We start from the raw sequence: 52,108 nt of genomic DNA, 5'->3' as shown, positions 1-52,108 counted from the left end.
TGCGGGAATAGCTCAGTTGGTAGAGCACGACCTTGCCAAGGTCGGGGTCGCGAGTTCGAGTCTCGTTTCCCGCTCCAAATTCTCGAAGGTGCCGTTGCATGTCGGCACTTTTGGAAGCTGAAAGGCTGGCGTCAAGGCCCTAAACGGGTTACATGCGGGAATAGCTCAGTTGGTAGAGCACGACCTTGCCAAGGTCGGGGTCGCGAGTTCGAGTCTCGTTTCCCGCTCCAAATTTACGAAGAAGCGACCGAAAGGTCGCTTTTTTCGTTTCTGCTAAAAAATGGCCGCTCCGGCGCGCCCTAGCAGTCGGTTCTTTGAGCTCCGCACGGATATCCACACCAGGCTGTTCAAGGCATAGCCGGGCGCCGGACTGCTCGGCCGTTAGGCTGTCTGGGCCTCAGGGGTACGGGTGTCGATTACTTTCAGCATTTGCTGGCCGGGTTGTTGCTGTTCTGGGGTCGCCAGCTTGGCGTTGGGACATTGCGTCAGCATGTAATTAACATCCAAGTTGAGCTTGTCGACCAAGAAATCGATGAATGCGCGCACTTTCGGCGAGACCAGACGGCCGCCAGCGAATACTGCGTTGAACTCATATTCCGGCCCGGTCCAGCCGGCCAGAACACGCTGCAGAGCTCCTGATTCGACGAAGGGCTTGGCCATCACATCGCTGCTGAGCATTAGCGCTTCTCCTGCCACCATTACCGGATGGAGTGGACAGGTATCGTTGGACACCATCTGTGGATTGATAGTGAAGTCTTGCAGTGGGCCACCTTCGGGCCCTAGTTGCCACGCAAAACGGTTGTTTTGTCCCAGTCGGTGCTTGCTCATTGCCAACGTGCGGTGGAACTGCAATTCATCCGGGTGCTGTGGTTCGCCGTAGCGTTTGATGTATTCGGGGCTGGCGAATACCTGGGTGCGAAGCGTGCCCAGCTTGCGGGCAACCAGATTCGAATCAGGCAATGGTCCCAGGCGCAATGCCATATCGAACTCGCCTGAGATGAGATCCATTTTTTCATTGCTCAAGTGCATGTCCACTCGTATCTCGGGGTACTGGCTCTGGAATTGGCTCAGCAAAGGCGAAATCCACGCGGTGCCTACGACGTAGGGGGCGGTGAACCGCAGCCAGCCGCGAGGCCCAGACTGCAATTGGCTTACGGCGCTTTCCGCCTGTTCCAGATTGACGGCGATGCGCTTGCAATGCTCGTAGTACACCGTACCCGCTTCGGTCAGGCCCAGGCTCCGCGTTGTACGGTGCAGAAGGCGCGCACCGAGCCGGCTTTCCAATTCCTGAACCTTGCGGCTCACAGTGGTTTTCGGCTGGCCCAGCAGACGGGCGGCGGCAGTGAAACTGCCTTGCTCGACCACTTTCACGAAGATCAGGGTGTCGTTGAGATCAGAATTCATGGAGGTGCTCCCGCCTGATGGGATTGTTTCGGTGGCGGGACGATTATTCCCTTTAATCCAGACTAATCAAGTCGGGTATTGCCACGTACCTTTGCGTCCAGAGCCTGAACGACGGAGTGATGTGATCAACGGCGGTTTTCCACTCAAGGCGAATAACGCATGGGACTGATGCCAAGTCCTTGAGTTTACGGGCGTTTCAGGGGCTTTGAAGGAAAGGGCGCGCTACGGTTGTAGTTGCTCAGGGTGGCCAATCTACCGAGCCGTTGTCCCACCCATGGAAAAATGATTCTTATGAGCGGGACAGTATTGGCCACGTCCCGATCAAGAGCTGATCACGTCACCCACACGGCGTCGCGAGGGCGAAGCCGGCATGCGTTTCAGGGTTTCAGACCATACGACATCTGGACGACGGATATGAAAGGTAACCCCATCTACAACCCGGGTCGGCATTTGGCCGTCATCGCGTTCTCTGTATTGCTGCTGGCGGGACTGGCCGGCTGCGAAGGCGGCCATGCGCAGGAGGCAGGCATGCCCCCTGCGCCCCAAGTCAGTGCAGCCCCTGTGTTGGTCAAGACGGTCAGTCACTGGGACGCGTTCAATGGCCGCATCGAGGCAGTGGAGCGGGTGGAGCTGCGCCCGCGGGTGTCGGGCTACATCGAGCAGGTCAACTACGTGGAAGGTCAGGAAGTGCGCAAGGGTGATGTGCTGTTCACCATCGATGCGCGCAGCTACCAGGCCGAGTTGGACCGGGCCAAGGCCGAGCTGGCTCGCGCCCGCAGCCAGGCTGAGCTGGCCCGCAACGATGCAGCGCGCGCGCGGCGGCTGGCGGCCAAGCAGGCCATTGCCACGGAGATCGTCGAGCAGCGTCGCGCCGCCGCCGAACAGGCCCAAGCGCAGGTGCAGGCCGCCCAGGCGGCACTGGACGGCGCGCAATTGAACCTGGAATTCACCCAGGTACGGGCGCCTATCGACGGGCGTGCCGGTCGCGCTCTGGTCACCGCCGGCAACCTGGTCACCGCGGGAGATGCGGCCAGCGTACTGACCACGCTGATTTCCCTCGACACCATGCATGTGTACTTCGAGGCCGACGAAGCCACCTTCCTGCGTTACGGGCAGATGGCACGCACCGGCGAACGGCCCAGCGCGCGGGAGCAGCGTTTGCCGGTGCGGATAGGGCTGAGCGGCGAGGAGGGCTACCCCCATGAGGGCTGGGTGGACTTCCAGGAGAGTCAGGTCTCGCGCAGCACCGGCACCATTGCCATGCGCGCGGTGCTGGACAACCGCGACCGCCGCTTCACGCCGGGGCTGTTCGCCCGGGTGAGCCTGCTTGGCAGCGGCCGCTACGAGGCGATGCTGATCGATGACCGCGCCGTACTGACGGATCAGGACCGCAAGTACGTCTATGTGGTGGCCGGAGACGGCACCGCCCAGCGGCGCGATGTCAGCCTGGGCCGTAGCGCCGAGGGCCTGCGGGTGGTCGAGGGAGGCCTCGCGCCGGGCGACCGAGTCATCGTCAACGGCGTGCAGAAGGTGTTCATGCCGGGCATGCCTGTGGAGGTCACCGGCGTGACCATGCAATCGCTGTCCACCGCCAGCCGCTAGGGCTGGCCGTCTTTCACGCCTGATGCCGGTGTGCACCGGCCCTGTTGTCATTGCCCATGTGGGCGAGGGCGGGGTGGTTGCATGCCGACGTAGGCCATCCAAGGGACACGCCCATGGACTTTTCCCGTTTCTTTATCGATAGGCCGATTTTCGCCGCGGTGCTGTCGATCATGATTTTCGCCGCCGGCCTGGTCACGCTGCCGTTCCTGCCCATCAGTGAGTACCCAGAGGTGGTGCCCCCTTCGGTCATGGTGCGTACCGTGTATCCGGGCGCCAACCCCAAGGTGATCGCCGAAACCGTGGCTACGCCGCTGGAGGAAGCCATCAACGGCGTCGAAGGCATGATGTACCTCAAGTCGGTGGCCGGCTCCGATGGCGTGCTGCAGATGACGATCACCTTCCGCCCGGGTACCGACCCGGACGACGCCGCCGTGAAGGTGCAGAACCGCGTCGCCCAGGCACTGGCGCGCCTGCCGGAAGACGTGCGTCGGCAGGGGGTAACCTCCGCCAAGCAGTCGCCCACCTTCCTGATGGTGGTGCACCTGACCTCGCCTAACGGCACCTACGACACCCTGTACTTGCGCAACTACGCGCGCCTGCACATCAAGGATGCGCTGGGGCGCATTCCCGGCGTGGGCGAGGCGCAGATCTTCGGCGGCGGCGATTACGCCATGCGCGCCTGGTTGGACCCGGACCGCCTCGCCTCGCGTGGGCTGACCGCCGGCGACGTGGTGCGCGCCATGCGCGAGCAGAGCGTGCAGGTGTCGGCCGGGCAGCTGGGTGCCGAGCCCATGCCGGACAGCCGCTTCCTTACCCTGATCAACGCCCAGGGCCGCCTGAACACCCCGGAGCAGTTCGGCGAGATCGTCCTCAAGACCGGTGCCGATGGCGAACGGGTGCGCCTGGTGGATGTGGCGCGCATCGAACTCGGCGCCGGCGACTACACCCTGCGCTCCCAGCTCAATGGCAAGAATGCCGTGGGCATCGGCATTTTCCAGGCGCCCGGCGCCAACGCGCTGGAAATCCGCGATGCGGTGATCGCCAGCCTGGAGGAAGCCAAGCAGCGTTTTCCGGCCGACGTGACCTACGAATCGGTCTACGACACCACCCTGTTCGTGCGCGATTCAATCAAGGCCGTGGTCATGACACTGCTCGAAGCGACCGTGCTAGTGGTGCTGGTGGTAATCCTGTTCCTGCAGACCTGGCGCGCGTCGATCATTCCGCTGATCGCTGTGCCGGTTTCGGTGGTCGGCACCTTTGCCGCGCTGTACCTGCTGGGCTTCTCCATCAACACCCTGAGCCTGTTCGGCCTGGTACTGGCCATCGGCATCGTGGTGGATGATGCCATCGTGGTGGTGGAGAATGTCGAGCGCAACATCGAGGAGGGGCTTTCGCCCACGGCTGCAGCGCACCAGGCCATGAAGGAAGTCTCCGGCCCTATCGTCGCCATCGCCCTGGTGCTGTGCGCGGTGTTCGTGCCTATGGCGTTCCTGTCCGGGGTTACCGGCCAGTTCTATAAGCAGTTCGCGGTGACCATCGCCATTTCCACTGTGATTTCGGCGATCAACTCGCTGACCCTGTCGCCGGCGCTGGCCGCTCGCCTGCTCAAGGCCCATGGCGCGCCCAGGGACACCGCGACTCGGCTGATCGACCGTCTGTTCGGCTGGCTGTTCCGGCGCTTCAACCGCTTCTTCAAGACCCGTTCCGACCGCTACGAGCGCCACGTGTCGCGCCTGCTCGGCCGTCGCGGTGCGGTATTTGCCGTCTACGCGCTGCTACTGCTGGGCACCGGTGTGATGTTCCAGGCTGTGCCGCCGGGGTTTATTCCGACCCAGGACAAGCTCTACCTGATCGCCGGCGTGAAGCTGCCGGAGGGCTCGTCGCTGGACCGTACCGATGCCCTGCTGGCCGAAGTGGTGCGGCTCGCCCAGGAAACCGAGGGCGTGGCCGACGCCATCTCATTCCCCGGCCTGAACGCCCTGCAGTTCACCAACACGCCCAACACCGGCGTGTCCTTCATCGCGCTCAAGCCGTTCAGCGAGCGGGGCGGGCGCACGGCCGCGCAAATCAATGCCGAGGTCAACCAGAAGATCGCCGGGCTGCAGGAAGGCTTTGCCTTTTCGCTGATGCCGCCGCCAATCCTCGGCCTGGGTAACGGCAACGGTTACCAGCTGTTCATCGAGGACCGGGCCAACCTCGGCTACGGCGCGCTGCAGGAAGCCGTGCAGGCCATGCAGGGCGCGGTAGCGCAAACGCCGGGCATGGCCTTCCCAATCACCAGCTACCAGGTCAACGTGCCGCAGCTGGACGCGGAAGTTGACCGGGTCAAGGCCAAGGCGCAGGGCGTGCAGATGACCGAGCTGTTCGACACCCTGCAGACCTACCTGGGCTCCACCTACGTGAACGACTTCAACCAGTTCGGTCGTACCTGGCAGGTGATCGTCCAGGCCGATGCGCCGTTTCGCGCCAATGCGGAAGACATCGGCAAGCTGCACACCCGCAATGACCGGGGCGAGATGGTGCCGGTGGGTTCCATGGTCACCCTCAAGCCGTCCTATGGGCCTGACCCGGTGCTGCGTTTCAACGGCTATCCGGCCGCTGACCTCGCCGGCGAAGCCGACTCCCGGGTGCTGTCCTCGGCGCAGGCCATGGCGGCGCTGACCGAGATCGCCGGGCGGGTGCTGCCGACGGGCATGACCATCGAATGGACCGACCTGAGCTATCAGCAAGCGACCCAGGGCAAGGCGGCCCTGCTGGTGTTCCCGGTGGCGATCCTGCTGGTGTTCCTGGTGCTGGCCGCGCTGTACGAAAGCTGGACGCTGCCGCTGGCGGTGATCCTGATCGTGCCGATGACGCTGTTGTCGGCCCTGTTCGGTGTCTGGCTGAGCGGCGGCGACAACAACGTCTTCGTGCAGGTGGGGCTGGTGGTGCTCATGGGGCTGGCCTGTAAGAACGCCATTCTGATCGTGGAGTTCGCTCGTGAACTGGAACTGGCGGGCAAGGGCATTGTGGAGGCCGCCCGGGAAGCCTGCCGCCTGCGTCTGCGCCCGATCGTGATGACCTCGATTGCCTTTATCGCCGGCACGGTGCCGCTGGTGTTGTCCTCGGGCGCCGGGGCAGAAGTGCGTTCAGTCACCGGCATTACGGTGTTCGCCGGCATGCTCGGGGTGACCCTGTTCGGGCTGTTCCTCACCCCGGTGTTCTACGTGGCCTTGCGCATGCTGGTCAGCCGCAACGGCCGTGATCCCCAGGCATCTGCCGCTTCTCCTTACAACGAGGCCTCTTATGAGCAGTAATCAGAACCTGAAGCAGGGCGTCGGCTTTCCCCTCTCCGGGCATTTTCTCCGGCCCGGCATGGGAGCCATGGCCCTCTCACTGCTGGTGGGCTGCATGACCGTGGGGCCGGATTATCAGCCGCCGGCACCCGAACCGGTGACACTGCAGGCAGCAGCCGATCCCGCATTCAGCAGCGCCTCGCCAGTGATTGACTGGTGGTCTGCATTCGACGATCCGACCCTGGAGCAACTGGTAGAGCGGGCGCTGGCGGACAACCTGGATCTGTACATCGCCATGACCCGGGTACGCATGGCGCGGGCACTGTTCACCGAGCAGCGCCTGGACCAGTTTCCCCACGTGGCCGCAATCGGCAGCTACGACCGGCGCCGGCAGCCCGAGGTGTTGGCCGACGGGCAGCGGGTGACCACCGAAAGCGCATTACTCGGGCTGGATGCCGCCTGGGAGCTGGACCTGTTCGGCCGGCAACGCCGCGCCACCGAGGCCGCCCGTGCCGCCCTGGATGCCGAATGGGAAAACCATGCGGATGCCCAGGTGATCGTCGCCGCGGAAGTGGCGGGCACCTATTTCCAGCTGCGGGGCACCCAGAAACGCATCGCGCTGGCGCGTGAGACGCTGGAGAACCTGCAGCAGACCCAGCGCCTGACGGAGGAGCGCTGGGTACTGGGCGCCGGCAGCGAGCTGGATGTGCAGAGCAGCCGTGCGCGGATGAAGGCGATCGAGGCTGATATCCCGTTGCTGGAAGCCAGCGAAGTGCAGACCAAGCACCGCCTGGCGGTGCTGCTGGGGCAGCGGCCTGGCGCGCTGGAAGCGCTGTTGCAACCCCGGGACGTCCCGCCCTACATCCGGGCGCTGCCGCTGGGCGACCCCAGCAACCTGCTGCGCATGCGACCGGACGTGCGCGCTGCCGAACGCCGGCTGGCTGTGGCAACGGCCAACGTGGGCGTGGCCACTGCCGACCTGTTTCCGCGCATCAGCCTCAATGGCTTCATCGGCTTCCTGTCGCTGGACGGAACGGGGCTGCTCGGCGGCGGCAACAAGGCCTGGTCGTTGACGCCGACCATGAGCTGGGCGGCGTTCGATCTGGGCAGTGTCCGGGCGCGGCTGCGTGCCACCGAGGCGGAGGCGGATGGCGTGGCGGCCGAATACGAAAAGACCGTGTTGCTGGCGCTGGAAGAAACCGAGAACGCCATGGTCCGCTATGCCCGGCAACAGCAGCGTTTGCTGTTGATAGCTGAGCAGGCGATGGCCGCGCGGCGGGCCGAAATCCTGGCTCAGGCGCGTTATCAGGATGGTGCGGAGGATTTCCTGGCGCTGCTGGATGCCCAGCGCAACCTGCTGGCCGCCGACGATGCACTGGCGGTGGCCGAAGCGGCGACCAACATCGGTGTGGTGGGGGTCTACAAGGCGCTAGGCGGCTGGGGGCAGCCTATGGCGGTGACCGGTGCGCAGGCGCCTGAGCGCGCATTGGCCGAAGCCGATAGGAAAAGGGGCATCCAATAAAACACCGTCGGCGGGGTGTTTGCGTGGCTACGCGGTCGGCATGGAGGCCGCGAAGACTGCACTAGAAAGCGGTTTTTCCATTACCGGAGTTCGGCTGCCTGCAGTACGGAACTCAGTGCTTCGAACTGTCGCCTGGTAGTGCCAGCAACTGTTTTTCCTGATTCCAGTCGAAAGGCAAACCTTGCGCTTCGGCGGCGTAGCGGCGCTCGTCGAGTTCCTGAAACAGGGCAATTTCCTCTTCGGGCATGAAGTGCAGGCAGTCGCCACCGAAGAACCACAACAGGTCGCGAGGGACCAAGTGGCTGATCTGCGGGTAGCGATGGAAAACCTGGGAGATCAGGTCCTGGCCGAGGTAAAGCGGGGCGGAGGCATCTTGCAGGCCGCTGATCAGCTCATCGAAGCGCTCGAGAAACAGCGCATGGCTTTCATCGGGGATCTGCTCGGCTTCGCCAAGAGCGACCAGAATGCTGCGCAGATGAGCAAGCAGTTGGAGATGATGGTCGAGATGTGGGCTGGCCATGGGATACCTGAAAGTCAAAAAGGGCGCGCGATTATAGTCGCTGGGGCGCTGGCTGGGTAACGCCGTCAGCGCACCTTGCCAGGTGCCGGCTGCAATTCCTCCTGACTGAAGTCATCTACATCGATCACTCGGCGCCGGGCGGTCTCGGCCATGCGTAGCCCCTCGAGCTCTTCTGTATTGAGGATGCCGGCGGCCTGTGCGGCATCCAACATGTCTTCGCCAGCAGCGGGGCGCAGGCGGTTTTCCTTAAGTGCGCGTTGCGCTTTCTTTGCGCTGGAGTCGCTGGCCGCCAGCAGTTGGAAAGCATGCTCCAAGGCGCCAACGGGGTCTTCAGGGTCTTGCGGTCGATAGCAGCCGTCGAGCAGGCGGGCGAGGGCGGGGTCGTCTAGCGGCCTACCGAGCACGGAAGCGACGTCGGCATCCAGAGCATCCCGGGGGCCGAAATGGCGACGGCCAAGGGGGAAGGCCAGCAGTCGGAGCAGCCAGGCCACTGGGCGATTAGGAAAGTTGCCCAACAAGGCTTCCAGCGCGGCTTCGGCTTTTTCCAGGCACTCCTCCAGCGACCAGCGCAGCAGTATTTCCTGCTCTGCAGGATGCCCCAAGTCGTGGTAGCGCTTGAGCGCCGCTGAGCCGAGATACAAGTAGCTGAGCACGTCGCCCAAGCGTGCACTGAGACGTTCGCGGCGCTTGAGCTCACCACCGAGCAAGAGCATCGAGACGTCGGCGACCAGGGCGAACGCCGCAGACAGCCGATTCAGCTTGCGGAAATAATGACGACTGATGCCGTGCCCCGGTGCCTGGCTCAACAGGCCCCCGGTCACGCCGAGCAGCAGGCTGCTGGCGGCGTTGCTGACAGCGAAACCGACATGTTGCAGCAACAGCGGATCGAACTGATCCAGTGCGGCATCCGGATCGTCCGCATCGGCCAGTTGCATCTCCTGGAGCACGTAGGGATGGCAGCGGATCGCCCCCTGCCCGAAGACCATCAGGTTGCGCGTAAGGATATTGGCGCCTTCCACGGTGATGAATATCGGAGTGCCTTGCCAAGCGCGGGCCAAGTAGTTGTTGGGGCCCATGATGATGCCCTTGCCGCCATGAATATCCATGGCATGGGCAATGCATTCGCGCCCGCGCTCAGTGAGGTGATATTTGAGAATGGCGGAGAGCACCGAGGGCTTTTCGCCGAGGTCCACCGCGTGGGCGGTGAGTATTCGCGCGGCGTCCATCAGCCAGGCATTGCCGGCGATGCGTGCCAGGGGCGCCTGAATACCCTCGAAGGCGGCCAGTGGCACGTTGAATTGTTCGCGAATGTGCGCGTAACGACCGCTGACGTACGCGCAGGACTTGGCCGCGCTGGTGCCCACTCCGGGGAGGGAAATCGAGCGGCCCACGGACAGGCAGTTCATCAGCATCATCCAGCCTTTGCCGAGCATGGCCTGACCGCCAATGATGGCGTCCAGCGGCATGAACACATTCGTGCCCGAATTGGGGCCGTTCATGAATGCTGCGCCCAGCGGCAAGTGGCGCCGGCCAATGGTCACGCCAGGGGTATCTGTGGGAATCAGCGCGAGGGTGATACCCAGCTCGCCCTCGTCTCCTAATAAATGATCCGGGTCGTAGGCCTTGAAGGCTACGCCGAGGAGGGTGGCTACCGGGCCGAGGGTGATATAGCGCTTCTCCCAGTTCAGGCGCAGGCCCAGCACTTCCTCGCCTTGCCAGGTACCTCTGCAGATGATGCCGCTGTCGGGCATGGCGCCGGCGTCGGAACCGGCCAGGGGTCCGGTCAGGGCGAAGCAGGGGACTTCGTCGCCAGTCGCCAGCCGGGGCAGGTAACGGTTGCGTTGTTCCTCGGTGCCGTAGCGCACCAGCAGCTCGGCGGGGCCCAGGGAGTTGGGCACCATCACGGTAGACGCCAGGTCGGCGCTGCGGGTGGCCAGTTTCATCACGATCTGGGAGTGGGCATAGGCGGAGAAGCCTTTGCCGCCGTATTCACGGGGAATGATCAGAGCGAAGAATCCTTCCTGCTTGATAAAAGCCCAGGCGGCTTCAGGCAGGTCCATACGCTGGCCGATGTCCCAATCGCTGACCATCGAACACAGCGTTTCGGTGGGCCCATCAAGGAACGCCTGTTCCTCGGCGCTCAGTTGGGCCTTGGGGTAGGTCAGTAATTGATTCCAGTTCGGGCGGCCACTGAACAGTTCGCCATCCCACCAGACGGTTCCGGCTTCGATGGCTTCGCGTTCGGTCTGCGACAAAGGGGGCAAGGTCTTGCGAAACCACGCAAAGACAGGGCCGGTGATGTGGCGCCGCCGAAAATCAGGCATCAGCAGCGGCACGGCCACCGTCAGCCAGAGCAGTGCAAGCACCAGCATCAACGGGCCGGGGGCGACTTCGGTGAGGGCCATGGCAATGAGGTACACCGCAACGATTGCCAGGCTGGTCAGTACCGGTATACGCAGATGGGCAAGGGTGAGAATGCCCACAACTAGAACGATCAGCCAGATAGCAAGCATGGGTTTCCTCCCTGAAGAGCGCGAATGAGGTGACGGTTGCTCGGGCGTTTGCCGGCGTAGGGTTCTCCCAAGGGACCCGTGTCGATCAGCGTAGTTCGTCTGCCGCTGCTCCAGGGTTCTGTCCCACTTCGTTGTGGTTCGCAGCGAAACGGGAACGGGTCCCAAGGTTGCAATTGGCTGCTCTAGCCCTTATCTAGCTGGTTCCCTTTCTGTTTGCGTGCATTCAACATGAGTTCCGCCCTGTCCATCCGGCAGCTGACCAAGATTTACGATAATGGCTTCCAGGCGCTGCATGGCATCGATCTGGATGTCGCCGAAGGTGACTTCTTCGCCTTGCTCGGCCCCAACGGCGCCGGCAAGTCGACCACCATTGGCATTCTTTCCACTCTGGTAACCAAGTCTGGCGGCACGGTGAATGTGTTCGGCCATGACCTGGACGCCGATCCCTCCGGGCTCAAGCGCTGCCTGGGGGTGGTGCCCCAGGAGTTCAACTTCAACCAGTTTGAAAAGGCCTTCGATATCCTCACCACTCAGGCCGGTTACTACGGCATTCCGCTGCGGGTAGCCAAGGAGCGTGCCGAGCGCTACCTCAAGCAACTCGGCCTGTGGGACAAGCGTGACGTGCCGTCGCGCATGCTCTCCGGTGGGATGAAGCGGCGCCTGATGATCGCCCGTGCGCTGATGCACGATCCGCGTCTGCTGATTCTCGATGAGCCGACCGCCGGGGTGGACATCGAGTTGCGCCGTTCGATGTGGACCTTCCTCACCGAGCTTAATCGCCAAGGTGTGACGATCATCCTCACCACTCACTACCTGGAAGAAGCCGAGCAGCTGTGTCGCAACATCGCGATCATCGATCACGGACGCATCGTGGAGAACACCAGCATGCGCGCCTTGTTGCAGAAGCTGCACGTGGAAACCTTTTTGCTGGATCTGAAAGAATCCCAGCTGCTGCCGCCGGAGCTTGATGGCTACCCGGCAAGCCTGGTGGACGGCCGCACCCTGGAAGTGCAGGTGGACAAGACCCAGGGCATCACCGGGCTGTTCCTGCAGTTGAAGGAGCAGGGCATCGAAGTGCTCAGCCTGCGCAACAAGAGTAATCGCCTGGAAGAACTGTTTGTCTCCCTGGTGGAACAGAGCCTGGCCAAGGTGGCGAAATGAGTGAGTTGCGTCCTAATCTGATTGCCCTGCAAACCATTGTCTATCGCGAAGTGCGGCGCTTCCTGCGCATCTGGCCGCAAACCCTGCTGCCGCCGGCAATCACCATGGTTCTGTACTTCGTGATCTTCGGCAACCTGATCGGCCAGCGCATCGGTGAGATGGACGGCTTCGCCTACATGGACTACATCGTGCCGGGCTTGATCATGATGTCGGTGATCACCAACGCGTACAGCAACGTGGTGTCGAGCTTCTTCGGCAGCAAGTTCCAGCGCAACATCGAGGAGCTGATGGTCGCGCCGATGTCGCCCCACGTGATTCTCATCGGCTATATCGCCGGCGGTGTGCTGCGCGGCCTGGGCGTGGCCTTCATCGTCACCTTGTTGTCACTATTCTTCACCGATCTGCAGGTGCATAACCTGGGCATCACCATGCTGGTGATCCTGCTGGCGGCGACCATCTTCGCGTTTGGTGGATTCATCAACGCCGTGTATGCGCGCAGTTTCGACGATATTTCCATCGTTCCCACCTTCGTGCTGACGCCGCTGACGTACCTGGGCGGGGTCTTCTACTCCATCCACCTGTTGTCGCCGTTCTGGCAGACGGTGTCGCTGGCCAATCCGATCCTGCACATGGTCAATGCCTTCCGCTACGGCATTCTTGGCGTGTCCGACATCCATATCGGCACCGCCATTGGCTTCATGCTGGTGGCCGCTGCGCTGCTATACCTGTTCTGTGTCCATCTGCTGATCAGTGGGCGCGGAATGCGCCAGTAATCGGCTGGCTCCTGAGGGGGACAGCCGGGCGTTGCCTGGCTTGTCCTCTCTACTTCAGGAGTGATGAATCATGTTGCTGCGATTCCTGCTTTCCATCTCGATATTGCTTGGCAGTCCGGTAGCGCTTGCCGAAGGTTTTGTCTTCGGCAAGCCGGCCAACCCCGAGTCCGCAACCCGTACCGTTGAAATCGAGATGGGCGAGATGTACTTCAAGCCGGCCTTTGTGCAGATCAAGGCAGGCGAAACCGTGCGTTTCGTGCTCAAGAATGTGGGCAATTTTCCTCACGAGTTCAGCCTCGGCTACACCGCGATGCATCGGGAGCATCGCGAAGCAATGCTGCGCATGCAGGCTGAAGAAACCTTGCGCGATCATGGGCATGGCGCCCACGCCCATCTGGCCCATGCCGGGCCCAATACCCTGGTGGTCGAGCCGGGGCAGGTGGGTGAACTGACCTGGACCTTCTACCAGCCGGACTGGCTGCAATTCGCCTGCAACATCCACGGGCATTATCAGGCGGGTATGATCGGGCAAATGGAAATCATGCCCTGAAAAGCCGTAGCGGCCTGGGGCAGCAAGGTCGTCAGGTGGTGGCGCAGTGGCTGCGAGCCTTACCTTATACTGTCCGTCGTTTTTCTTTTGACAGGTTTCTGCCATGCATCCCGCCGAACACTCGCCCTTGGGCAAGTCCAGCGACTACGTAGATCAGTACAGCCCACAGTTGCTGTTTCCCATTCCGCGCGCAGCGAAGTGGAGCGAGTTGGGCCTGACAGCCAGCACTTTGCCGTTTCAGGGCGTCGACCTGTGGACCTGCTACGAGCTGTCCTGGTTGACGCTGCGCGGCAAGCCGGTGGTGGCGATTGGCGAGTTCTCGATTCCATCGAATTCGCCAAACATCATCGAATCCAAATCCTTCAAGCTGTACCTCAACTCGTTGAATCAAACCCAGTTTGTTAACGCCGAAGCGGTACAGCAAACGCTTGAAAAAGACTTGTCTGCCATAGCGGGCGCGCCGGTAACGGTGCGCGTGCGTCGCCTGGATGAGGTCACAGCTGAGGGCTGCGCCAGCCTGCCGGGCGTGTGCATCGATGAGTTGGATATTGCCGTCAGCGACTATGCGCTGCCTCGCCCTGAGCTACTGCGCTGTGAAAGGGCGGGAGTAGTGGAGGAGACCCTGCACAGCCATCTGCTCAAATCCAACTGTCCTGTAACTGGCCAGCCGGACTGGGGCAGCGTGGTGGTGGACTATCGCGGCCCGGCGCTGGATCACGCCAGCTTCCTCGCCTACCTGGTCAGCTTCCGCCAGCATCAGGATTTTCATGAGCATTGCGTGGAGCGCATTTATATGGACTTGCAGCGTCTGCTGCAGCCGCAGCGTCTGACGGTCTATGCGCGCTATGTGCGTCGCGGCGGACTGGATATCAATCCCTACCGCAGCAGCATGACAATCCAGCCGGAGAATCGACGCTTGGCTCGCCAGTAAGCGCAGCGCGCCGTCTTCCACACGCTGGTGCGATGCGACGTCGATTTCTACCCGCAGCCGTTCAGATCCCCATGCTTACCAGGCTCTGCATGATGTTGCGTAGCGTGCCGGCCAGGGTTGGGTGGCTGACCTCAAAGCGCTCCACGGCCAGGTTGACGCCATCGACCAGGGTTTCGCCAGAGGCGGGAGGGGTTTGGTTGACGAGCTGGGCTTCGATCTGGGCAATGACGGTCAGTATCGACGTGCGTTCTTCGTCGCTGAGCGGCGGTTGCTGCTCCAGTTGATTGCGCAGTTCTTCCAGTTGCAGCCGTAGGTCTTGTGCAGGCATGAAGATACTCCCGGTCCAATAGCAAAGGCTCAGCCCGTGACGGCCTTGCCGTCACGTTGCCTGTAAAGATAAGGCAGGATGCCGGGGTTTGCTCGATACGGTGCCGGAAACGTTGCATTCAGGCCGAGGGATTCATCAAGGCACGCAGCCGCTCAGGCAGAGGAACTGCGCGGTTTTCGGCATGGTCGATCCAGACCAGCTTGCAAAAGCCTTCTCCATACACGGCGCTCGGATCTTCTAGGGTCGTCAGTCGATGCTCGAGAACGGCACTGCTGCGGCCCAGTTGGCCCGCATAGAGTTCGATCACCACGGTGGCCGGATGAACCACCGGCTTCAAGTATGTGTGCTGAACTTGCAACACGACCGGACCTTGGCTGCCTCGGTCGATGTCGAGGCCTATCTGGGCGAACCAGGCGATGCGCGCCTCTTCCAGATACTGGATGTAGCAGGTGTTGTTGACGTGGCCGTAACTGTCCATGTCGCCCCAGCGCACGGGGATACGAGCGCTATGCAACAAGGTGGATGCAGGTTGTCTAAGCATGTTCAAGTCTGTCTCTTGGTAAGGCTGGCCCGTATACTGCGCGGCGTCTTTTTTATTGCGGCAGATTGAGCCCAGAGACTTTGTCCAGGGCGGGTCGCCACACTACGTCTAACAATGAGGTGCTGCAATGGTTGCGGGCAACTGGGGGCGAGGATGGGCAGGTCGCGTGGGATTCATGCTGAGTCTGGTGCTGGTGCCTGTCAGCGTCTTGGCAGCCACCGATGAAGACCCGTGGGAGGGCTTCAACCGCACGATGTTTGCCTTCAACGACAAGGTAGACACCTATGCGCTCAAGCCACTGGCCGAAGGCTACCGAGCCGTCACTCCCCAGTTTCTGGAAGATGGCATCCACAACGTCTTCAGCAATGTGGGCGATGTGCGCACCCTGACCAACAATCTGCTGCAGGGCAAATTCCGCGATGCGGGCATCGATACCAGCCGCATCTTGTTCAACTCGACCTTCGGACTGCTGGGGTTTTTTGACGTCGCCAGCAAGATGGGCCTGCCCCGCAACGACGAAGACTTTGGCCAGACGCTGGGCGCCTGGGGACTTGATAGCGGTCCTTATCTGGTCTTGCCCTTCCTTGGCCCAAGCACCGTGCGCGACGCCTTTTCCCGCGTGCCGGATGCGTACTTGAACGTCTATCCCTATATGGATCATGTGCCGACCCGCAATACCACGTTTGGTGTGGATGCCCTCGACACGCGAGCTAGTCTGCTATCAGCGGAAAAGCTGATCCAAGGAGACAAATACGTGTTCATTCGCAACATCTATCTGCAAAATCGCGAATTCAAAGTAAAGGATGGCTTGGTCGAAGATGATTTCTGAAGCCGTCTCGCCACCCTGGGAGCAAGACTCGTCTCAGTAGATCATGGGCCCCGGGCCCACAGCTTGAATCGCTCAGCGGATGGGAGTACCGTCTGCGCCGTGAAGAAAGTCCCTACATCCCGCCGTGCCGATGGCCGGTTACCACGTCCACTGCACCCGGCGTCGTTTGCCTGGAAATCCCATGCATAATCCCAGCGCCACACTGCTGATCATTGACGACGACGAAGCTGTGCGCACTAGCCTGGCAGCCTATCTTGAAGACAGCGGCTTTGCCGTCGAGCAAGCGAGCAATGGCGTTCAGGGCCTGGAAATATTCGAGCGGGAGCAACCGGACTTGGTCATCTGCGATTTGCGCATGCCGCAAGTGGACGGACTGGAGCTGATTCGCCGCATCGGCGAGCTGGAAAACCCAGCACCAGTCATCGTGGTGTCCGGCGCCGGCGTCATGGGCGACGTAGTGGAAGCCCTGCGTTTGGGCGCAGCTGATTACCTGATCAAGCCCCTTGAAGACCTCGCTGTGCTCGAGCACTCGGTACGTCGGGCGCTGGATCGCGCCCGCCTGCGCCTGGAAAACCGCCGTTACCGTGAAACACTGGAGGCTACCAATCGCGAACTGCAGGCCAGTCTTCACCTGCTTCAGGAAGATCAGAACGCCGGCCGTCAGGTGCAGATGAACATGCTGCCGGAAACTCCCTGGCTTGCCGACGGGCTGAATTTTGCTCACCAGATTATTCCGTCGCTGTACCTGTCCGGCGACTTCGTCGACTACTTTCGCCTCGACGATCGCCGCATCGCGTTCTACCTGGCGGACGTTTCCGGCCATGGCGCGTCATCGGCGTTTGTGACCGTGCTGCTCAAGTTCATGACCACCCGGTTGCTGTATGAGTCACGCCGCGGTGGGGTGTTGCCGGAGTTCAAACCCTCGGATGTGCTGGGGCATATCAACCGCGGACTGATCAATCTCAAACTGGGCAAGCACGTGACCATGCTCGGCGGGGTGATCGATCTGGTCACCGACCGGCTTACCTACAGCATCGGTGGGCATCTGCCCTTGCCCGTGCTGTACACCGAGAGCGGTGCCGAGTACCTGGAAGGGCGTGGGCTACCGGTGGGCTTGTTTGAGGACGCCACCTACGAAAACCTGGAACTGGAGCTGCCAAAGTCGTTCAGCCTGACCTTGCTGTCCGACGGCATCCTCGATCTTTTGCCGGGTGACACACTCAAAGCTAAAGAAGCCGCGCTGCCTGCATTGATCAGCACGGCCGGTGGCGGCCTTGAAGGGCTGCGCCAAATATTGGGATTGGATCAGTTGGGTGATATGCCGGACGATATCGCTTTGCTGGTGTTGAGCAGGAACCTTGCATGAGTAACGGCAAAATTCAGTTTGCCGAGCAGGATGGCATCTTCGTGCTGAAATTCGTCGGCGAGGTTCGCCTGACTCTCTGCTCTGCGCTGGACGCAACCATTGAAAAAATCTTCGCCTCGGCGAATTTTACCTCCATCGTCATCGACCTGATCGAGACCCGCAGCATCGACAGCACCACGCTGGGCCTGCTGGCCAAGCTGTCTATTCTGTCGCGGCAAAAGGTCGGCCTGTTACCGACGTTGGTCACAGACCAGCCGGATATAACCCGGCTGCTGCACTCCATGGGCTTTGATCAGGTCTTCAATATCGTCGATCAGCCAAGCGTGACGCCGGAAAATCTCACGGATCTCCCCTCGCAGGACGTGTCCGAGCCCGAAGTCAAAGCCCGGGTGCTTGAGGCTCACCGGATTCTCATGGGCTTGAACGAGTCCAACCGCGAGGCTTTCCACGACTTGGTGCTGGCGCTGGAGCGCAGTTGAACCCCGCAAGCGTTTTGAAGCGCTCACGCTTCTCCTGATTTCTTCTCAGCAGTACCAGGCGATGCAGCGGCGTGTTCGGCCGCTTCCGCCAGCTCATCCAGGATGCAGATCGTGCATTCGCCCTCATCGGGTTGATTGGTTTCGACATAGCGCACACGGCGGCTCGCCGATTGTCGGTCGGCGTTGACGCGAAAGCGCGGGCGGTCTGAGCGGGGCATGAGATCCTCCGAAGCAAAAAAAGGGTTCAGGCCTGCACGGCGGCATGGCGGGGCAGACTGACGGAGATCAGTGCGGCCAGTAGCACGAAGCCGCTGGATACCCACAGGCAGGCTTGCAAACCATACGCCTGAAAGACCCAGCCGGACAGCAGGGTGCCGATCAAGCGACCCAGCGCGTTGGACATGTAGTAGAAGCCAACGTCCAGCGACACACCATCCTCCTTGGCATAGCTGACGATCAGAAAGCTGTGCAATGAGGAGTTGATGGCGAACAGTGCGCCGAACAGCAGTAGACCGCCGATCAGCACCGTTTGCACGGACAGGTCGCTGTCCAGGCCCAAGGCGATTGCCGCTGGCAGTCCGGCCAGCAGCAGCGCCCAGACACACGCGGCACCGCCATCCGGCACCTGACCACGGCGCTTGCCGGTGACGTGGGGGGCAAGCGACTGAACGAGGCCGTAGCCCATCACCCACAGCGCCAGAAAGCCGCCCACCCGCCAGTGATCCCAGCCAAAGCTGCTGGTCAGAAACACCGGCAGGGCTACCACGAACCAGACATCCCGCGCACCGAACAGGAACAGGCGCGCGGCGGACAGCTGGTTGATGGCTCGACTCTTGGATAGCAGGTCACGGAACTTGGGCGTGCTGTTGGCCTTGCCAAGATCCTTTTTAAGCAGCGCCAGGCTGGCCACCCAGACCAGCGCCAGCACAGTCGCCATGGCCAGTACCGCGCCAGTAAAGCCAAGCAAGGCCAGCAGCGCGCCACCCAGAAAGAAACCGACGCCCTTGAGCGCATTCTTCGAGCCGGTAAGGATCGCCACCCACTGGTACAGCCGGGCTTGTTGGTTGCCAGGTACCAGCAGCTTGATCGAGCTTTTGGCGCTCATCTTGTTGAGGTCCTTGGCGATACCGGACAGCGCCTGCGCCGCCATGACCCAGGGCACGCTGAGCAGGGTATCCGGCACGCTGAGCATCAACAGGGCTGCGACTTGCAGGCCGAGGCCAATGTTCATGGTTCGATTCAAGCCCAATCGCGCGCCCAACCAACCGCCAATCAGGTTGGTAACCACCCCAAAAAACTCATAGAACAGAAACAGCGCCGCGATCTGCAGCGGGCTGTAGCCAAGCGCATGGAAATGCAACACCACGAGCATGCGCAACGCGCCATCGGTGAGGGTGAAAGCCCAGTAGTTGCCAGTGATCAGTAGGTATTGGCGAATTTCCGGCGAAAGGCGGGCGAGGGCATGCATGGAAGAGCCTGAGTCAAGGAGTCTGGGTGATTCGATGCACCTGGGGTGCCGGGAGATGCTGTCCTGCCGATCAGCCAGCGCCGCCGACCAGCCTGGCGAGCTCCATGGTGCGGTTGGCATAGGCCCATTCGTTGTCGTACCAGGCGTAGATCTTCACCTGGGTGCCGTTGACCACCAGCGTGGACAGCGCGTCGATGATCGACGAGCGCGGGTCGGTGCGGTAATCGATGGAGACCAGGGGGCGTTCTTCGTAGCCAAGAATGCCTTGCAGCTCGCCGTCCGCGGCGCTCTTGAGCAGCTGATTGACCTCGTTGACCGTGGTGGCGCGCTCAACTTCGAACACGCAGTCGGTCAGCGAGGCGTTGGCCAGTGGTACGCGCACCGCATGACCGTTCAACTTGCCGCGCAGCTCGGGGAAAATCTCGGCAATCGCCGTGGCCGAACCGGTGGTGGTAGGAATCAGGCTCATCAGCGAAGCACGGGCGCGGCGCAGGTCCTTGTGCGGTTGGTCGAGGAGGCTCTGGGTATTGGTCAAGTCGTGGATGGTGGTGATCGAGCCGTGGCGGATGCCGAGGCTCTCATGGATCACCTTGACTACCGGCGCGAGGCAATTGGTGGTGCAAGACGCAGCCGTGACGATGCGGTGCTGGGCCGGATCGAACAGCGAGTCGTTGACGCCCACCACCACGTTGAGTGCGCCCGCTTCCTTGACCGGCGCGCTGACCACTACGCGCTTGACGCCCTGGTCCAGATAGCCCTGCAGCACGGCGACGGTTTTCATCTTGCCACTGGCCTCGATCACCAGGTCGCAGCCCGACCAGTCAGTGTCGGCGATGGCCTTGTTGGCGGTCACCCGGATGCGCTGGCCGTCGATGAGCAGAGCGTCGCCCTCGCTGCCGGCTTCATGCTGCCAGCGACCATGCACCGAATCGAAATTCAGCAGGTGCGCGTGGGTCGCCGCGTCGCCGGCCGGGTCGTTGATCTGCACGAATTCCAGTTCAGGCCAGCCCCAGGCGGCGCGCAGCGCCAGACGTCCGATGCGGCCGAAACCGTTGATGCCTACTTTGATGGTCATTCCGGGGTCCCCTCAAAAACAGAATGGTTGATCGACTCGATTGGACAGTTTTGTCGCCGATTTCTTGTGCAACACGTCAGCCCCCTTTGCCGGAGGCAATCAGCTGCAGGCCGTGGCACGCTCGGGGCGCTCACGCATGCCTTCCAGGCGCTCGGTATTCGGCCGGAGCCAGTTTTTATTGGCCGCGAGAGTGGCGTTGATCATCTCGTGTACCCAGTCCGGCAGGTTTGGATGCAAGCGGTAATACACCCACTGGCCGTGGCGACGATCTTCCAGTACGCCGCAGTTGCGCAGCTGCGCCAGGTGGCGCGAAATCTTCGGCTGGCTTTCGTGGAGTGCGGTGGTCAGCTCGCAGACGCACAGCTCGCTTTCGCGAGCGATCAGCAATGTCATGCGTGCCCGGGTTTCATCGGCCAGGCATTTGAAAACCGTGGTGGGAGTCATGTGCATGCTGTCCTCGGGCCGCAGTAGGTTGGTAGCCGGCTAAAGATATGGCTTGGGGAATATATGGATTCTCATATGTGGGCGCAAGGATTGCGCGTTCAGTTCGCTCGAAGACCTTCGATGCAGGCGTCGGGCGAGAAGGCGAGAAGTGAAGAGCCTTTCTCACGTTGTGCAGCGAACCTGATGGTAAGACGGCGACGTACAGCGACCCGGCTAAGAGGGTGCCAAATCATCACGGGCAACGTGTGCAGGTCGGTCCTGCCGATTGAGACCTGGGTTCGCTGGCGGGTGCGCGGCGGCTTTAAGCGTAGCGCCACACGGCATCGCACGGATACGGGCTAGAGTTCCAGAAAGCGCAGCAAACGGCGTTTCAGGCTGTCGTTCTCGGTCCGCAGTCGCTCCACTTCGCCCAGTAGGTCCAGCGTAACTGCCACGGCTGCCCAGTCGAGCTCCAGCTCCCGTTGCAGACGGTGGGCCTGGCGTAAGCGGCTCAGCGCTGCGGTATCGAAGCGCCATTCGGCGGGGGTCTTGCCGTCCGGTTCAACGATGCCGTATTCGACGATTTCGATCAGGATGTTTTCGGGCAACTCGAGCCGCTGGCAGCATTCTTCCAGGGTCAGTTGCAGGAGCAGGGAAGTTTCCATGGTCATTTACTCCATCGGCTGCGTGGGTCGAAGTCTGCGGCGTCGCCCAGCTGAGTCCACAATTTACGCGCCTGTTCCGTGTTGCGCGGTGGCATTACCACTTTCAGTACCGCATACAGATCGCCCGTGCCTTGCTTGCTCGGCAACCCCTTGCCCTTGATGCGCAAGCGCTGGCCGCTCTGGCTGTCGGCCGGAATATTCAGGTGAATGCGCCCGGTCAGTGTCGGCACTTCGACCCGCGCACCCAGCGCCGCTTCCCAGGGAGCCAGGGGCACCGTGATCAGCAGATCATGGCCCTCTACGTCGAACAGCGGGTGCGGCACCAGACGGATGAACAGATACAGATCGCCATTCGGCGCGCCGCCGCTGCCCAGGCCGCCCTGTCCCTTGAGGCGAATGCGCTCGCCATCAGTGATACCGGGGGGAATCTTCACGTTGAGGCTCTTGCGCTGATCGGGCTGGCGCTGGCCATGCTCGTCGTAGCTGGGTAGCAGATACTCGATTGGCTTGCTGGTTTCACCGAGGATTTCTTCCAGGAACACCGGCAGCTCAAGCTCGATGTCGCGACCGCGGCGCGCCGCCCGGTGCTGCTGGCGGCCGCCCCGTTGAGCGCCGAAAATCGATTCGAAAAACTCGGAGAAGTCGCCCTCGAACTGCTCGTGCTGTGTGGAAAACCCGCCCGAGGGTTGCCAGCCGGGTGGTGCGTTGAAGGTTTGCCCGGCGTGGCCGTATTGGCGGATCTGATCGTACTCGGCGCGTTTCTCCGGGCTCTTCAGCACCTCATAGGCCTCGACCACCTCCTTGAAGCGATCTTCCGCGTCGGCCTCCTTGTTGACGTCCGGATGGTACTGACGCGCCAGGCGTCGGTAGGCGGTCTTGATCGCCTTGTCATCGGCCGAGGGCTCCACGCCGAGCGTTGCGTAATAGTCCTTGAACTCCATGGCAGGCACCTGCTGGATTGGTCATTTCGAAGCGTAGTCGAGGGCTGCTTCTCATGACCCGGGTGCGCAGCGCTCAGGCGGCCGGTGGCTTGCTTGCCTGCGGCTGGCTGTTGTCCGTACTCAGGGCGTCGAAGGCGTGCCAGTCTTCGCCCCAGACCTCGATGGGGTGCATGGTGCGATCAGCGCCATTGCCACACCCCAATGCGTCTGCTGAGCAATAGCGGTCGCATCCCCAGCAGATCCGCTCGGGATGCACAGGGTTCAGCGGGAATTTCTTGGCCATGACAAAACACTCCAGGGCACTCGTGTCTGGCCATACTGTGCGCAGTTTTTTGCCTTTTCCTTGATTCGGGTCAAGCGGGCGTGGCGGCAGGCATAGCTCAGCTTCGCCGCCACGGGGCGATTAGTCGCCGATGCCAGCGTGTCGTCTGCCGTTCCGGTGGGTCGGGCCAGTGCACCTTTTTGCTCTCGCACTGCACGATGCCGTTGGCTCCCAGCCGCACCCGCCAGCGCTGTGCAGAAGGAAAGGACTGGCCGGGTTCCGTGTGCACCAGCAGGAGGTTGTAATCGTGCTGTTTTTCGATGGGGTGCGCCTGGATGGAGGCAAACGGATCGGCCTCGTCCGCACTCACGAATAACTGGTGCTTGCTGGCCAGAATCATCTCGCAGAGCCGTTCACAGTCCAGTGTCAGGCGCTCCTGGATCTCGTCTTGCTCCAGCGCCGCCTTGTCGAGGTTGAGTACCGAGCGATAGCAAATGATTTGTCGCTCTTCGTTAGTAGCCCATTTGACGGAGTGTTCCCGCACCTGCCGGGGTAGTTCGGGTAATTTGCGATAGTCCAGCCAGACCAGTTGCTGGGCCAGCAATTTTTTCGTGTAGGGCATGAGGAGGCGGATCTTCCAGCGTGGCTTGCCTTTACGCAGCCAGCGTGTAATAGCCGTGATCATGTCGTCGCGCAGCAGGTCGCGCAGGGCATAGACCAGTGCGATGCCCAGCAGCAGAGTAAGCGACAGCTTCTGGCTGGCGTCCCGCGCGTTGAACAGAAAATAGGTAAACAGCGACATGATCAACGTGGTGGACGCCGCCTTGACCAGCTTGCGTGTGCCAGGGCCCAGCTCGGTGATCGTTGAGCGCAGCAGTACCGGATACTCCAGCAGCCGGTGATACAGGCTCATGCGGTTCCAGACGCGGGTCGGTGTGCCGTGAAAATCACTCAGGTACTCGCGCTCCTTGCGGTGCTTGTGCTCCTGGCGCAGGAAGTCGCCCATCGCCTGCTTGAGTTCTTCCTCCAGCTCGGCGAAGCCGTCCAGAGTCATACTTTCCAGCATGAACTGTTCGGCATACCAGGAAAAGTAGATATCCATCTGACGGAAATAGCGTTGCTGACTTGTTTGCCGGGGAGCGGACTTGCGCAGGCGTTGCGCAAAGTTCTGGCTAAGCCGCAGGGCGCGACCGATCGACTCTGCCGTGACGCCCGAGGCCAGCAATTGTTGGCGAAGGCGGTCCATCGAGGCCTGATATTGAAAGAGCCAGGACCCATACATGATTTCGTAGTGGGGCGAGAGTAGCGAAAACGTTGTGTTGGCCTTGCTGGGGCGGTCTTTGGCTGGCAGTCCCAGCAGGCCGAAGCGGTGGGACAGGGCGCTGAAGAAGAACTGTTCCTCGGCCAGAGTCCAGGCGGAAAAGTTGCTTTCGTGAGGCGTGAACAAATACAGCTCGACGTTATGGCGGCCTGGTTTTTTCAATGTGCGGGTCAGTTGCAGACGGTAATCGCCCTTGCGCTTTAGTGAATACACGGCTCCCCCAATGGCAATTGAAGAGAGGAAGGATACCAAGCTTTCTAAAGGATTATTCCAAGGCGCGGTGGGGATAGCATTTATCGGAGTTGAATGGGGAAATGAAGTGCGTTTGTTCGTTCGAATGCCGGTGGGCGGAAATATGCAGTCCCCAGACATTGAATGCCGTCAATCGGACTCCAAAGCCAAGGGTATTCAGCAGATGAGGTGCAGGCATGAACAGGCGAGAGGGTGTATACGCGCAAAACCCGGACAACACAGAAAATGAGTTTCCGGGCACGCCCCGGCCGCTCAGTCCGGGGCGGACCGATGTCAATCCAGACCGTGAGCCAGGCATCGATGAGCTGCCTGACAATGACGGAGAACTTCCCGAGGAGAGCGATGTTGGCCTTGATCCTGACCTGGGGGATCTCGATCCTGACAAGGCGGAAATGGACGATCAACCCAATCCACGCTGATAGCCAGCCCGCAGGCTCACAGGTGTTGGCGTTACCCTTGTATTAACCAACTATCAAGCAAGCTAGCGGCCATCTAGCGAGTATTTTCCCGCACCGGTCACGCCCAGCAATAGCAAGCCGCCCATGATGCTGATGTTCTTGAAAAACTGCGTCATGTTGGCGGCTCGCTCAGGGTCGGCCATGTTCCAAAAGTCATGCCCGATCAACGCAGTGCCGAGGACAAACAAAGCGAAGAGAAAGGCCAGCGGCCGGGTATAAAAGCCCAGGATGATCGCAATGGCGACGAAGAATTCCATGAGTACGGCAATCGCGGCGGCAAGCATGGGTACAGGCGTACCCAGCGATTCCAGATACGCCACGGTACCTCCAAAACCGAACAGCTTGCTCCAGCCAGACATGATGAACAGAATCATAAGCAGAATTCGGGCCAGCAAAATGATCTCGTTTCGCAGGTTATCCAGTAGGGTGTATCTCATGGCCTGTACCTTTGCGAGAGAAGGGGGCGCGCTTGCTTGCGCACCGTTGACGCTAGCAGAGAGGATGGGCAATTGCCGTCCGCGCTTGGCGCCCGCGGGACCGCGTCATGCGCGGCATTCATTTTTCTTCAATACAGGACGATTCGATGCGTTACCGACCACTTGGCAAAACCGATCTCAATGTCAGCGCGCTGGCGCTGGGCAGTATGACCTGGGGTGAGCAGAACACCGAAGCTGAGGCATTCGAGCAAATCCGCCGCGCCCAGGCAGCGGGCATCAATTTCATCGACACCGCCGAGATGTACCCAGTGCCGCCGAACGCACAAACCTATGGTGCTACGGAAAGCATCATCGGCCACTATTTCAAGCGCCATGGCGGGCGGGCCGACTGGATCATCGCCAGCAAGGCGGCTGCGCCAGGCAATGGCATCAGCCACATCCGAGGCGGTCACAACCATTTCGACCGCGCCAACCTCACCCAGGCCGTTGACGACAGCCTGCGTCGTTTGCAAACCGACTACCTCGACCTTTATCAGTTGCACTGGCCGGACCGGAATACCAACTTCTTCGGCCAGTTGGGCTACCAGCACGATCCCGACACGCATTTCACGCCCATCGAAGACACGCTTGAAGTGCTCGATGAACTGGTGAAGAGCGGCAAGGTACGCCACATAGGCCTGTCCAACGAGACGCCTTGGGGTGTGCAGCGTTTCCTGCACCTTTCCGAGACGCGGGGCTGGCCTCGTGTGGTGTCGATCCAGAACCCCTACAACCTGCTCAACCGCAGCTTTGAGGTCGGCCTGGCGGAAATCGCTGTTCGCGAACAGGTGGGGCTGCTGGCCTATTCACCGCTGGCATTTGGGCTCTTGTCCGGCAAGTACGAGAATGGCGCTCAGCCGCCCCAGGGCCGCTTGACGCTGTACACGCGCTTCCAGCGCTACAACAATCCGCAGGCGCGCCGTGCCGCGAGCGCTTATGTGACCCTGGCCAACACTCATGGAATCGACCCAGCCCAGATGGCGCTGGCCTATGTCAGCAGCCGCCCGTTTCTGACCAGTAACATCATCGGCGCCACCACCCTTGAACAGCTAGAGAGCAACCTGGCCAGCGCTCAACTGCAACTAAGTGATGAGCTACTGGCCGGGATCGAGCGTATCCATGTAGAACAGCCCAGCCCGGCTCCCTGAGAGTGTTGAGGCGCAGGCACAGGCGGCTGTGCAAGGCAACGTAGTGCCCGCTGTTCACGCTGCAATGCCACTTTTATGCAGCGCGGTTTATCTCCGTTTCAATAGTGCATCAGCCTGTACAGTCTGCTGCAGTAGCGCTCTTGCCGGTGGATATTGGGTAACCCTGGGGAGAGAACCTTGGCGTCGCACGCGCCCAGTCGATAGCAAAGTGCGCGATTTCTTGCAGCCGAAAGCCAAACTGTCGGCAAGAGGGTGTCGCCAGCAACAGATAACGGCCCAGAAAACGCAGCAGATAAATCGTGCCGAAAATCTGGCAGCCCAGGCGCATGCAAGCTTTGAGCGATTCGAAATTGGTCGACTCGACGTAGCAAATCATTCCGAGCGAACCTCGCTGCTGATACCACTGCAATGCGCGGTTCATGCCAATTACATACAAACGCTTGCCCCGATACTCAGGCTTGGTCAGCCCCTTGTACATGTAGACGTAGCGCGGATTGAAATCGATCAGGAGATCCGCGGGATCAATCCGGGTCTGTTGGTGTGAATACCAGCTATAGGCGGCCAGCTTGTCGCCGTCGAGAATGGCGTAGCAACGATCGCCCTTATTCAGGGCTTCGTTGAGAAAATCGGCTTCGATTTGGTTCTCGGGATCTTGCGCGTAGTGGCGCAATTGGGCCTTGTTCAGAAACTGGCAGGTGTAATCGGAGGGGCACTCAAGGTAGGACGGGTTGGCCTTGAGCAGGAGCATGCCGCGCAGGAGCTTAAACAGGCCGATGAGCTTGATGACTTTGATCATCAACAAATGGCTGGTTTGACGCCAGCCTTGTTGTTTGAACTTCAGCTTGAATAAAGCGAAATGACCTTGTTTGCGCAAATTTTCCATGATGGCCTCGTGATGTTTTTTTAAGACAACACGGCCATGAAGCCTGAAAGGCCTGAGCCTCCATTGCACCTTCATGAGCCGATCCTTGGCCTGCCTATTGGCAGGTGAAGCAGTTCTGACCCATCCGTTCTCGAAAGATTCAAAGATTTTCGAACATTTTTCTGGAACTTTGCCGTACATAGCAGCAGCGAGGCCGCTGCCGACGGCTTCCTCCAGCGGACGAAGTCACGGAACTGACATGTCGATATGCCATTATTTGGGCTAAGTATGTCTTTCTCAAATCGAGTCTGACTATGGGAAGAAGTCACCCCTGGGGGCCAGCATTACCAAGCGCTTTTACTGGCGCGCCAAAGAGCCCAGGAACTCATCGACCTCTAGGGCGCGCGTTGCGCTCACCGCTCCTTCCAGTACGTCCGGAAGCCTGATTCTTAATGTGGAATTCCCTGAGGCTGTTGGCGTCCCTCTGGAACGCTTCTTTGCTGCCCAGGTGTATACCGGCTCTCACCCCGACTCGCTGGATGCCTTGTTGGACAAACGCGTGGATGCTGCGTTTGTGGCCAGTGAGAGTGCCGATGATTACCTGGCACGTGGCTTCATCGACCAGAGCACCCTGCGCGTACTCTGGCGTTCCGCGCCGATTCACTACGACCCGTACGTCTTCCGGGGTGGGTTGTGCGCAGGGCTCAAAACGCAAATTCGCGAGTTGATGCTTTCGCAGTCGGCACTTCTCGCGGATTATTTAGCATCCCAGCACGCGACGGGGTTTGCGCCCGTCGGCCATGAGCATTACCAATCGCTGCTGCGTTTCATACAACCTGAAACGCCCTGATTGACCGGTTCGGTTGTCCGTGCAGTAATCGGCAATCAGCATGCCCCCTGAAACGGACAACGACCGTGCAAAGCCAGATGAGCGACACGAATACCCGCGGATGGATCAATGGATTCATTGGCATGCTTATCTTCAGCGGCTCGCTGCCTGCGACGCGAGTGGCGGTGCTGGAGTTGGATCCCGTTTTCCTGACGGGCGCCCGCGCGACCATTGCCGGCGTTCTGGCCCTGGGGCTTGTGTTGTTTTTCAAGGAGCAGCGTCCTGCTCGACATCAGTTGCTGTCCTTGGCCATTGTTGCGATGGGCGTTGTCGTCGGCTTTCCGTTGCTAACGGCCTTGGCTCTGCAGTACGTGACGTCGGCCCACTCCATTGTTTTTCTCGGCTTACTGCCTCTGGCAACGGCCGCGTTTGGCGTTCTGCGCGGCGGTGAACGCCCCCGTCCCGTATTCTGGTTCTTCTCGATGATGGGCAGCCTTCTGGTGGTTGGCTTCGCTGTGTCCCAAGGCGTTAGCGCATCGCTGAAGGGAGATGTGCTTATGCTGCTGGCTATCCTCGTGTGCGGTCTCGGCTATGCCGAAGGTGCGCAACTGTCCAGGACGCTGGGCGGCTGGCAGGTAATCTCCTGGGCGCTGCTGCTGTCATTGCCGGTCATGGCGTTGCTGGCCGGGTTGTTGATGCCGGTGTCGTTTGCCGAGGTTAGTTTGCCGGCCTGGATAAGCCTGGCGTACGTGTCGGTGTTCAGCATGTTGATCGGCTTTGTGTTCTGGTATCGCGGTCTGGCCCAGGGTGGCATTGCGGCAGTTGGGCAACTGCAGTTGCTGCAGCCGTTCTTCGGCCTGGCGTTGGCCGCCACCTTGCTTCACGAACGGGTCAGCTTGGGCATGCTGGGCGTAACCCTGGCGGTGATTTTCTGTGTGGCGGGTGCGAAACGCTTTTCCAAGTAAAAAAGCGCAGCAGCATCGGCTGATATCTCGGTAGCACGCTGCCAAAACCGGGCGGGATTGGGATATTGTCTTGGCCGCAACCGGAAGTGCCGTGGGCAGTTCCTTCCAGTGAATTCGCAACACGAGGTAGGCAAATGAGCAAGATCGTTTTCATCACCGGGGCCACGTCCGGTTTCGGGCGCGCCGCGGCGCGGCGTTTTGCAGCGGGTGGCTGGTCGCTGGTGCTGTGCGGACGTCGGGTGGAGCGCCTGCAGGAACTGCAGAATGAATTGCGCGAGCAGGTGCCGGTCCATATCGCCGCGCTGGATGTGCGCGATGCCGCCGCCGTGCAGCAGGTCGTGGCTGAATTGCCCGAAGGTTTTCGCCAGATCCACGCGCTGATCAACAATGCCGGCCTGGCCCTCGCGCCCATGCCAGCGCAAAAGGTGGATCTGGCCGACTGGCACACGATGATCGACACCAACGTTACCGGCCTGGTGAACGTGACCCATGCGCTGCTACCCACGCTGATCAAAACCGGCGCTGGGGCCAGCATCATCAATATCGGCTCCACAGCGGGCCAATGGCCTTATCCGGGTAGCCACGTCTATGGCGCCACCAAGGCCTTCGTGCAGCAGTTCAGTTACAACCTGCGCTGCGACCTGATCGCCACCGGTGTGCGGGTTACCGACATTGCGCCGGGCATGGCCGAAACCGAATTCACCCTGGTGCGCACCAAGGGCGACCAGGCAGCCTCGGATCGACTGTATGGGGACACCACACCGCTGGCAGCCGAAGACATCGCCGAGCAGATCTTCTACGTGGCCAACCTGCCGGATCACATCAATTTCAACCGACTGGAAGTCATGCCGACCCGTCAGGCCTGGTCGGCGTTTGCTGTCGATCGCGACTGACGAGCGCGTCAGAGCACTGGGGTAAACCTGTGGGAGTGGACGCCACGCCCTCGTGGCAAGTGCCAGGGGGCAGCGTCCCGCCGTGTCGGTCGATAGCGCTTTACATCTTTCGAGTAACTGTGAAGGCAACAGCCGCAAGCCAGCGCTGGAGCAGGAGCTGGGCGCCCGTTTCTGTGGGTTCGACGAGTTGCTGGGCGAGGCGGATTTTGTCTGCGTAGTGGTGCCGCTCAGCGAGCGGACACACAAGCTGATCGGCCGTCGCGAACTGGCCCTGATGAAGCCCAGCGCGATTCTGGTCAACGTGGCGCGTGGCCCGGTCATCGACGAGGCTGCGCTGGTCGAAGCGCTGCAGAACCGGCAGATCCAGGCCGCCGGGCTTGATGTGTACGAGCAGGAACCGTTGCGCGAATCGCCGCTGTTCGCGCTGAGCAATGTGGTGACCCTGCCGCACGCCGGCTCAGCCACCCATGAAACGCGTCGGGCCATGGTTGAGCTGGCCCTGGATAACCTGGAACAGGCGTTGCTGGGCGGTACGCCGCGTTACCGCGTCAACCCGCGGGTACGCGGGACATAGTGTTCCACTTCCCCAGCGCCGTCCTATGCGACACGTAGAATGACGTTGAGCGCAGCGATACCCCCTAGCGCCGGCATCGTCAAACTTTGCGAAACTCGCGAAACGCCATCACCAACAGCCCGCCGATGAGCAGCACCCCCAGCACGCAATACGCAAGGCTGGCGGTCAGCACACCCAGATGATCCGCTGCCCAACCCACGGCCAGGGTCGGAAGGATGGTACCCAAATAGCCGATGGTGTAGAACGAAGCGATCATCCGACCGCGCTCCGCTTCCGTGGAGGAGTTGGCGACCACGGTTAGCCCGGCCATGAATGAAATGCCATGGCCCAGGCCGATGGTGATCACCGCCGCCAGGAAGATCGCAAACGAGTGGCTGTACAGCGACACGCCAAGCATCGCCAGGCCCAGTCCCATCAGCGTAAAGCCGAGACGGGCGGACGAGTGCAGAGCCAGGCGTGAGGCCGGAATCTGAATGCTGGCGGAAATCATCAAGATCACGCCAATGGACAGACCGCTGATCACGGGGCCGTGCCACGGCAGCATTTCGTCCAGCATGCTCGGTGCGAGGGAAGCGAGCAGGCTGAACAGCGCCGAGGCACAGAAGACGCCCATCGACGCCAGCAAAAATCGCGTCAGGCGCGCTCGCTCCGGCAGGGCGAAGCCAGGCATGAAGGACAGCTGACCAGTCAATGTTTCCCTGACAGGCAGCCGGATGCGCATCAAGGCGATCAGGCAGGCCAGCACCGCGATGAACACCACGATATACGGCATGCGTAATGGCCACGGTAGCCATTGTGCCAGAGCGCCGCAGACGATGGGTCCCATGCCGAAGCCGGCCATGGTCGTGGTGGTGGCGACCACCGGAGCCCGCTTGCTCCACGCCTGCGGCGCATATTTGATCAGAGCAATGGTTGCCGAGGTGCTGGCCATTCCCGAGGCGACGCCGGAAATGAAACGGCCAATGCCCAGGACCCACTCGCTCTGCGCCACCGCGCAGAGGCTCAAACCCAGCAACATGACCACCAGGGCAATTTTCAGCACCCGGGCCGGCCCCATGTAGCCAACCAAACGCCCCAGGAACAGAAACGCGACGATTGCCCCCACCATGTAGTACACGAAAATGGCAGTAATGCCGCTGGTCGGCAGTTGCCAGGCGTTTTGGTAGAGGGGAAACAACGGGCTGATCAGCGAGGCGCCAATCGTGGCGGCGGTCAGCGCCAGGGCGATGGTAATAAAGTCTCTGCGCCCATAAGCAACTGTCGAAGGAGTATCAGACATGTATCAAGCCTTGCACGAGCGTGCGGTATACGAGTTGGACGCGCGGAGGCGGGGAAGGTAGCAAAGCGGACCGGGTGCGCATGGTAGCACTGCATAGAGGCTGGCTGAATTGGCTCATTGTCAACACAACATCGCTGCGCTCACGCCATCCTGCACGCGCAGGACGAGAGTATTAAGAGAGCCAAAAGCACACCGCCCGCCAAGAAGGCGGGCGGTGTGTGGGGTCAGGCCAACTGATCCCAGGGTCGGTCGCCGTTGGCGTCCTTGATGCGGGTGGGCAGGCCCATCTGGTCAAGCAAGGTGAGGAACGGCGCGGCAGGCAGTTCCTCGACGTTGACCATGCGCTTGGCATCCCATTCGCCGCTGACGATCAGGCGCGCGGCGGCCACCGGTGGAACGCCGGCGGTGTAGGAAATGCCCTGGCTGTCCGTCTCGGCGTAGGCGTCCTCGTGGTCGGCGACGTTGTAGATCAACAGTTCGCGTTCTTGGCCGTCCTTGGTGCCCTTGATCAAATCGCCAATGCAGGTCTTGCCGGTGTAACCCGGTGCCAGCGAGGCGGGATCAGGTAGCACGGCCTTGACCACTTTGAGCGGGACGACTTCCAAGCCTTCGGCCGTCTTTACCGGCTGCTCGGAGAGCAGGCCGAGGTTCTTCAGCACGGTGAACACATTGATGTAGTGCTCACCGAAGCTCATCCAGAAGCGGATGTTCGGCACGTTGAGGTGCTTGGACAGCGAATGCACCTCGTCATGCCCGGTGAGGTAGAGATTCTGCTTGCCCACGACCGGCAGATCGTCGGTGCGCTTGACCTCAAACATCGTGTTACTGGTCCATTGGCTGTTCTGCCAGCTCCACACTTGGCCGGTAAACTCGCGGAAGTTGATTTCCGGGTCGAAATTGGTGGCGAAGTACTTGCCGTGGGAGCCTGCGTTCACGTCGAGGATGTCGATCGAGTCGATCTGGTCGAAGTGCCGCTCGGCCGCCAGGGCTGCCCAGGCATTCACCACGCCTGGATCGAAGCCGGCACCGAGAATCGCGGTCACGCCTTTTTCCTGGCACTCGGCCAGATGCTTCCATTCGTAGTTGCCATACCACGGCGGGGTCTCGCAGATCTTGCCCGGCTCTTCGTGAATGGCGGTGTCGAGATACGCCGCTCCGGTCTCCATGCAGGCGCGCAGCACCGACATGTTGAGGAATGCCGAACCGACGTTGATGACGATCTGTGAATCGGTTTCGCGGATCAGCGACTTGGTCGCTTCGATATCCAGCGCGTTCAAGGCGTAGGCCTTGATTTCAGCTGGAACCTTGAGGCTCTCCTTGGCCTTGACGCTTTCGATGATGGCCTGGCATTTGTCGACACTGCGTGAGGCAATGGCGATCTGGCCGAGTTCATCATTGTGTTGCGCACACTTATGGGCCACAACCTTGGCCACACCTCCTGCACCGATGATCAGAACGTTTCTCTTCATTTATCTCCCTCACTGCCGCCTCAGGAGAGGCTGGACAGATAGTCGTCGAAACCAAACTCGCGAACCAACTCGACGTCGCCATCGAGTTGACGCACGGCGATGGCCGGCATCTTGAGTCCGTTGAACCAGTTTTTCTTGACCATGGTGTAACCCGCCGCGTCGATGAACGACAGCCGATCGCCGATGGTCAGCGGACGATCGAATTGGTACTCGCCGAAGATGTCACCCGCAAGACAGGACTTTCCGCACACCATATAAGTGTGCTCGCCCTCGCAGGGTTCCATCTTGGCATCCTGGCGGTAGATCAGCAGATCGAGCATGTGTGCTTCGATGGAGCTGTCCACCACCGCCAGATTCTTGCCGTTGTACAGGGTATCGAGCACGGTCACTTCCAGGGACGCGCTCTGGGTGATCGCCGCTTCGCCCGGCTCCAGGTAGACCTGCACGCCGTAGCGTTCCGAGAAGGCCTTCAGGCGCGCACAGAAAGCGTCCAGCGGGTAACCCTCGCCGGTGAAGTGGATACCGCCACCCAGGCTGACCCACTGGACTTGGTGCAGCAGATGGGCGAAGCGCTCCTCAATGGTGCCGAGCATCTGATCGAACAGCTCGAAGCTGCCGTTCTCGCAATTGTTGTGGAACATGAAGCCGGAAATCTGCTCGATGACGCCTTCGATCTTCACCGGGTCCCATTCGCCCAGACGGCTGAACGGACGCGCCGGGTCGGCCAGCAGGTAGTCGGAGCTGCTCACCTGCGGGTTGACACGCAGGCCGCGCACGGCACTGCTCGAGGCCTCGGCGAAGCGCTGCAGTTGACCGATGGAGTTGAAGATGACCTTGTCGGAGTTGGCCAGCATCTCGTCGATTTCGTCATCGGCCCAGGCCACGCTGTAGGCGTGGGTTTCGCCAGCGAACTTCTGACGGCCCAGCTTGAGCTCGTAAAGCGACGACGAGGTGGTGCCGTCCATGTACTGCTGCATCAGGTCGAACACTGACCAGGTGGCGAAGCACTTGAGCGCCAGCAGGGCCTTGGCCCCCGACTGTTTGCGCACATAGGCAATCTTCTCGAGATTGACCAGCAGCTTCTGTTTATCGATCAGGTAGTAAGGTGTCTTGATCATCTTGAATTCCGTGCCAATTCAGCCGGCAGAAGGGGTGGTTGTCCCCTCCCGTTAAAAGAGGACGCGGATTGTGCCCACAACTGGCGATGACTGAAAGGTCAGAGAGCGATTTTGTGGCTTTTCATCAGGGATGTGGGGGGTGGAATTATGCCCAGATTGCATCGGCAGTCGGCGTTTTCGCTGCCGCCCGAAGTAAGAACTGCTCGAATCCCCTGCCGGCTCATCGGACAAGTGGGCCTGGAGCAGGGTAACTACCCCCTGCGGCAAATGGCGTTTGGGGTACATTCTTCGCGGCCGTTAATCGGTAGTTAATCTTCTTTCGCCATGCTCGTGCCTGTAGTGGGTGCCCGTGGCGCTGTTAAATTTCGGAGTACCGATGCTGACGTTGAATGTTGGGCCGCTGGCCCTGGCGATTCCCCATGTGTTGCTGTTTAGCGGCGTATTGCTGGCCATCGTCACCGGCTGGTGGGTGGGGCGGCGTGCGGGGCGCAATCCCGAGCCGCAGCTGTTGCGCTTGTTGCTGGTGGCCGTGCTGGTGGCGCGTCTGGCGTTCGTCGTCAGCTATTTCGAACATTACCGCGACGACGTGTGGCGCGTAGTGGATATCCGTGACGGCGGTTTCATCGCCTGGCCCGGCGTGCTGGCCGGGCTGGCGCTGGGCGCTTGGCAGGCATGGCGTGACCGCGGACTGCGCAAGCCGCTCGGCCTGGCGTTGCTGGTCGGCGTGCTGAGCTGGGGAGGCAGTCATTTCATCTGGCATTCCCTGGAACACGGCACCCGGCTGCCGGATATGGCGCTGTACGACAACCGGGGCGCAGCGGTTTCGTTGAGCGATTATCAGGGCAAACCGCTGGTCATCAACCTGTGGGCCACCTGGTGCCCGCCGTGCCGAAGGGAAATGCCGGTGCTGGCCGAGGCACAGGCGCATAACGCTGACATGACGTTCCTGTTCGTCAACCAGGGTGAAGGGCAGGGGGAGGTCAACCGCTTTACGGAAAGCACCGACCTGGACCTGCGCAATGTGCTGCTCGACCAGGGCGGGCGCCTCGGCCAGCACATTGGCTCGCGGGCGCTGCCCACAACCCTGTTCTATGACGCCGAAGGCCGCCAGGTGGGCAGCCATCTGGGCGAACTGTCGCGAGCCAGCCTGGCGCGCGCCCTGGAAGCCCTGCACGAGGATACCCAGCCATGATGCCTGTCCGGCGGTTCTCCCTGCTGGTGGCGGGTTTCGGCCTGCTGGCCTTGCGCTCGCTGGCCACGCCGAGGAGCTGCCGGCGCCGATCAAGGCGGTCGAAGCTCGCGGCGCGCAAATCGTCGGCACGTTTCGGGCGCCGGCCGGCCTCCTGGTTGGCCTGCTGCGCGCCGACAGCGCCGCAAGGTCCGCAGCCTTGCTGCGCGAGCCTCGGCCGGCCGCCGCTCTCGCGGCCCATGAGTCGGCCGGCAAGGCCAGCACGCTCAAACCGCTCGGCGAGATTCCCGCACCGCTTCAGCGCCACCTGGATGACAACCTCGAATGGATGAGCGAGCTGGACGCCATGGCGATGCCGGCGATTTTCTACCGCGATACTCAGGGGCGCCTGCAGCAGCAACAGGGTGCCGCGCGTCCGCAAGCGCTGACGGAGATCCTGGGGCGCGCTGATTGAGGTTGATTTCCGTTGGTTAATCAATCGCTTGCGATTATCTCGAAACTACTTCTCATTTCTATCTTAAGTTATTGATTCGTACGTTGATATGGGTCAGTAGGGCTGGTCTACGGGCTGGGTAAAATGCTTGAGAGAGATTTAGTTGCATTGCAGCCTTGCACTGCTAACCAGAGGTAAATCATGAGCAAGTCACCCTGTGATCAACCCCCATCCTCAGGCCGGCGCGGCCTGCTCAAGGACCTGCTGGGCCTGAGCGCCGCCGTGAGTCTGCTGCCCCTGGCCAGTACCGCCCAGGCCGGCATCGGCGACCAGCCGCCCCGGCGCCCGGGCATCGAGGGCAAGCGCTACGGCATGCTGGTCGACCTGCGCAAGTGCATCGGCTGCCAGGCCTGTACGGTGAGCTGTTCGGTGGAGAACCTGCCGCCGATCGGCCAGTTCCGCACCACCGTGCTGCAGTACGAGGTTACCGAGAGCCCCGACGCGCCATCGGCGCTGATCAACCTGCCGCGCCTGTGCAACCACTGCGACGAGCCGCCGTGTGTGCCGGTCTGCCCGGTGCAGGCGACCTTCCAGCGCACCGACGGCATCGTGCTGGTCGACAACGAACGCTGCGTGGGCTGCGGCTACTGCGTGCAGGCCTGCCCGTACGACGCGCGCTTCATCAACCACGAGACCCAGACCGCCGACAAGTGCACCTTCTGCGAGCACCGCCTGGAGGTCGGGCTGCTGCCGGCCTGCGTGGAAAGCTGCGTGGGCGGCGCGCGGGTGATCGGTGACCTCAACGACCCGCAGAGCGAGATTTCCCGCCGGATGGACGCCCACAAGGACGAGATCCGCGTCCTCAAGCCGGACATGAACACCGACCCGCACGTGTACTACATCGGCCTGCCCGAGGCCTTCGTCAATGAAGTCGACGGCCAGGCGGGCATCCGTCTGATCGCCAAGCATTAAGGACGCCGCCATGCAGATCGTTGAACTGCTGACCCCCGACTACGAAGCCGCCTGGCTGCCCTGGGCGGTGCAATATTTCTTCTTCATCGGCATCGCCGCCACTGCCGCGCTGACCGCCGCCATCCTGGCGTTCGGCAAGCCCGGGTCGCCGTCGGCGCGCCTGCTGCCGGCGGCGGTGGTGGTGCTGCTGGTCACGGCCATTGCCGCGCCGGTCTCGCTGCTGGCCGACCTGCACCAGCCGGGGCGCTTCTGGCATTTCTATGCGCACTCCACGCCCTGGTCGTGGATGTCCATCGGCGCCTACCTGCTGCCGCTGTTCGTGATGCTGGCCCTGGGTTTCTGCCTGCTGTGGTGGCTGCGTCGCCCGCGCCTGCTGCGCCTGACCGGCCTGGCCCTGGCGCTGCTGGCGGTGAGCATCCTGGTCTACACCGGCGCCGAGATCATGGTGGTGCGCGCGCGGCCGCTGTGGAACACCCTGCTGCTGCCGTGGAACTTCGCCGTCACCGGCTGGCTGGCCGCCCTCGGCGCCATGCTGCTGGTCGGCCGCTGGCTGCCGGGCGGTCTGCCGGCGATGCCGCTGGAACTGCTGCGTCGCCTGGGCATCAGCGCGCTGGTGCTGGTGGTGCTGGGCGTGCTGGTGTGGGTGGCTACCGGCAGTCTCGGGCTGGATCCGTCGTTCCCCGCGGCGCTGCGCCTGTTCGAAGACTTCCCGGTGTGGCGCCTGAGCCTGCTCGGCGCGGTACTGAGCGGTCTGCTGATGCTGGCGATGCTGGCACGGCCCGCGTCGCGCCTGGGCGGCACCGGCTACTCCTTGCTGGTGGCGCTGGCCATGCTGGCCTCGGCCTGGGTGTTCCGCTGGGTGGTGTTCATGAGCGTGCAGGGCGTACCCAAGTACGGCGCCGGCCTGTACCTGTACAGCATGCCGCTCGGTGGTGACGGGCTGCTGGGCATCCTCGGCATGTTCGGCCTGTGCCTGGCGCTGCTGGTCGCCGTGGTGTTCGTGCTGGAACGCTTTCCTTCTTACAACCCGGCCCGCGCCGGTCACTGATCAGGAGTCGATGACATGACCGACAAGACCAAGCAACAGGAAGACCTGCAGGACGCCGGCCGGCGCAAGGTGATCACCCAGGGCGCCGCCGTCGCTGGCGGCCTGGCGGTGTTCGCCGCCGGCTACAGCGAAACCGTCAGCCGGGCAGTGACCGGGCTGGTGCACGGCACCGCCGGCACGCCCACCGCCGACGCCGTGCGCGGCAATTCGCTGACCCCGGAATTTCGCCTCGATCCGCTGACCGGCGCGCTCTCCACTCAGCCGGGGCAGACCGTCAGTCCGTCGGTGTGCCTGGGTTGCTGGACCCAGTGCGGCATTCGCGTGCGGGTGGACAACGAGGCCAACTGCATCATTCGCGTGGCTGGCAACCCCTACCACCCGCTGGCCACCACCCAACCGGCGGACATGCAGACCCCGGTGCGCGACGTTTACAGCGCGCTGGGCGGCGATGCCGGCATCGAAGGCCGTGCCACCGCCTGCGGTCGCGGCGCGGCAATGTTCGAGCAGCTGACCAGCCCCTATCGCGTGCTGCAGCCGCTCAAGCGCGTGGGCAAGCGCGGGGAGGGCAAGTGGCAGACCATCTCCTTCGAGCAACTGATCGAGGAAGTCTGCGAGGGCGGCGATCTCTTCGGCGAAGGCCATGTCGACGGCCTGCGCGCCATCTATGACCGCGAGACGCTGATTGACCCGGCCAACCCGGAGTACGGCCCGCTGAGCAACCAGCTGCTGTTTACCGATGCCGGCAACGAAGGCCGTACGCCATTCGTGCGCCGCTTCACCCAGCAGTCGTTCGGCAGCGTCAACTTTTCCAACCACGGTTCCTACTGCGGTCAGAGCTACCGGGTGGGCACCGCCGCGGCGCTTGGCGACCTGCCGGGCATGCCCCATGGCAAACCGGACTGGGACAATGCCCGTTTCGGCCTGTTCATCGGCACCGCGCCGGCCCAGGCTGGCAACCCGTTCCAGCGTCAGGGCCGGCAACTGGCCGAGGCCCGTACCCGCACCGACAAGCCGGTATTCGAATACGTGGTGGTGTCGCCGACCCTGCCGGCCACTTCCAACGTGCTCAGCGACGACAGCGAGTGGCTGGCGGTCAAGCCGGCCGGCGACCTGGCGCTGGTGATGGGCATGATCCGCTGGATCCTCGACAACCGCCGCTTCGACGCGGGCATGCTGTCCCAGCCGGGGCCGGCGGCCATGCAGGCGGCCGGCGAGGCCTCGTGGAGCAACGCCACCCACCTGCTGGTGGAGGACCCCGAGCACCCACGCTTCGGCACTTTCCTGCGCGGCGCCGACCTGGGCTGGAGCGAGGCCGAAGCCTATGTGGTGCAGCGCGCCGATGGCGAGCTGGCGGCGCACACCCGGGCCGAACCGGCCGAGCTGTTCGTCGAGCGCACGGTGACGCTGGATGGCCAGCCGGTGCGCGTCACCAGCTCACTGAGCCGCCTGCGCGCCGAAGCCCGGCGCATGAGCCTCGAGGAGTACGCCCGTGAATCCGGCGTGCCGCTGGAGAAGATCACCGCCCTGGCCGAGCGCTTCACCAGCTACGGCAAGCAGGCGGTGGCCAACTCCCACGGCGGCACCATGAGTGGCTCCGGCTTCTATACCGCCTATGCCATCGGCATGCTCAACACCCTGATCGGCAACCTCAACGTCAAGGGCGGCCTGGTGGTGGACGCCGGCCAGTTCCCGCCGTTCGGCCCGGGGCCGCGCTACAACATCGGTGGCTTCGCCGGCAAGGTCGACCCCAAGGGCGTGGCCCTGTCACGCCATCGCTTCCCCTACGAAAAGAGCAGCGAATACCGCCGCAAGAAAGAGTCCGGCCTATCCCCGTACCCGGCCAAGGCGCCCTGGTACCCGGCGGTCGGCGGCCTGAGCTCGGAAATGATCGCCGCCGCCCTGGATGGCTACCCGTACCGCGCCAAGGTGTGGATCAACCACATGGGCAACCAGGTGTACGGCATTGCCGGCTGGCGGCACGTGATCGAGGAGCGCCTGCGCGATCCGAAGCTGATGCCGCTCTCCATCGCGGTCAACCCGTTCATCAACGAAACCGCCGCCCTGGCCGATTACATCGTGCCGGATACCCTGACCTATGAGAGCTGGGGTGTCTCGGCGCCTTGGAACGGCGTGGTGGCCAAGGCCTCCAGCGTGCGCTGGCCGGTGGTCGAGCCGCGCGTGGCGAAGACGGCCGAGGGTCAATCGATCAGCCTGGAAAGCTTCCTGATCGCCACCGCCAAGCGCCTCGGCATGCCGGGCTTCGGCGCCGGCGCGATCCGCGACGCCGATGGCAACCGTTACGACCTGAACAGCGCCGCCGATTTCTACCTGCGCGGCTTTGCCAACATCGCCTACGCCGGCGGCCAACCGGTGCCGGAGGCCAGCGACGACGACCTGGCGCTCACCGGTGCGCAGCGCCATGCCGAGCAGTTGCAGCAACGCCTCAAGCCCGAGGAATGGCGGCGCGTGGCGCTGCTGATGAGCCGGGGCGGGCGCTTCGCGCGTATCGAAGATGCCTGGAACGACAAGGGGCAAGTGCGCCAGGGCTACACCAAGCCGCAGCAGATCTGGTACGAGGACCTGGCCAAAATGCGCCACTCGCTGACCGGCGAGCGCTACAGCGGTTGCCCGACCTGGTATCCGGTGCGCATGGCCGACGGTCGCGCGATGCGCGAGCTGTACGGCGAGGATCAGTGGCCGCTGCTGATGATTTCCTTCAAGTCGCACCTGATGAGCGCGTTCTCCATCGGCGCCGACCGCTTGCGCCAGGTGCACCCGCATAACCCGGTGTACCTACACCGCGCCGATGCGGCGCGCCTGGGCATCGGTCATGGCGACAAGGTGCGCCTGGTCACGCCGGGCGGCGCGCGGGAAGGGGTTGCACTGGTGCGTGACGGGCTGATGCCCGGCACCGTCGCCGTGGAGCACGGCTACGGCCACACCGAGCTAGGGGCGCGCGCCCACCAGGTGGATGGCCAGCCCATGCCGCACAACCCGGCGCTGGGGGCGGGGGTCAACCTCAACGACCTCGGTTTCGGCGATCCGACCCGTCCGGACACCAACGTGTGGATCGACTGGGTCTCGGGCGCGGCGGTACGCCAGGCCCTGCCGGTGCGCATCGAGCGGGTCTGAGTCGGCGGCACGTCAAGCGCCGGGCCAGGAGTAATCCTGGCCCGGCGTTTTTGTGTCCGGGATTCAAAGGCGTGAAACGATGCCGGTTGGTGGTAGTTAAAAATCTATTGCCAGATAAAATATAAAAACATATATTGTTTTCGGCTTAGATGAGCGAGGCAACATGACTACCCATACCATTTCCCTGGACATCGAGAAACTGCGCGCCAATGCCGACAGCGCCGGCCAGTTGCTGAAGGCGTTAGCCAATCCCGACCGTTTGCTGCTGCTCTGTCAGTTGTCCCAAGGCGAACGCAACGTGAGTGAACTGGAAGCCTTGCTGGGTATCCAGCAGCCGACGCTCTCCCAGCAACTGGGCGTGTTGCGTCGTGAAGGTCTGGTGGAGACCCGCCGCGAGGGCAAGCAGATTTACTACCGGATCAGCAGCCCCGAGGCGCTGGCGGTAATTTCCACCCTGTATCAACTGTTTTGCGCCAAGGAGTCGACATGATCATTGATTGGGCACATTTCACGCCCTGGTCTTCATTGGCCGGAGGCGCGCTGATCGGCCTGGGCGCCGGTCTGTTCGTGATGTTGAACGGCCGTATCGCCGGCATCAGCGGCTTGCTCGCCAGCCTGCTGGAGCGGGGCGGCGAAGGGCGCGGCGAAAAAGGCCTGTTTCTGCTGGGGATCCTGGTCGCGCCGCTGTTGTGGCTGGTCTTCTCCGCCCTGCCGGTGCCGCAATTCCAGACCAACGGGTTGGGCCTGCTGGTGGCCGGCGTGCTGGTCGGGGTAGGCACCCGGTATGGCTCCGGCTGCACCAGCGGTCATGGCGTGTGTGGCATTTCCCGCCTGTCGCCCCGTTCCATGGCCGCGACCGCTGCGTTCATGGCCAGCGGGTTTGTCACGGTGTTCGTCCTGCGTCATCTGTGGGGAGGCTGATATGCGCAAAGTGACTGCTTTTGCCGCCGGATTGCTGTTCGGCATTGGTTTGCTGCTGTCGGGCATGGCCGATCCGGCCAAGGTCATCGGCTTTCTTGATCTGGCCGGCCACTGGGACCCGTCGCTGGCGCTGGTCATGGGCGGCGCGGTCGCCGTGGCTTTTGTGCCCTTCACCTGGGCGCGCCGACAGAGCCGTTCGCTGCTGGGCGCTCCCATGCATCTGCCCCAGAAGCGCGAGCTGGATCGTCGCCTGATCGGCGGCAGCCTGCTGTTCGGCATCGGCTGGGGGATTGCCGGCATCTGTCCGGGACCGGCCGTGGCGCTAGTGCTGACCGGCTACTGGCAGATCCTGCTATTTGTGTTCGCCATGTTCACGGGAATGTGGCTGTTTTCTGCGCTGGAACGCCGGCGCGCCTGATGACCTGGAGGTCGCTATGAAAATCAATGTGGGAACCCTGGATCGCACGCTGCGCATTGCCATTGGCGTATTGCTCATCGCCCTGAGCCTGTTCGGTGTGATCGGCTGGTGGGGCTGGATCGGCGTGCTGCCGCTGGTCACCGGACTGTTCCGCTTCTGCCCCGCGTATCCACTGCTCGGCATCAGCACCTGCAAGAACACCTGCAAGCGCTCCTGAAGCGCACCTGCCAACAAGGAATGATCATGAAAACCATCAGTGTTCAGGGCAGCATGGGTAACGGCTTCGCCATCGACATGACCTGCGGCAATCATCAGGTGCTGATCGACCAGCCGCGTGCGGCGTTCGGCACCGATACCGGCCCGAGTCCGCTGGAGTTGATCCTGGCGGCGCTGGGCGGCTGCTTCGGCACCATCGGGCGTTTCCTGGCGCACCAGCGCAAGATCGAACTGCGCGGCATGCGCTTCGAGATCGAGGCGGACTACGACCCGGCCGGCCTGCTGGGCCGCGATAAAACCGTACGGCCCGGCTTTCAGGACGTGCGCGTGCGCGTCGACATCGATGCGGACCTGAGCCATGAAGAGAAACTGGAGTTTATGCATGAAGTTGAGCGGCGCTGCCCGCTGGCGGACAACCTGCTGAACGGCACCCGTCTGCACACCGAGTTGGCGGTTTAGGTCCCAGGAGGAGAGGAAGGCATGCAACCGGTCATCGAGGCGTTTTTCGACCCCGCTACCTACACGTACAGCTATGTGGTCAGTGACCCGGCCACAGACCGCTGTGCCATCGTCGATCCGGTGCTGGATTACGACCCGGCTTCGGGCCGCACCTCCCATGCCAGCGCCGACAGGCTGATTGCCTATGTGCGCGAACACGAGCTGCAGGTGGAGTGGCTGCTGGAAACCCACGTGCATGCCGACCATCTCTCCGCGGCGGCCTATATCCGCTCGACGCTCGGCGGCACGCTGGCCATTGGCGCGCAGATCTCCCAGGTACAACGGACCTTCGGCCCGCTGTTCAACGCCGAGGCCGGCTTTGCCACGGACGGCAGTCAGTTCGACCGCCTGTTCGCCGATGGCGAGCGCTTTGCAATTGGTTCTCTCGAAGCGCGTGCCCTTCACACGCCGGGACATACGCCTGCGTGCATGACCTACTTGATTGACGATGCCGCTTTCGTCGGTGACACGCTGTTCATGCCGGACTACGGGACCGCCCGCTGCGACTTTCCCGGCGGAGACGCACGTGCCCTGTATCAATCGATCCAGCGCCTGTTTGAACTGCCTGACGACACCCGATTGTTCATGTGCCACGACTACCTGCCGGAGGGGCGCACCGAGCATCACTACCAGAGCACCGTGGGCGAACAGCGTCAGCGCAATGTGCAAGCCCATCAGGGCGTCAGCGAGGACCAGTTCGTGACCATGCGCCAGGCGCGTGATGCCACGCTGGACATGCCGGTGCTGATCCTGCCTTCGGTGCAGGTCAACATGCGCGCCGGCGAGCTGCCGCCGGCGGAAGACAACGGCGTGCGTTACCTGAAAATCCCGCTGAACCAGCTCTGAGGTACACCGATGAACGTGCGCCGCTGGTTCCCCTTCAGGCACTGGCTTCCCGGCTACCGTCGGGAAACCGCGCTTCAGGATGGACTGGCGGCGCTGATCGTCACCTTGATGCTGATCCCGCAAAGCCTGGCGTATGCGCTGCTGGCCGGGCTGCCGCCGCAGGCGGGTCTGTACGCCAGCATCTTGCCGTTGATCGCCTATGCGCTGTTTGGCTCCAGCCGCACCCTGGCGGTGGGGCCGGTGGCGGTGATTTCGCTGATGACGGCCGCCGCGCTGACGCCCTTGTTCGTTCCGGGCAGTGCCGAGTACCACGGCGCCGCGCTGCTGCTGGCGCTGCTGTCCGGGTTGCTGCTGGTCGGCATGGCCGTGTTGCGTTTGGGCTTTCTGGCCAGTTTTCTCAGTCATCCGGTGATTTCCGGCTTCATAACCGCTTCGGCACTGCTGATTGTCCTGAGCCAGTTACGCCACCTGTTTGGCATACCCCTGCAGGGCTCGACATTGCCGGAGCTACTGCCGCGTCTGTTGATCCTGCTGCCGCAGCTGCACATGCCGACGCTGATTCTCGGCGTCGTCAGCCTGGCGCTGCTGTGGTGGGCTGGCGCGCCGTTTACGGAGCTGCTGCGGCGGCACGGCGGGTCCGTCACCTGGAGCCGGATCATGCCGGCGTTGCTGCTGGTGCTGTCGATTGCGGTGGTCGGCGGGCTGGGCCTGGCGCAGCAGGGCGTAGCGGTGGTGGGTGAAATTCCCCGGGGCTTGCCGGTGCCGCAGTTGCCGGAGTGGGACTGGATGTTGGCGCGTCAGCTATTGCCAGCGGCGCTGCTGATCAGCCTGGTCGGCTTCGTCGAGTCGGTGTCGGTGGGGCAAAGTCTGGCAGCCCGCCGCCGTGAGCGCATCGATCCGAACAATGAACTGGCCGGGCTCGGTGCGGCCAATCTGGCGGCTGCAGTGGCGGGAGGTCTGCCCGTCACGGGAGGCTTTTCTCGCTCCGTGGTCAACTTCGACGCCGGCGCCCGCACCCCGATGGCCGGGGTGTTCAGCGCTTTCGCCATGGCCGTGGGTGTGCTGTTCTTCACCCCCTGGCTGCGCGATCTGCCGCAGGCGGTGCTGGCGGCGACCATCATCGTCGCCGTGTTGAAGCTGGTGGACCTTCGCTCCTTGCGCCGTACCTGGCGCTATTCGCGGCAGGATGGCGCCGCTCAGCTCGCCACGCTGCTTGGCGTGTTGCTGGTTGGCGTTGAGGTGGGTGTGTTGCTCGGCATGGGTCTGTCGCTGCTGTTGTTTCTCTGGCGTACCAGTCGGCCGCACATGGCGGTGGTGGGACAGTTGCCGGGCAGTGAGCATTTTCGCAACGTCGAGCGCTTCGAGGTGGTGCAAAGCCCGAAGGTGCTGTCGCTGCGGGTGGATGAGAGCCTGTACTTCCCCAATGCCCGCTACCTGGAGGAGCGCATCACCGAGCTGGTGGCCCAGCAGCCGGCGATCGAGCACCTGGTCCTGATGTGCTCGGGCGTCAACCTGATCGACGCCAGCGCTCTGGAAAGCCTGGAAATGATCGTCGAGCGGCTGCGGACCGCCGGTATCCAGCTGCATCTGTCCGAAGTCAAGGGGCCGGTTATGGACCGACTCAGGCGCTCGGAATTTCTCCACTGTTTCGGTGGGCGGGTGTTCGTCAGCCAGTTCCAGGCCCTGGCCGAACTGGACCCGGAGATCACCCGTAGTGCGCTAGCCCGGCAGAGCGGAAGCTCGATTGCCACCTCCTGATAACGTGCGCGTGCACCAATCAGGGCGTAATCGAACCGCTCTGCAGGGCAGGCGTGGGCTTCAGCGCATGTCGAACAGCTCCTGATGGAAGTCGGCTTCGGCCAGGCCTTGGGCCTTGAAATCCTCCCTCAGCGCCTGTCCGAAGCCGGCCGGGCCGCAGAACCAGAACGTCGCCGCCGACCATTCCGGCACCAGACGACGGATGCGCTCACCGTCCAGCCGGCCGTCTCGGGTTGTCACCAGCAGGTGCAGGCGTACCCCGGCGCGTTGCGCAAGCTGGCGAACCCGTTCGATAAACCCTTCATCCGGCTCGTTGGTGCTGTAGAACAGATCGATGTCCTTGCCATCCGGCTGCTTGGCCAGCGCCAGCAGGCGAGCAATGAACGGGGTGATGCCGATACCGCCGGCAACCCAGATCTGGCGCGACTTGCCGCAGCTGAAGTCGAACCGACCATAGGGCCCTTCAATGCTGACCAGATCGCCGACCTTCACGGTGTCGGGCAGTGTGTTGGTGTAGTCACCCAGTCCCTTGACCAGGAAAAACATGCGGCCATCGCCGTGCCAGGCCGAGGAGATGGTGTACGGGTGGGCGCCTTCGTGCGGGTCGAGGGTCACGAAGGCGAACTGACCGGCCTGATGGCCGGGCCAGCGGTCTTTCAGCATGAGGGCGAACTTCAGCACGCGGTTGTCGCGGTGGTGCAGCACTTCCTCGATTTCTCCCACGACGCGGCGCTTGTAACCGACGCGGTGGAACAGCGAGACAGAGGCGGCAACGGTGCCGCCGGCCATCAGGGCCAGCATCAGCAGGCCGATGGGTGCGCTCCAGAAATCGAACGGCATCAGCACCACCGAATGCACGACCAGCGCCAGGTAGACCAGCGCCAGCAAACGGTGAGTCTTGAAGAAATGCCGGTAGGGAAAGCGTTTGAGCAGCGCCAAAGCGACCAGCACGACCAGTGCGTAGAACGCCCATTCGCCAATGCTTTCGGCCAGGCCGCGCTGGCTGCGGAAGAAGCGGAACAGCTCAACCGCCTGTTCAGGCTGCGGACCCTTGCGTGGCTTGGTCAACAGGCCCCAGCCCACCGCCCATTTGGTGCCTTGGGCCCATAGCCAGTGGATGATCGATACCACCAGACCGGTAATGCCCAGCCACTTGTGCAGCCGGTAGGTCTTGTCCAGGCCGCCGAACAGCGGCTCAATGATTACCGGTCGCAGCGCCAGCAGCATGCCAATACTCATCACACCGATGCCGACGATGCCGGTGTAAGTCACCAGCATATGGCGCACATCGAAATAGCCGAAGTTGGCCGGCAGCAGTGGATCGGCCAGCAGCCAGAGCCCGGTAAGAACCAGCAGCAGGGCCAGATAACCGATCTTGATGGGTTTCATGCGGACATCTCAAGGCTGACATTCAGGCATTGTCCGCTCTGTTCGGAGAGGTGCCATGACCGGAGTCAACGATCGCCGGGGCGCTGCATAATCTCCAGCGCGATGCCCAGGGCAATGCCAATACCGATGCCCAGTGTGATGTTGCCCATTAGCGCACCGATGCTCACGCCAAGCAGGGTGCCGATGGTTAGCCATTTTGCCGACATGTATAGGTGCCCCCACCCTCGCATGAGGGGAGCTGCTCCACCGGTATATTCCAAAAGGATGGCGCAGAGCGGAAAGCTAACCCGCAACGGGGCTTTGCGGGCAATGACCTACAAGGCCCTACCCAGGTGGCCTCACTGCATCAGGCTACCGTCCGCATCGCCATCCAAACGCAGGCCCTCGACACCGATTTCCTCTTCCAGTGCCAACAGATAATGGCGCAGGGCACGGCGAGTAGCCTGTTCGCGCAGGCTATGGCGTACCCGCTCGGCAACCTGTTCGTAAGGCAGTGGACGGGCTTCGTGACGCTCATCAATGCTGATGAGGTGCCAGCCGTAGCGCGAGGCCAGCGGGCGATCATGCAACCCTTCTGGCAAATGCTGCAGGGCGCGATCCAGTTCGGCGACCGTTTGCCCGGCGCCGAGCCAGCCCAGTTCACCGCCATCCTCCTTGGACGGGCAGGCCGAATAACGCTGAGCCAGTTCAGTGAAACGCCCCGGCGCATCGTTCAGTTGGCGCAGCAGCTTCTGGCCGAGGCGGTATTGGGCGTCGCGGGCACGGGGATCGTCCGGGGCTGCCGCAAGCAGGATATGCCGCACCCGCAACCTGGCGGGTGTAGAAAAGCGCTGCCGGTGGGTCTCGAAAAAGCGTAGGCAGGCTGCATCGTCGGGTTCCGGCACCTCCAGCTCATGCTCCAGCAGAACGGCCATGGCTTCATCGTTTTCTTGCCCCTCGGCATCCACCACCGGCGGCAACCCCAGCTCTGCGGCGCGCTGGCTGAGCAGTTCGCGCACCACTAGCGCGCGGGCCGCCTGGAGCTGGGCTTCGGCCAGCGAGGCGGCCGGGTGGAAGGGTGTTTCCCGGGCGATTTCCGCTTCGCCGAACTCCACCAGGCCGACACGAATAACCGGCGCAGGCGCGTCCTGCAGGGTTTTGATATCGATCAGTTCCATCACAAATCTCCCACTCAGCCGCGTTTGCGCACGATCTGGTAATTACGCCCCAAGTAGCCCAGCGGAATGCTCCAGACATGCACCAGCCGGGTGAAGGGGAACAGGAAGATGATGGTCAGGCCTACAAAGATGTGCACTTTGTAGATCCACGAGACTTCTTCCAGGTAGTTCGCCGCGCTGCCGTTGAAGAACACGATAGCCTGCGCCCAAGAGGCCAGGGTAAGCATCACGTCGCCCTCCAGGTGGCCGAGGGAAAAGATGATGGTGACCATGCCCAGGCAGGCCTGGAACACGATCAGCACCAGGATCAGGTTGTCCATCGCCCCCGACGTTGCCCTGACACGGGGATTGAAAAAGCGCCGGTACAGCAGCATGCCGCCGCCCACGATCACCATGGCCCCGGCGATGCCGCCGATGATGATGGCCAACAGTTGCTTGTCGCCTGCGCTGATGAAGCGTCCGTAGATCCAGTGGGGCGTGAGCATGCCGAACAGGTGGCCGAAGAAGATCACCAGCATGCCGACATGGAACAGGTTGCTGGCCAGGCGCATGTTCTTTTTCGACAGGATCTGGCTGGAGTGCGCCTTCCAGGTGTACTGCCCGTGGTCGTAGCGCAGCAGGCTGCCAACCAGAAACACGGTGCCGGCTAGGTAGGGGTAATAGCCGTAGATCAGGTAATGCAGGTATTCGGCGAACATGGCGGCGCTCCTACTGGTGACTGTCGGTCGCTGGCGACGACGGGCTGGCGGGCATGACGTTGACGACCTGCGGGGTCGACGCGTATTTGCGTTCGGCCAGGCGGCGCCCTTCGGCCGATTGCAGCGCGCAGTCTTCGTCGGACGTGGCCGAAAAGCGCACGACTTCTTCTTCCCAGACTTGATCCAGCGCCTGTGGCGTGTGGTCCGGCTCCTCGGCGGCCACGGTCGGACGGTGCTGGTCGATCTGCTCGGTGGCGCCAATCAGCGCGAGCAACGCGTGGGGCACCAAGGCATGCAGGGCGTTGCGCTCCTCCAAACGCGCGGTAAGCAGGGCGAGGATGTGGCTGATCTCACCCAGCCAGCGGCCAATCTCCTGTTCGTCACGGGTCGACAGGTATTCGAGGAACAATGGCAGGTGATCCGGCAGTTCGCGGGCGTCCAGGGCAAAACCAGCGGCTTCGTATTCGGCCAGCAGGTCGACCATCGCCTGGCCACGGGCGCGGGACTCGCCGTGCACATGCTCGAACAGCAACAGCGAGGTGGCGCGCCCGCGGTCGAACAGCTCGACATACTCGGCCTGCAGATCCAGCAGCGGGGCCTGGGCCAGGTGCAGACACCAGTCGGCAAAGCGCGCGCGCAGGTGGGTATCCAGGCGCGCTTCGCCCGTCAGGATGCTTGCCAGTTCGTCGGCCGCTTGCTGCAGGTCGGCCGTTGGATAGTCGAGCAGCCGAGCCAAGACACGCAGGCTGCGCAGGCCTTGAGTGGTCTCGAGGGTGACGCTGGCTGGACTATTCATGGCGCATGTCCTCCAGGGGGTCGAAGCTTTCCACCGGTTTGACCAAGGTGGTGGTGGCTTTTTTGCCGCCGAACAGACTGGTCTGGTTCTTGCCGCCCTGGCAGCCGTTGCCGAAGGTGAAGCCGCAACCGTTGCGTTCGGGGTAGGCGTCGCGCGCCATTTCCCGGTGGGCGGTGGGGATCACGAAGCGATCCTCATAGTTGGCGATGGCCAGGTAGCGGTACATGTCCTCGACCTGCGCCTGGCTGAGGCCGACCTGATCGAGCACGTCGGTGTTGAGCACGCCGTCCACGTGCTTGCCGCGCATGTACACGCGCATGGCCATCAGGCGCTTAAGGGCCAGCACCACCGGCGCCTCGTCGCCGGCGGTGAGCATGTTGGCCAGGTAGCGCACCGGAATGCGCAGCGACTCGATCTTCGGCAGCACGCCGTCGAACTCGATGTGCCCGGCCTCGGCAGCGGATTGAATGGGCGACAGCGGCGGCACGTACCAGACCATCGGCAGGGTGCGGAACTCCGGGTGCAGCGGCAGCGCCAGGCCCCAGTCCATGGCCAGCTTGTACACCGGCGAGGCCTGCGCGGCCTTGATCACGTTGTCGGTCACGCCGTCCTTGCGCGCCTGGGCGATGATCGCCGGGTCATGGGGGTCGAGGAAGATATCGCACTGGCGCCGGTACAGGTCGCGCTCATCCGGCGCGGCAGCCACTTCGCCGATGCGGTCGGCGTCATACAGCAGCACGCCTAGGTAGCGGATGCGGCCCACGCAGGTTTCCGAACAGACCGTCGGCTGGCCGACCTCGATGCGCGGGAAGCAGAAGATGCATTTCTCGGATTTGCCGCTCTTCCAGTTGTAATAGATCTTCTTGTACGGGCAGCCGGAAATGCACATGCGCCAGCCACGGCACTTGTCCTGGTCGATCAGCACGATGCCGTCTTCCTCGCGCTTGTAGATCGCGCCGCTCGGGCAGGACGCCACGCAGCTGGGGTTCAGGCAGTGCTCGCACAGGCGCGGCAGGTACATCATGAAGGTGTTTTCGAACTGGCCATAAATGTCGGCTTCGATGCGCTCGAAGTTGACATCCTTGCGCCGCTTGGCGAACTCAGTGCCGAGAATTTCCTCCCAGTTGGGTCCCCATTCGATCTTGTTCATGCGTTGCCCGGAGATGCGCGAGCGCGGCCTGGCGGTCGGTTGATGCTCGCCGGCCTTGGCGGTGTGCAGGTGCTGGTAGTCGAAGGTGAAGGGTTCGTAGTAGTCGTCGATCTCCGGCAGATCGGGGTTGGCGAAGATATTCGCCAACACCCGCCATTTGCCGCCGATGCGCGGGTTGATCGAGCCGTCCGCGTTGCGCACCCAGCCGCCGCGCCATTTCTTCTGGTTGGCCCATTCCTTGGGATAGCCGATGCCCGGCTTGGTCTCGACGTTGTTGTACCAGGCGTATTCGATGCCTTCGCGGCTGGTCCAGACGTTTTTGCAGGTGACCGAACAGGTGTGGCAACCGATGCACTTGTCCAGGTTCATCACCATGCCGACTTGCGAACGGATTTTCATTTAACGGCCTCCTGGGTGTAGTCGTTGCCTTCGCCATCCAGCCAATTGACGTTTTTCATCTTGCGCACGATGACGAACTCGTCGCGGTTGGAGCCGACGGTGCCGTAATAGTTGAAGCCATAGGAGAGCTGCGCGTAGCCGCCGATCATGTGGGTGGGTTTGGGACACACGCGGGTCACCGAGTTGTGGATGCCGCCACGGGTGCCGGAAATCTCGCTGCCGGGGGTATTCAGGATGCGTTCCTGGGCGTGGTACATCATCACCGTGCCCACCTTGACCCGCTGGCTGACCACCGAGCGGGCGGCCACCGCGCCGTTGGCGTTGTACAACTCGATCCAGTCGTTGTCCTCGACGCCGATGCTCTTGGCGTCACTCTCCGACATCCACACGATGGGTCCGCCCCGCGAGAGCACTTGCATGAGCAGGTTGTCGCTGTAGGTGGAATGGATACCCCATTTTTGGTGAGGGGTGAGCCAGTTGAGGATGATCTCCGGGTTGCCGTTGCTGATCGCCTTGTGTTCGGCCACGCCAGCCGGCGCCTTGGTGTCGATGGGCGGGCGATACACCATCAGGCTCTCGCCGAAGTCGCGCATCCACGGGTGATCCTGGTACAGCTGTTGGCGGCCGGTAAGCGTGCGCCAGGGAATCAGCTCATGCACGTTGGTGTAGCAGGCGTTGTAGGAGACATGTTCGTCTTCGAGGCCGGACCAGGTGGGGCTGGAGATGATCTTGCGCGGCTGGGACACCAGGTCGCGAAAGCGGATCTTCTCGTCTTCCTTGGGCAGCGCCAGGTGCGTGTGGTCGCGGCCGGTGATC

52 protein-coding genes, 2 tRNA genes and 1 pseudogene (1 of these 55 cut by a window edge) are annotated in these 52,108 nt (G+C 62.3%); 30 read left to right on the top strand and 25 right to left on the bottom strand.

Annotation, left to right across the window (positions count from 1 at the left end; genetic code table 11):
* Position 1 precedes the first annotated feature (1 nt).
* Both ACTV8E_RS06675 and ACTV8E_RS06670 read left to right on the top strand, forming a co-directional pair.
* A tRNA-Gly gene (locus ACTV8E_RS06675) sits at positions 2 to 77 on the top strand.
* A gap of 77 nt (positions 78 to 154) precedes the next feature.
* Positions 155 to 230 (top strand) — tRNA-Gly (locus ACTV8E_RS06670).
* 151 nt (positions 231 to 381) lie between these two features.
* On the opposite strand, the gene ACTV8E_RS06665 is transcribed toward ACTV8E_RS06670, so the two are convergent.
* Complete coding sequence (locus tag ACTV8E_RS06665) at positions 382 to 1,404, bottom strand: LysR substrate-binding domain-containing protein (protein WP_251835833.1); 1,023 nt, start codon at positions 1,402 to 1,404, stop codon at positions 382 to 384.
* A 414-nt stretch (positions 1,405 to 1,818) separates the two neighbouring features.
* Here ACTV8E_RS06665 and ACTV8E_RS06660 point away from each other — a divergent pair, with 414 nt between their 5' ends.
* The 3 genes from ACTV8E_RS06660 to ACTV8E_RS06650 all read left to right on the top strand — a co-directional run bounded on the left by ACTV8E_RS06660 (position 1,819) and on the right by ACTV8E_RS06650 (position 7,803).
* Positions 1,819 to 3,006 carry an efflux RND transporter periplasmic adaptor subunit gene (locus ACTV8E_RS06660; protein WP_443198966.1) on the top strand — a complete coding sequence of 396 codons (1,188 nt, stop codon included), beginning with the start codon at positions 1,819 to 1,821 and terminating at the stop codon, positions 3,004 to 3,006.
* 113 nt (positions 3,007 to 3,119) lie between these two features.
* Positions 3,120 to 6,302 carry an efflux RND transporter permease subunit gene (locus ACTV8E_RS06655; RefSeq protein WP_443198965.1) on the top strand — a complete coding sequence of 1,061 codons (3,183 nt, stop codon included), beginning with the start codon at positions 3,120 to 3,122 and terminating at the stop codon, positions 6,300 to 6,302.
* Complete coding sequence (locus ACTV8E_RS06650) at positions 6,292 to 7,803, top strand: efflux transporter outer membrane subunit (RefSeq protein ID WP_443198964.1); 1,512 nt, start codon at positions 6,292 to 6,294, stop codon at positions 7,801 to 7,803. Before ACTV8E_RS06655 ends, ACTV8E_RS06650 begins: the two co-directional genes overlap by 11 nt.
* A 112-nt stretch (positions 7,804 to 7,915) precedes the next feature.
* Here the strand turns inward: ACTV8E_RS06650 and ACTV8E_RS06645 are convergent, their stop codons facing one another.
* Together ACTV8E_RS06645 and ACTV8E_RS06640 are read right to left on the bottom strand one after the other, a co-directional pair.
* Positions 7,916 to 8,323 carry a PA2817 family protein gene (locus ACTV8E_RS06645; protein WP_251835836.1) on the bottom strand — a complete coding sequence of 136 codons (408 nt, stop codon included), beginning with the start codon at positions 8,321 to 8,323 and terminating at the stop codon, positions 7,916 to 7,918.
* A gap of 65 nt (positions 8,324 to 8,388) precedes the next feature.
* Positions 8,389 to 10,836, bottom strand: coding sequence for an acyl-CoA dehydrogenase (locus ACTV8E_RS06640; RefSeq protein ID WP_443198963.1), 2,448 nt, complete (start codon positions 10,834 to 10,836; stop codon positions 8,389 to 8,391).
* A 228-nt stretch (positions 10,837 to 11,064) separates the two neighbouring features.
* On the opposite strand from ACTV8E_RS06640, the gene ACTV8E_RS06635 reads away from it, so the two are divergent.
* The 4 genes from ACTV8E_RS06635 to queF all read left to right on the top strand — a co-directional run bounded on the left by ACTV8E_RS06635 (position 11,065) and on the right by queF (position 14,251).
* A complete protein-coding gene (locus ACTV8E_RS06635) occupies positions 11,065 to 11,997 on the top strand; it encodes an ABC transporter ATP-binding protein (protein ID WP_443198962.1) in 933 nt (310 codons plus the stop codon).
* Positions 11,994 to 12,770 carry an ABC transporter permease gene (locus tag ACTV8E_RS06630; RefSeq protein ID WP_251835839.1) on the top strand — a complete coding sequence of 259 codons (777 nt, stop codon included), beginning with the start codon at positions 11,994 to 11,996 and terminating at the stop codon, positions 12,768 to 12,770. The genes ACTV8E_RS06635 and ACTV8E_RS06630 overlap by 4 nt, the downstream gene beginning before the upstream one ends.
* A 70-nt stretch (positions 12,771 to 12,840) precedes the next feature.
* Complete coding sequence (locus ACTV8E_RS06625; protein WP_443198961.1) at positions 12,841 to 13,320, top strand: cupredoxin domain-containing protein; 480 nt, start codon at positions 12,841 to 12,843, stop codon at positions 13,318 to 13,320.
* 103 nt (positions 13,321 to 13,423) lie between these two features.
* Positions 13,424 to 14,251, top strand: a complete 828-nt coding sequence (gene queF, locus ACTV8E_RS06620) for an NADPH-dependent 7-cyano-7-deazaguanine reductase QueF (protein ID WP_443198960.1) — start codon at positions 13,424 to 13,426, stop codon at positions 14,249 to 14,251.
* 61 nt (positions 14,252 to 14,312) lie between these two features.
* Here the strand turns inward: queF and ACTV8E_RS06615 are convergent, their stop codons facing one another.
* A complete protein-coding gene (locus ACTV8E_RS06615) occupies positions 14,313 to 14,579 on the bottom strand; it encodes a DUF4404 family protein (RefSeq protein ID WP_251835842.1) in 267 nt (88 codons plus the stop codon).
* 118 nt (positions 14,580 to 14,697) lie between these two features.
* Complete coding sequence (locus tag ACTV8E_RS06610; RefSeq protein ID WP_251835843.1) at positions 14,698 to 15,120, bottom strand: acyl-CoA thioesterase; 423 nt, start codon at positions 15,118 to 15,120, stop codon at positions 14,698 to 14,700.
* 175 nt (positions 15,121 to 15,295) lie between these two features.
* Here ACTV8E_RS06610 and ACTV8E_RS06605 point away from each other — a divergent pair, with 175 nt between their 5' ends.
* The 3 genes from ACTV8E_RS06605 (at position 15,296) to rssC (ending at position 17,794) form a co-directional block, all read left to right on the top strand.
* The gene (locus ACTV8E_RS06605) at positions 15,296 to 15,949 is read left to right on the top strand and encodes an MlaA family lipoprotein (RefSeq protein ID WP_443198979.1); all 654 of its coding nucleotides are present in this window, start codon (positions 15,296 to 15,298) and stop codon (positions 15,947 to 15,949) included.
* Between the two features lie 181 nt (positions 15,950 to 16,130).
* The gene (gene rssB, locus ACTV8E_RS06600) at positions 16,131 to 17,315 is read left to right on the top strand and encodes a two-component system response regulator RssB (RefSeq protein WP_443198959.1); all 1,185 of its coding nucleotides are present in this window, start codon (positions 16,131 to 16,133) and stop codon (positions 17,313 to 17,315) included.
* The gene (gene rssC / locus ACTV8E_RS06595) at positions 17,312 to 17,794 is read left to right on the top strand and encodes an anti-sigma factor antagonist RssC (protein WP_251835845.1); all 483 of its coding nucleotides are present in this window, start codon (positions 17,312 to 17,314) and stop codon (positions 17,792 to 17,794) included. Before rssB ends, rssC begins: the two co-directional genes overlap by 4 nt.
* 23 nt (positions 17,795 to 17,817) lie before the next feature.
* Here rssC and ACTV8E_RS06590 read toward each other — a convergent pair whose 3' ends face one another.
* The 8 genes from ACTV8E_RS06590 to ACTV8E_RS06555 form a co-directional block, all read right to left on the bottom strand.
* The gene (locus ACTV8E_RS06590) at positions 17,818 to 18,012 is read right to left on the bottom strand and encodes a hypothetical protein (protein WP_273538791.1); all 195 of its coding nucleotides are present in this window, start codon (positions 18,010 to 18,012) and stop codon (positions 17,818 to 17,820) included.
* A 26-nt stretch (positions 18,013 to 18,038) separates the two neighbouring features.
* A complete protein-coding gene (arsJ, locus tag ACTV8E_RS06585; protein WP_443198958.1) occupies positions 18,039 to 19,262 on the bottom strand; it encodes an organoarsenical effux MFS transporter ArsJ in 1,224 nt (407 codons plus the stop codon).
* 70 nt (positions 19,263 to 19,332) lie between these two features.
* Positions 19,333 to 20,337, bottom strand: coding sequence for an ArsJ-associated glyceraldehyde-3-phosphate dehydrogenase (locus ACTV8E_RS06580; RefSeq protein WP_443198957.1), 1,005 nt, complete (start codon positions 20,335 to 20,337; stop codon positions 19,333 to 19,335).
* Positions 20,338 to 20,436: 99 nt separating this feature from the next.
* A complete protein-coding gene (locus ACTV8E_RS06575) occupies positions 20,437 to 20,787 on the bottom strand; it encodes a metalloregulator ArsR/SmtB family transcription factor (protein ID WP_443198956.1) in 351 nt (116 codons plus the stop codon).
* 332 nt (positions 20,788 to 21,119) lie between these two features.
* On the bottom strand, positions 21,120 to 21,425 hold the full coding sequence (locus tag ACTV8E_RS06570; RefSeq protein WP_443198955.1) for a chaperone modulator CbpM: 306 nt from the start codon (positions 21,423 to 21,425) through the stop codon (positions 21,120 to 21,122).
* A 2-nt stretch (positions 21,426 to 21,427) separates the two neighbouring features.
* On the bottom strand, positions 21,428 to 22,366 hold the full coding sequence (cbpA, locus tag ACTV8E_RS06565) for a curved DNA-binding protein (RefSeq protein WP_443198954.1): 939 nt from the start codon (positions 22,364 to 22,366) through the stop codon (positions 21,428 to 21,430).
* A gap of 73 nt (positions 22,367 to 22,439) precedes the next feature.
* Positions 22,440 to 22,649 (bottom strand): DUF3079 domain-containing protein, encoded by a 210-nt coding sequence (locus tag ACTV8E_RS06560; RefSeq protein WP_251835851.1) that lies wholly within the window; start codon positions 22,647 to 22,649, stop codon positions 22,440 to 22,442.
* A gap of 97 nt (positions 22,650 to 22,746) precedes the next feature.
* The gene (locus ACTV8E_RS06555; protein ID WP_443198953.1) at positions 22,747 to 24,162 is read right to left on the bottom strand and encodes a hypothetical protein; all 1,416 of its coding nucleotides are present in this window, start codon (positions 24,160 to 24,162) and stop codon (positions 22,747 to 22,749) included.
* Between the two features lie 215 nt (positions 24,163 to 24,377).
* Between ACTV8E_RS06555 and ACTV8E_RS06550 the strand changes: the two genes are divergently transcribed.
* Positions 24,378 to 24,620: a hypothetical protein gene (locus ACTV8E_RS06550; protein ID WP_251835853.1), complete on the top strand. Its 243-nt coding sequence runs from the start codon at positions 24,378 to 24,380 to the stop codon at positions 24,618 to 24,620.
* Positions 24,621 to 24,682: 62 nt separating this feature from the next.
* Here ACTV8E_RS06550 and ACTV8E_RS06545 read toward each other — a convergent pair whose 3' ends face one another.
* Positions 24,683 to 25,096, bottom strand: coding sequence for a DoxX family protein (locus ACTV8E_RS06545; protein WP_251835854.1), 414 nt, complete (start codon positions 25,094 to 25,096; stop codon positions 24,683 to 24,685).
* Between the two features lie 146 nt (positions 25,097 to 25,242).
* Between ACTV8E_RS06545 and ACTV8E_RS06540 the strand changes: the two genes are divergently transcribed.
* Entirely contained in the window at positions 25,243 to 26,283 is a 1,041-nt protein-coding gene (locus ACTV8E_RS06540; RefSeq protein ID WP_443198952.1) for an NADP(H)-dependent aldo-keto reductase, read from the top strand.
* Positions 26,284 to 26,392: 109 nt separating this feature from the next.
* Here the strand turns inward: ACTV8E_RS06540 and ACTV8E_RS06535 are convergent, their stop codons facing one another.
* Positions 26,393 to 27,241 (bottom strand): GNAT family N-acetyltransferase, encoded by an 849-nt coding sequence (locus tag ACTV8E_RS06535; RefSeq protein WP_443198951.1) that lies wholly within the window; start codon positions 27,239 to 27,241, stop codon positions 26,393 to 26,395.
* Between the two features lie 205 nt (positions 27,242 to 27,446).
* On the opposite strand from ACTV8E_RS06535, the gene ACTV8E_RS06530 reads away from it, so the two are divergent.
* The 4 genes and pseudogenes from ACTV8E_RS06530 to ACTV8E_RS06515 all read left to right on the top strand — a co-directional run.
* Positions 27,447 to 27,995 carry a PhnD/SsuA/transferrin family substrate-binding protein gene (locus ACTV8E_RS06530; RefSeq protein WP_443198978.1) on the top strand — a complete coding sequence of 183 codons (549 nt, stop codon included), beginning with the start codon at positions 27,447 to 27,449 and terminating at the stop codon, positions 27,993 to 27,995.
* A gap of 77 nt (positions 27,996 to 28,072) precedes the next feature.
* A complete protein-coding gene (locus ACTV8E_RS06525; protein WP_443198950.1) occupies positions 28,073 to 28,939 on the top strand; it encodes a DMT family transporter in 867 nt (288 codons plus the stop codon).
* Between the two features lie 134 nt (positions 28,940 to 29,073).
* Positions 29,074 to 29,832, top strand: a complete 759-nt coding sequence (locus ACTV8E_RS06520) for an SDR family NAD(P)-dependent oxidoreductase (RefSeq protein ID WP_443198949.1) — start codon at positions 29,074 to 29,076, stop codon at positions 29,830 to 29,832.
* A gap of 124 nt (positions 29,833 to 29,956) precedes the next feature.
* A pseudogene (locus ACTV8E_RS06515) lies at positions 29,957 to 30,406 on the top strand (NAD(P)-dependent oxidoreductase); the annotation flags it as partial.
* A 79-nt stretch (positions 30,407 to 30,485) separates the two neighbouring features.
* Here ACTV8E_RS06515 and ACTV8E_RS06510 read toward each other — a convergent pair.
* The 3 genes from ACTV8E_RS06510 to ACTV8E_RS06500 all read right to left on the bottom strand — a co-directional run bounded on the left by ACTV8E_RS06510 (position 30,486) and on the right by ACTV8E_RS06500 (position 34,272).
* Positions 30,486 to 31,685 (bottom strand): MFS transporter, encoded by a 1,200-nt coding sequence (locus tag ACTV8E_RS06510; protein WP_273538758.1) that lies wholly within the window; start codon positions 31,683 to 31,685, stop codon positions 30,486 to 30,488.
* A gap of 224 nt (positions 31,686 to 31,909) precedes the next feature.
* A complete protein-coding gene (locus tag ACTV8E_RS06505) occupies positions 31,910 to 33,154 on the bottom strand; it encodes a saccharopine dehydrogenase family protein (protein WP_273538757.1) in 1,245 nt (414 codons plus the stop codon).
* Positions 33,155 to 33,174: 20 nt separating this feature from the next.
* Positions 33,175 to 34,272, bottom strand: a complete 1,098-nt coding sequence (locus ACTV8E_RS06500; protein WP_273538755.1) for a carboxynorspermidine decarboxylase — start codon at positions 34,270 to 34,272, stop codon at positions 33,175 to 33,177.
* 376 nt (positions 34,273 to 34,648) lie between these two features.
* Here ACTV8E_RS06500 and ACTV8E_RS06495 point away from each other — a divergent pair, with 376 nt between their 5' ends.
* From ACTV8E_RS06495 to ACTV8E_RS06440, 12 genes are all read left to right on the top strand, one after another.
* Positions 34,649 to 35,464: a TlpA family protein disulfide reductase gene (locus ACTV8E_RS06495; protein WP_443198948.1), complete on the top strand. Its 816-nt coding sequence runs from the start codon at positions 34,649 to 34,651 to the stop codon at positions 35,462 to 35,464.
* Between the two features lie 196 nt (positions 35,465 to 35,660).
* Positions 35,661 to 35,915: a hypothetical protein gene (locus ACTV8E_RS06490; RefSeq protein ID WP_443198947.1), complete on the top strand. Its 255-nt coding sequence runs from the start codon at positions 35,661 to 35,663 to the stop codon at positions 35,913 to 35,915.
* Positions 35,916 to 36,095: 180 nt separating this feature from the next.
* A complete protein-coding gene (gene dsrO / locus ACTV8E_RS06485) occupies positions 36,096 to 36,866 on the top strand; it encodes a sulfate reduction electron transfer complex DsrMKJOP subunit DsrO (protein WP_443198946.1) in 771 nt (256 codons plus the stop codon).
* Between the two features lie 10 nt (positions 36,867 to 36,876).
* Positions 36,877 to 37,914 carry an NrfD/PsrC family molybdoenzyme membrane anchor subunit gene (gene nrfD / locus ACTV8E_RS06480; protein WP_443198945.1) on the top strand — a complete coding sequence of 346 codons (1,038 nt, stop codon included), beginning with the start codon at positions 36,877 to 36,879 and terminating at the stop codon, positions 37,912 to 37,914.
* A 15-nt stretch (positions 37,915 to 37,929) separates the two neighbouring features.
* Positions 37,930 to 41,046: a tetrathionate reductase subunit A gene (locus ACTV8E_RS06475; protein ID WP_443198944.1), complete on the top strand. Its 3,117-nt coding sequence runs from the start codon at positions 37,930 to 37,932 to the stop codon at positions 41,044 to 41,046.
* Between the two features lie 163 nt (positions 41,047 to 41,209).
* A complete protein-coding gene (locus ACTV8E_RS06470; RefSeq protein ID WP_443198943.1) occupies positions 41,210 to 41,536 on the top strand; it encodes an ArsR/SmtB family transcription factor in 327 nt (108 codons plus the stop codon).
* The gene (locus tag ACTV8E_RS06465) at positions 41,533 to 41,967 is read left to right on the top strand and encodes a YeeE/YedE family protein (RefSeq protein ID WP_443198942.1); all 435 of its coding nucleotides are present in this window, start codon (positions 41,533 to 41,535) and stop codon (positions 41,965 to 41,967) included. The genes ACTV8E_RS06470 and ACTV8E_RS06465 overlap by 4 nt, the downstream gene beginning before the upstream one ends.
* Position 41,968: 1 nt before the next feature.
* Positions 41,969 to 42,385, top strand: coding sequence for a DUF6691 family protein (locus tag ACTV8E_RS06460; RefSeq protein WP_443198941.1), 417 nt, complete (start codon positions 41,969 to 41,971; stop codon positions 42,383 to 42,385).
* Positions 42,386 to 42,401: 16 nt separating this feature from the next.
* Positions 42,402 to 42,602, top strand: coding sequence for a YgaP family membrane protein (locus tag ACTV8E_RS06455; protein ID WP_443198940.1), 201 nt, complete (start codon positions 42,402 to 42,404; stop codon positions 42,600 to 42,602).
* A 20-nt stretch (positions 42,603 to 42,622) separates the two neighbouring features.
* Entirely contained in the window at positions 42,623 to 43,060 is a 438-nt protein-coding gene (locus tag ACTV8E_RS06450) for an OsmC family protein (RefSeq protein ID WP_443198939.1), read from the top strand.
* 21 nt (positions 43,061 to 43,081) lie between these two features.
* A complete protein-coding gene (locus ACTV8E_RS06445; protein WP_443198938.1) occupies positions 43,082 to 43,945 on the top strand; it encodes an MBL fold metallo-hydrolase in 864 nt (287 codons plus the stop codon).
* A gap of 9 nt (positions 43,946 to 43,954) precedes the next feature.
* Complete coding sequence (locus tag ACTV8E_RS06440; protein WP_443198937.1) at positions 43,955 to 45,703, top strand: SulP family inorganic anion transporter; 1,749 nt, start codon at positions 43,955 to 43,957, stop codon at positions 45,701 to 45,703.
* Positions 45,704 to 45,763: 60 nt separating this feature from the next.
* Here ACTV8E_RS06440 and ACTV8E_RS06435 read toward each other — a convergent pair whose 3' ends face one another.
* The 7 genes from ACTV8E_RS06435 to ACTV8E_RS06405 form a co-directional block, all read right to left on the bottom strand.
* Positions 45,764 to 47,092, bottom strand: coding sequence for a ferredoxin reductase family protein (locus ACTV8E_RS06435; RefSeq protein ID WP_443198936.1), 1,329 nt, complete (start codon positions 47,090 to 47,092; stop codon positions 45,764 to 45,766).
* A gap of 65 nt (positions 47,093 to 47,157) precedes the next feature.
* Positions 47,158 to 47,298, bottom strand: coding sequence for a hypothetical protein (locus ACTV8E_RS06430; RefSeq protein ID WP_443198935.1), 141 nt, complete (start codon positions 47,296 to 47,298; stop codon positions 47,158 to 47,160).
* A gap of 132 nt (positions 47,299 to 47,430) precedes the next feature.
* Positions 47,431 to 48,249 carry a peptidylprolyl isomerase gene (locus ACTV8E_RS06425; protein ID WP_443198934.1) on the bottom strand — a complete coding sequence of 273 codons (819 nt, stop codon included), beginning with the start codon at positions 48,247 to 48,249 and terminating at the stop codon, positions 47,431 to 47,433.
* 14 nt (positions 48,250 to 48,263) lie between these two features.
* Positions 48,264 to 48,947, bottom strand: a complete 684-nt coding sequence (narI, locus tag ACTV8E_RS06420) for a respiratory nitrate reductase subunit gamma (protein WP_443198933.1) — start codon at positions 48,945 to 48,947, stop codon at positions 48,264 to 48,266.
* Positions 48,948 to 48,957: 10 nt separating this feature from the next.
* Positions 48,958 to 49,743 carry a nitrate reductase molybdenum cofactor assembly chaperone gene (narJ, locus tag ACTV8E_RS06415; RefSeq protein WP_443198932.1) on the bottom strand — a complete coding sequence of 262 codons (786 nt, stop codon included), beginning with the start codon at positions 49,741 to 49,743 and terminating at the stop codon, positions 48,958 to 48,960.
* Complete coding sequence (narH, locus tag ACTV8E_RS06410) at positions 49,736 to 51,292, bottom strand: nitrate reductase subunit beta (RefSeq protein ID WP_443198931.1); 1,557 nt, start codon at positions 51,290 to 51,292, stop codon at positions 49,736 to 49,738. The genes narJ and narH overlap by 8 nt, the downstream gene beginning before the upstream one ends.
* A protein-coding gene (locus tag ACTV8E_RS06405; protein ID WP_443198930.1) for a nitrate reductase subunit alpha crosses the window boundary here: on the bottom strand, positions 51,289 to 52,108 show its 3' end. The gene runs 2,951 nt beyond the window's last position; the window shows 820 of its 3,771 coding nt (coding positions 2,952-3,771); the start codon falls outside the window, past its right edge; its stop codon occupies positions 51,289 to 51,291. Before ACTV8E_RS06405 ends, narH begins: the two co-directional genes overlap by 4 nt.

The organism is Pseudomonas sp. B392_1p, assembly GCF_052245235.1.
Taxonomy (GTDB): domain Bacteria; phylum Pseudomonadota; class Gammaproteobacteria; order Pseudomonadales; family Pseudomonadaceae; genus Serpens; species Serpens gallinarum.
Note: the sequence above shows the minus strand (reverse complement) of the source record. Positions and strands in the feature narration are given on the sequence as shown.

Coding starts and splice junctions, on each gene's coding strand:
- ACTV8E_RS06625 (WP_443198961.1), top strand. CDS start 12,841: ATGTTGCTGCGATTCCTGCTTTCCATCTCGATATTGCTTGGCAGTCCG.
- ACTV8E_RS06605 (WP_443198979.1), top strand. CDS start 15,296: ATGCTGAGTCTGGTGCTGGTGCCTGTCAGCGTCTTGGCAGCCACCGAT.
- ACTV8E_RS06475 (WP_443198944.1), top strand. CDS start 37,930: ATGACCGACAAGACCAAGCAACAGGAAGACCTGCAGGACGCCGGCCGG.
- ACTV8E_RS06435 (WP_443198936.1), bottom strand. CDS start 47,092: ATGAAACCCATCAAGATCGGTTATCTGGCCCTGCTGCTGGTTCTTACC.
- ACTV8E_RS06535 (WP_443198951.1), bottom strand. CDS start 27,241: ATGAAGGTGCAATGGAGGCTCAGGCCTTTCAGGCTTCATGGCCGTGTT.
- ACTV8E_RS06445 (WP_443198938.1), top strand. CDS start 43,082: ATGCAACCGGTCATCGAGGCGTTTTTCGACCCCGCTACCTACACGTAC.
- ACTV8E_RS06525 (WP_443198950.1), top strand. CDS start 28,073: ATGAGCGACACGAATACCCGCGGATGGATCAATGGATTCATTGGCATG.
- rssB (WP_443198959.1), top strand. CDS start 16,131: ATGCATAATCCCAGCGCCACACTGCTGATCATTGACGACGACGAAGCT.
- ACTV8E_RS06655 (WP_443198965.1), top strand. CDS start 3,120: ATGGACTTTTCCCGTTTCTTTATCGATAGGCCGATTTTCGCCGCGGTG.
- ACTV8E_RS06550 (WP_251835853.1), top strand. CDS start 24,378: ATGAACAGGCGAGAGGGTGTATACGCGCAAAACCCGGACAACACAGAA.
- narI (WP_443198933.1), bottom strand. CDS start 48,947: ATGTTCGCCGAATACCTGCATTACCTGATCTACGGCTATTACCCCTAC.
- ACTV8E_RS06455 (WP_443198940.1), top strand. CDS start 42,402: ATGAAAATCAATGTGGGAACCCTGGATCGCACGCTGCGCATTGCCATT.
- ACTV8E_RS06440 (WP_443198937.1), top strand. CDS start 43,955: ATGAACGTGCGCCGCTGGTTCCCCTTCAGGCACTGGCTTCCCGGCTAC.
- ACTV8E_RS06650 (WP_443198964.1), top strand. CDS start 6,292: ATGAGCAGTAATCAGAACCTGAAGCAGGGCGTCGGCTTTCCCCTCTCC.
- ACTV8E_RS06540 (WP_443198952.1), top strand. CDS start 25,243: ATGCGTTACCGACCACTTGGCAAAACCGATCTCAATGTCAGCGCGCTG.
- ACTV8E_RS06520 (WP_443198949.1), top strand. CDS start 29,074: ATGAGCAAGATCGTTTTCATCACCGGGGCCACGTCCGGTTTCGGGCGC.
- ACTV8E_RS06665 (WP_251835833.1), bottom strand. CDS start 1,404: ATGAATTCTGATCTCAACGACACCCTGATCTTCGTGAAAGTGGTCGAG.
- ACTV8E_RS06500 (WP_273538755.1), bottom strand. CDS start 34,272: ATGATCAAGACACCTTACTACCTGATCGATAAACAGAAGCTGCTGGTC.
- ACTV8E_RS06505 (WP_273538757.1), bottom strand. CDS start 33,154: ATGAAGAGAAACGTTCTGATCATCGGTGCAGGAGGTGTGGCCAAGGTT.
- ACTV8E_RS06430 (WP_443198935.1), bottom strand. CDS start 47,298: ATGTCGGCAAAATGGCTAACCATCGGCACCCTGCTTGGCGTGAGCATC.
- arsJ (WP_443198958.1), bottom strand. CDS start 19,262: ATGCATGCCCTCGCCCGCCTTTCGCCGGAAATTCGCCAATACCTACTG.
- ACTV8E_RS06610 (WP_251835843.1), bottom strand. CDS start 15,120: ATGCTTAGACAACCTGCATCCACCTTGTTGCATAGCGCTCGTATCCCC.
- ACTV8E_RS06560 (WP_251835851.1), bottom strand. CDS start 22,649: ATGGCCAAGAAATTCCCGCTGAACCCTGTGCATCCCGAGCGGATCTGC.
- ACTV8E_RS06465 (WP_443198942.1), top strand. CDS start 41,533: ATGATCATTGATTGGGCACATTTCACGCCCTGGTCTTCATTGGCCGGA.
- narH (WP_443198931.1), bottom strand. CDS start 51,292: ATGAAAATCCGTTCGCAAGTCGGCATGGTGATGAACCTGGACAAGTGC.
- ACTV8E_RS06630 (WP_251835839.1), top strand. CDS start 11,994: ATGAGTGAGTTGCGTCCTAATCTGATTGCCCTGCAAACCATTGTCTAT.
- ACTV8E_RS06460 (WP_443198941.1), top strand. CDS start 41,969: ATGCGCAAAGTGACTGCTTTTGCCGCCGGATTGCTGTTCGGCATTGGT.
- rssC (WP_251835845.1), top strand. CDS start 17,312: ATGAGTAACGGCAAAATTCAGTTTGCCGAGCAGGATGGCATCTTCGTG.
- ACTV8E_RS06425 (WP_443198934.1), bottom strand. CDS start 48,249: ATGGAACTGATCGATATCAAAACCCTGCAGGACGCGCCTGCGCCGGTT.
- ACTV8E_RS06660 (WP_443198966.1), top strand. CDS start 1,819: ATGAAAGGTAACCCCATCTACAACCCGGGTCGGCATTTGGCCGTCATC.
- narJ (WP_443198932.1), bottom strand. CDS start 49,743: ATGAATAGTCCAGCCAGCGTCACCCTCGAGACCACTCAAGGCCTGCGC.
- ACTV8E_RS06640 (WP_443198963.1), bottom strand. CDS start 10,836: ATGCTTGCTATCTGGCTGATCGTTCTAGTTGTGGGCATTCTCACCCTT.
- ACTV8E_RS06580 (WP_443198957.1), bottom strand. CDS start 20,337: ATGACCATCAAAGTAGGCATCAACGGTTTCGGCCGCATCGGACGTCTG.
- nrfD (WP_443198945.1), top strand. CDS start 36,877: ATGCAGATCGTTGAACTGCTGACCCCCGACTACGAAGCCGCCTGGCTG.
- dsrO (WP_443198946.1), top strand. CDS start 36,096: ATGAGCAAGTCACCCTGTGATCAACCCCCATCCTCAGGCCGGCGCGGC.
- queF (WP_443198960.1), top strand. CDS start 13,424: ATGCATCCCGCCGAACACTCGCCCTTGGGCAAGTCCAGCGACTACGTA.
- ACTV8E_RS06570 (WP_443198955.1), bottom strand. CDS start 21,425: ATGGAAACTTCCCTGCTCCTGCAACTGACCCTGGAAGAATGCTGCCAG.
- ACTV8E_RS06495 (WP_443198948.1), top strand. CDS start 34,649: ATGCTGACGTTGAATGTTGGGCCGCTGGCCCTGGCGATTCCCCATGTG.
- ACTV8E_RS06545 (WP_251835854.1), bottom strand. CDS start 25,096: ATGAGATACACCCTACTGGATAACCTGCGAAACGAGATCATTTTGCTG.
- ACTV8E_RS06615 (WP_251835842.1), bottom strand. CDS start 14,579: ATGCCTGCACAAGACCTACGGCTGCAACTGGAAGAACTGCGCAATCAA.
- ACTV8E_RS06575 (WP_443198956.1), bottom strand. CDS start 20,787: ATGCACATGACTCCCACCACGGTTTTCAAATGCCTGGCCGATGAAACC.
- cbpA (WP_443198954.1), bottom strand. CDS start 22,366: ATGGAGTTCAAGGACTATTACGCAACGCTCGGCGTGGAGCCCTCGGCC.
- ACTV8E_RS06590 (WP_273538791.1), bottom strand. CDS start 18,012: ATGCCCCGCTCAGACCGCCCGCGCTTTCGCGTCAACGCCGACCGACAA.
- ACTV8E_RS06510 (WP_273538758.1), bottom strand. CDS start 31,685: ATGTCTGATACTCCTTCGACAGTTGCTTATGGGCGCAGAGACTTTATT.
- ACTV8E_RS06450 (WP_443198939.1), top strand. CDS start 42,623: ATGATCATGAAAACCATCAGTGTTCAGGGCAGCATGGGTAACGGCTTC.
- ACTV8E_RS06470 (WP_443198943.1), top strand. CDS start 41,210: ATGACTACCCATACCATTTCCCTGGACATCGAGAAACTGCGCGCCAAT.
- ACTV8E_RS06645 (WP_251835836.1), bottom strand. CDS start 8,323: ATGGCCAGCCCACATCTCGACCATCATCTCCAACTGCTTGCTCATCTG.
- ACTV8E_RS06635 (WP_443198962.1), top strand. CDS start 11,065: ATGAGTTCCGCCCTGTCCATCCGGCAGCTGACCAAGATTTACGATAAT.